Raw genomic sequence first — 40,808 nt, 5'->3', positions numbered from 1 at the left:
CCCTGAGCACCTCACGAACCACCAGCTGAGCACCCCACCAGCTGTCCAGACCGCTCCGGACCCGCAGCCAAGATCTTTACGGGACAGCCCTTAGGAATCCCTTGTCGTCGACCCATGTCGGCGTGGTGCCGCGGGCTTCGCCGAACGGCTTGGTGTAGCGGCGGGTGACCGCCTGGGTCGTGGCGTCGACGCTCATGGAGGCGGTGCCGTGGTGATCGTCCACGATCCAGCTGAGGCCCTTGTTCGTGCGCAGGGCCTTGCCGCTTCCGGCTCCGTAGTACCGCTGGGCGGAGAATGCCTTGGTGACGGTGTCGTAGTGGAGCTCCTGGCCGCCGGGAAGGTAGAGCACCGTCTTCGTCGGGCCGCGGCGGATGAGGAGATCGCCGCCGGCGTCGTGGAGGTAGGTGGTGGTCTTGGTGCCTTCGGTCAGTGTGGCCGGCTTGCCTTCGATGTTCCAGGTGAGGTTCTGGTCGCCAGTGGCTCCGGGCCGCTTGGTGGTGTTGCCGAGCGAGTCGTAGGCGTAGTTCGCGGTGACGCCTTCCGACACCGTGCTTGTCAGGGTGTGAGGCTGTCCGGCACCGGACGCGTTCACGGGTGGATAGGTGTACTTGGTTTCGGTGTCGCCGGTGGCGGTGTGGATGGTCTGGGTGTCGCGCAGGCCGCCCGGCTTGTACGTCCAGCTATGCCAGTACGGGGCCGGTCCTCCCAGCGCTGCGACGGACCGCGATGCGGTGCAGTCACCGGAAGCGGGGGTCCACGCCTGGGTCAGACGGCGGTAGCCGTCGTAGGTGAAGCACTGGTTGTCGTCCGTGCCGGCCTTGTTCTTAATGGAGGTGACGTTGCCACTGGCGTCGTAGCTGTAGTCGACGTCGCTGAGGTAGCCGACGCTGGTCTCGTCTACGACGTGGCTGTTCGTCAGCCGCCGGGTGCCGTCCTCGTACCGGTTGACCACCTGCAGGTGCTTGGCGGTGGTGGATGTGCCCAGGCGGGTGTCCTCAGCTTCGCCATACTGGGTGTAGCCGATGGACCGGACGTAGTCCGTCATGCCTTCGACGGACGTCGGCATGCCGAGGCCGTTGTACCTGTAGGCGACGGTCTCGAGGGGGAGTCCGCCGACGGCGGGAAGGATGGTGTTCTGGACGGTGCCGTCCAGGTTGTAGGCGGTAGACGTGGTGAAGGTCTGCGGTGCTCCAGCGACGACCAGCGGGTCAGTGGCCGCCAGGACCGTCTTGACCCCCGTGGGCTGCCCCATCATGTCGTAGCCGGTGACCACGTTGGAGTAGATCTGGCCCGTGGTGCCCCCGACATAGCGAATGGCAGCCGACAGCTTGCCCTTGGCTACAGTGTCGTAGAGGTTCTTGGTGAGCTGGTGGGCGTTGTCCTTGACGTCTTCCCAGGTGCCGGTCTGGCGGCCGAGGACGTCGTACTCGCGGATGAGGGTCTTGGCCTGGCCGTTCACGGAGGCCGTGGTGGTCAGGACCTGGTCCGCATCGTTGTATGTGCTGGTGCTCTTGCCCTTGTCGGGGTCGGTGGACTCGATGAGCCTGCCGCGCAGGTCGTAGGTGTAGGTCCACTTGGCGCCGTCGGGGCCGGTCATGGTCTCGATCTGGCCGCCCGGCGTGTAGGTGTACTTCGTCGCGGTGTACGCGCTGCCGGTCGGGGTCGTGCCCGGGTACTCGCGGCGCTCGGTGGTCTTTCCGTAGACGTCCGTGAAGGTGAGGGTGCCGGTGCCGCCGGGTGCCGCGGTGAACGCGGTTCGGTCACCTTCGTAGGCGGTGTAGGTCGTCCACTTCGGCTGGTTGTACACACGGAAGTGTGCCTCGGTCGGGCGGCCGGCTCCGTCGAAGACGGTCTTGGTGGATGCAGGGACGGAGCCCTCGAAGGTGTTCTCAAGGGTGCCGCTGGGAGCGTTGTTGTCGTGGATGCCGCCGTTGGCGATCGTGGCCAGGCCCCGGTCGTCGTAGAGCGTCTCGGAGATGACCCGCCCGCCGTTGGGTGCGGGGACCTGCGTCTGGCGAGGACGCAGCAGGGAGTCGTAGATCTGGTAGGAGCTGTTGTAGGTCTTGCCGTCGGACTTCAGGGTGTCTGTGCGGATCCAGGTCTCTGCGGTGTTGCTGACGTTGTACGTGTAGACGATGCTCGCGGCGTTCGCCATGGCCCGGATGCGGTTGGGCTTCCAGACCGAGGTGAGCCGGCCGAGGGCGTCGAACTCCCATTCGGTGGTGTTGCTGTTGGCGTCGGTGACCTTGGTGGCCTTGCCCCAGGCAGGGTCGATGACCGTAGTGGCGGTGTAGAGCTTGGGGTCGGTGACGGTCTGCCTGGTCAGCGGACCGTAGACGGCGGGCTCGTAGCTGGTCTTGGTCGTGCGGTCGAGCGAGTCGGTCACCGAGGTGGGTCGGCCGAGCAGGTCATAGGCCGACGTCGAGACGGTCTGGTAGACGGGCGCCCCTGACGTGTAGCCCGACAGACGGTAGGACCCGGTGATGTCGCCCTTGGTGGGCGCGACACCGGCGGCCTTGCCGTCGTACGAGGTCTTCAGGTCGGAGATCGCATCCGCAGGGAGCGAAGGCGTGACGGAGCAGCCCACCGCGTACGTCTCGATGCGTGAGGCAAACTGGACCAGCCAGGCGCCTGTGTTACGGGCGTACGTGGAGCGGGTGCACGTCTCGTCGCCGGACTTGGCTATGTCTCCGGCCGCGTCCACCTTGGTGGCCATGCCGTACGTGGTGTCGTACGTGGTGGTGCTGGAAACGGTGCGAGTTCCGGTCGACGTCTTCTGCCGAGTTCGTACGGTGCCGGGCTTGACGAACCAGGACTCAGGTGTGCCCCAGCTGTACTCGTGGCTGGAGGTCCTGTAGGACCATGGGTCCGTGATACTGCCGCTTACCTCTTCGGCGCCGTCGTAGCTGATGCTTTCCCGGACGAAGCCGCTGTACTGGCGAGAGTCGTCGATCGCACGTTCGGTCGAGTCTATGACCTTCTCTTTGCGGACCGTGCCGTCCTTTTGCTTGTCCCCGTCGAGGCCCCGCATGTACAGGGTGAAGGTCTTGCTCTGTGTGCCGGTGGTGACGCCGGTGGCGGTGGTGACCTTCGAGTAGCCACGCCACTGCGACCACGTGCGGTACTTGTCCTTGGTGATGCCGTCGTCGTCGGCGAAGGCCCAGCCGGCGCCACCCGCGTAGGTGTAGTGCGTTTCCTGGGGGTCGGCGTGGCCGGTGGGGTCTGTGACGACGACGGAGTCCACGACGTATTTGTGGAACCAGTCAAGCTCTGGTATTCCGCCGGACTGCGACCAGTAGACGGGGAAACAACGCAGATTGTTGTCGTCCTCGCTCGCGGGCATGGTGGTGCCGCGGACGCACTGTGGGTCGGAGTAGTTGACCGTGGTCTTACTGCCGGTGTCCGAGGCGAACACGCGCACGCGCCACTTGTAGTAGCGCAGGGTGTTGGTACCGCCTTCGACGTGGTTGGGCATCTGGATGCCGCCGAAAGTGGTCTTCGGCATGCTGATCGTAGTGCCGGCCTTGCCGTGGGCCTGGATGGACTTCAGCCACAGGCTCGGGGACGAGGAATCGCCGGTGGCGGGGAAGTCGTGCTCCATCGTCCAGGAATCGATGAGCCGCATGGCGGTGCCGGTGCCCGACCAGACGTAGGAGCTGATGAGGGTCATTCGGTATCGCGTGAAGAACGCGGGCCCGATGATGTTGGTGCACGCCTTGCCCGTGTCGCAGATCATGTCGAACGGGACGTCGGGCCAGTTCGCCTTGGTCGTGCTGGTGAGGCTGTCGCAGTCCGTGGCGGTGCAGCGCTGCGAGTAGACGAAGGCAACCGACTGGGAGGCCGGCTTGGTGAAGATGCTGTCCGAGCGCTGGCCGTAGTTGATGCGCTTGAGGTAGCCGCCCCGAACATAGGGGGTGCCGGGGCTGTCGACGCCGGACTTGGCGTAGTTGTTGGTTTCCTTGCCGTACCAGTAGGTCATGGCGTTGTCGTGGGGGTCCACGACGTAGTCGAGGTTCCACCGCCACGCCTGGGTGCACGCGGACGTGTTGAACGTACTGGCGTGGCACGGCTCGCCGGTGTCGTCGCCGAAGACCGGCACGGTCCAGGTGGAGTGGGTCACAGGGTCGTCCGCCTCTGTGCCGTTGTCGCTCCAGCCCTCGAGCTTGTGCTTGCCGAAGAAGTACTGGACACCGTCGGTCGTGGTGACCTTCCAGTACTCACCGTTGTTGTCCCCGTTCGGGGCGCCGGTGAGGTGCTCGACTTTGCTCGCGTCGTCGTCTGCCAGCCGCCACGATCCGCCGGCCTCTTCGGAGCGTTCCGCCGTGGTGCAGGCTGCTGAATCGGCACAGTTGTTGACGAGCTGAGACGCCTTGCCGTTCAGTACGAGGGTCGCGTTGGCGTACTTCCAGCACAGGTCGCCCTTGCCGGCCTGGCCGTCATCCTTGCAGGATCCGTACTTGCGTTCGATGTAGGAGTCCGTGAGGGAGAAGCCCTCTCCGATCACGGACGTCTGATTGTTCTCGCTCGCGGTGCGGCCGTCGACGCTGCCGGAGTTGTAGCTGATGGCGAGCGAGGGCCCAGGGCCGGCCGTGGCCGGCGGCATCCGCAGCGGGTAGCTCCAGTTGAAGTCACCGGTGTTGCCACCGGCGGACCAAGTCGCGGAGGACGACAGCGGCGTCGCACCGAAGTCACCCTGCGTCGAAGAGGCTCCCGCCGTGGCTGCCAGGAGCATCGGCTGGGCAGCGCGGAGCGTGCCGCCCGCGAGGTCGGCGCTGAGGGTCTGCTCGCTGGTGTCGTTCTCCGAGGAGAGCGAGGTCTGCTTGCGGCAGGCCGCCTTGTCCGGTGTGGTCAGCGCACAGGCGGGAATGCGGACGAGGTGGAGACGGGCGCCGAAATTGCCACCGTAGGCATCGGCGAAGGACGCGTAGTCCAGCGAGAAGCGTAGGGGGGCCGCTGTGTCCGCCGCCTGACCCGGGAGGACGGAAAGGAGTACACCGTTGACGCCCGCCTTACGCGCGGTTTTCTGGTCAAGGACCTTCACCTCGGCCTGGCCTGCCGGCCGGCCGCCGCTTCCTGCGGACCGCTTCGCGCTCTTCCCGACTGGAGCGAGCGTGACGGGAAGACCTCCGACGGACGCTTCCGTCGTGCGGTCGGCCGGGAGGGTGAGGGTGGTCTTGCCCGGCGCCGGCCAGTGCGCCTTGGCCAGACGCTCCTTCGTCGCCTTGACAGCGGCGACTGTGGCGTCGACGGGCCCGGACGTCGTCCGTGTGAAGTCCTCGACACGGTCGATCTTCGGCTTGACGGGCTCGGAGAAGTCGCGTGCTGAAGCGGCGGCACTGGTGGTGAGATCGATCCCGTCGGGGATGGCGATCTGCGGGAGCAAGGTTATCGACAGCACAAGCGCGCCTCGGCCGAACCATCTGGGCAGTGAGGTTCGGCGTCGTCTGCCCTTCGGGGCAGTTGACATCGGGATTTCCATTCTGCTTGGGAAACCAGCACAGAAGTGGTGCTGGGAAAAGGGGCACCGGTGGCTCGCCGCACATGCGGCGAGCCACCGGCGTGGTGTTACTCGAACTGGTCCTTCTCATTCGCGTAGGAATCGCCCACTGCGGACGGCGACATGGCGCCCGCCCACACACGGATGTTCCCCACGTGACCCGGGAAGTAGCGTCCGACGGTGCCGTCGACGATGCCCCGGCCGATCTCGAACTTCCCGCGGCCCTGCCAGGGAACCGTGAAGGCCACACCGTCATCTCCGTCGACCTGCGACGAATTGACGTAGAGGAACATGGCGCCGCGGCTGACTTCGTCGCCATCTCCGGAGGTGGCCGCGTACTGCGCGTCGTAGACGACGGTCAGTCGAACCCACTTGTCCTTCTGCGCCGGCAGGGATGAGCCGTAGGCCCATGCGGAACCCGAGGCGTCCTTGCTGGAACGTCCGAGCCGCCACTTGCCGGCGGACGATCCGGCGGGCTGCTCGTACCAGATACCCCAGGAGAAGTTCGACGTGCCTGCCTGGCCCAGGACCTGGCGGAGGTACCCCTTGGACGTGTCCTTGACCCCCTCACTGTCCAGACGCACCCAGGCGGTGGCGGTGAAGGAGCCCGTGTCGTCCACGACGGGACCCGATGCGCCGGCGTAGCCGGACACACCGTTGAGAACCATCGCGTTCTTCGTGGGCTGGTTCGAGGCCGGGTTGTCGGCCGTGGCCGGGTCGATCCCGATGGTGGCGTCGCCGTGGAGTGTCATCGTGCGGCCGTACCCGGAGGTGTCCTGGATGCTGGTGCCGGTCGCCGTGGTGGCGTCCCACGAGGCGACGTTGGCGGTGACGGGGTCCCCCGCGTAACCGTCGCTGGCGTCCTCGTCCTCCTGGGTCGCAGTCTTGGCGACCTCGTCACCGGAGAGCGCCCGGGACCAGGTGTACACCTCGTCGACGGATCCGTCGAAGTAACCGTGGTACTCGGACTGCCACAGACCCCGCCCGATCTGCAGGCCACCTGTGGCCGTCCAAGAAGCCGGCACCGCGTGCGTTCCCTGCAGGCGCCCGTTCACGTAGAGGCGGATCTCCTTCTCAACGGAGTCGTACACCGCCGTGAGGTGCGTCCACACCCCCGTTGTGGCCGGCTGCTTGGACACCACCACCTGATCCGAGATGCTCCCGCTCGTGGAGTCGACGGGAGACGACAGCAAGGACCAGTGCCCCTTGTCGTAGGCGAGGTAGAAACCGCTGTAGACCTTGCCGTTGATCCCGACGACGGTTCCGCCGGGCGCACCGGGGTTGATCCTGGCCCACGCGGAGACGCTGTAGGAGTACAGCGTGTTCATCGGCGGAGAGGACGTGGCTGCGTACGCGGTGGTGCCGTTCACCTGCAGTGCGTGCGAGCCCGCGCGGCTCTTGGTGCTGTACACGGCGGAACCGCCGAGTGTGAGGGGCCGCTTCGTCGCGGCGGTCGTCGAGTCGGCGCCGCTGTTGTTAAGGGACCACATCCCGACCGGGGCTTCTGCCCGCTTGACCCTGAAGCTGTAGTAGGCCGTGATCGAGCTGTGCATGGCCGCGTCGTAGGCCCACACCTGGAGGGTGTTCTCCATGTCCTGGTTCGGAGTCACCCACAACGTGGTTGAGGCACCGGTGGACACGTTGATCGGCGCCGAGAGGGGACCGCTGTTCAGCCGCCACTTGTAGGAGGTGACATCCGACTGGATGCCTGACAGGCTCGCGTTCGTGTCCGCAGGCGTAAAGCGGAACCTGCCCGCCTTGCCGACGGCTCCGGTAGGCACACCGTCCTCTGCCGGCGGGTACAGGCCGTCGTCGCTCGTGATGATCGGCGGCGGGGGGCCGGTCGTGTCGACACGGAAGTAGCACCAGGTCGACCAGGACGACTGCAGGTGCCCGGAAGCGCCGCGGTCGGTCGCCCAGTATGCCTCCGTCAGGGCCCGCATCCGGTACGTCGTGTTGTCGGCGAGCGCGGGCGAGGTGGTCTGGGTCACGTCATTGTCCGTCACGTGAGCCCCACCGGTGGGCGACTGCGCCCAGAACATCTTCTGCGAACCGTCCGCCTTCCACACCTCGTACAGGGCTCTGAGCTGGGCTTTCGCACCATCAGGGGACTGCACGACGGCGGTGAGCTTCGGTGTCCGGCTGCTCGTCACGAGCGGCGTGGTTGACGCGTTGCACGCCCTGCCCGTCGTGCCGTAGCGCACGCCGACCGCAGTGGGCTTCTCGGGCTGGGAGACGTAGGTGACGGACAGCTTGGCGTCGTTGCGGAATCGTGCCCACGCGGCGGTCGTCGACTCGTCCTCGGCGCGGAGCTCCAGAGTGAGAGTGGGCTTCTGGTCGTTCACGAAGGACTGCAGCGTGGGGGTGAGGTTCTCCTCCGTCTCGCCACCGGCCACGTTGTCGCTGTAACGCAGCCAGTTCGCCGGCTGCGCCGGACTGCACAGGTCTCCACGGCCCTGCGCCGACCACCGGTCCCCCATCATGTCGACATACGCGGGCCTGGTCCCCCACGTCGTGGAGCTGGAAATGCCCTTGTCCTCGTCGACACGGTTGAGCTGGTAGTTGTGCTGGGTACAGGTGAAGCTCCAGGTCTGGTAGACCTCCCAGGTCACGTCAAGGATCTTCTTCTTGTACAGCGAGACCATCGGGTACTCGAAGTACATCCGCTGCGTGTAGGGGGTCTCGGAGCACAAATAGCCGGCGTAGTTGGAGCAGCGCCCCACGCCCTTGTCCCCCGTGAACTCCCAGTACCGCACGCCGTCCGACCGAAGAGCCGTCCAATCCGTCAGCACCAGCCCCGTCACCGGCGGATCGATGTACACCGGGTACACCGTCTCCTCGCTGCGCAGCAGGCCCAGGTCCGGCTTCATCTCCAGCGTGTCCGCGCTGAGCTCCACCGCGACGTCAGCGGTCTTGTCGCCGATGCTGGGGGAGGAAAAGGGTTCCTCCCTGCCGCCGTCATGCGCTTCCTCCGGCGGTGCCGTAGGACTCGGCTCTTCGACAGCCATGCCGCGCATCTGAACGTCGGACGTCTTCACCGGCACCTCGGCCGAGCTCTGGGCATCTCCGGAGGAATCCCACATCTGACCGCTCGGGCTCTCGAAGACAGTCCTGCCGTCGTCGTCGACGAAGCGCATGCCACCGTCGTGACCGGGCGTGTACCGCACGCCATTGCTCTCCACGCCCAGGCGCACAGATTCCAGCGACGGGTTCCTGGCCGCCTCGGCGGTCTTGACGACGAGAGTCTGCGTGAAGCCGCTCTCGACGGCCGTCAGCTTCAGATCCACACCAGGAAAGACTTCGGCGTAGGTAGCGGTACTGCCGTCCAGAGCCGGCTCGGGCAGAGCGCCAGGCCAGTCGAGAGACAATTCCTTGCCCGCCTTGGAGACGGTCGCCATCGGCTGATCAGAACCGCCGCCGGAGAACTCCACACGGTTCACCGTGGCCTTGGTCGCGACGCCGCCGTCTCCGGCACGGACCAGCGTCGTGTCAATGGCTGCCCACGACCCGTCGTCCTTCTGAGCACGAACGGGAGCGGCGTTCATCTCCTTGGTGAACGTGCCGTTCGGGTTGGCGAAGACCTGCGACGTCTCCGTCGTGCGGGCAACCACCTCCTGCCTCTGCCCGGTCTCAGCTGCTGCCTCCGAGGCGGCCGATTCTGGTGGGTGCGGTGGTGGCTGATAAGGTCCGCTGCACCTTGATGCAGATCCGTCCTGGAGGGGGAACGGGCGGCATCTGCGCAGGTCAGAGCTGTGCTGGTTGCTGCACAGCTGTTTTCAGGGGAGGGTTTTCGCGGTGTTTCAGGGTGTTGTTTCCAGCCGTCGGGTGGTGGCTGCGGCCGGTGTCGCTCTCGCGGTGGCGGGTGGGTGTCTGACGGTGTCGGCGCCGGTGTCCGTGGCCGCGCCGCGTGCCGGGGTGGCGGACGGGATCGTCAGCGGTGCGCTGTTCGGACCGCAGGTCAGTCTGGACACGCCGGGCGGGCGTGCCGTCCTGGAGTGGAAGCTGACGCGACTGGACGTCTCGGTGTCCGCGACGCTGCGGCACACGCGGACGGGTGAGACGAAGACGGTGTCGCTCGAGCCGCCCACCCGGAGCGACGACGACATCGTGCGGGCACGCATGAACTGGAGCGGTCTGCTCGACAGCGGTGACCGGGCCTTCAACGGCGCCTACACGTGGAGCCTGCGGGTCACCCCGTACGGCGGGCAGGCCACCACGGCGACCGGTTCGTTCACCGTGGTGCGCAAGCCGAGGCTGCACGACTTCGACGACAACGGCTCCCCCGACCTGCTCGCCAGGAACAGCGGCGGCAAGCTGGAGCACTACAGCTCCAACATCACGCAGATCGCGCCGCAGATGACCGGCTATCGCACCGCGGTCGGTCTGGGGTGGGAAGCGTACGACCGGATCGAGGTCGCCGGGAACGTCGCCGGCGCCTCGCATCCCGACCTCCTCGCCCGGGACAAGAGCGGTGTCCTGTGGCTGTACCAGGGCAACGGCCGTACCGGCTTCGCCACCCGGGTGAGGGTGGGCAGCGGCTGGAACGCGTACGACAAGCTCGCCGGCGGCAGCGACCTCACCGGCGACGGGCGGGCCGACCTGCTGGCCACCGACAAGAGCGGTGTGCTGTGGCTGTACAAGGGCACCGGGTCCGCGACATCGCCGTTCGCCACCCGGACCCGGATCGGCGGCGGCTGGGGCGTCTACAACGACCTGTCCGCCACCGGGAACCTTGTCGGTACGGCCGCCGGCGACCTGCTGGCGCGGGATCGGTCCGGGGTGCTGTGGCTCTACCAGGGCAACGGCAGTGGCGGCTTCACCGCCCGTACCCAGGTCGGTGGCGACTGGGGCTCCTACCGCCACGTGACGGGTATCGGCGACGCCGACAACGACGGTCGCGCCGACGTCTTCGCCGTCGACTCGACCGGCACCACGTACCTGTACAAGAGCACCGGCACCACGACCGGACTGTTCAAGCCGCGTACGAAGACCGGCATGGCGTTCTCCGCGAGCGCCTACAACCACGTCACCTGACCGTCGGGCCCACTCCCCCGCAGGCGAGCGGGGCGGGGCGGGTGGGTGGTTGGGCGGCCGGGGCGGGTGGGCGGGGGCGCGTTACTCCGGTCGCCCAGCCGGCGGTGTACGGCCACCGCTTGCCCGTGCGTCTGCGATCGCGGGGCGGCGGGCCCAGTGCTTGTCCCTCGGCGACCAGGCGTGTCTTAATCGGCGACAAGGCGGATCGGGGCCCGGTGAGCGGCAGCCTCCTGACCGGCCCGCCATCCCGCCGTCACACGGGATGCGCCCGGGCCGATGAACCGATCGTGCTCACACCCTGTCACCTCTGCGCAGCCAACTCGGCTGCATTGCAAGGTCGTTGACCACGCACTACTTCACCCTGAAGGATCCATGACACGTCACATCCGTCGGACGGCCGCGCTCTTCGCAGCCGCCGGCTTCCTGACCGCGGGAACCCTCCTCGCTCCGACCACCGCCTCCGCGGCGGACGAGCTGAAGCTGTCCGGGTACGACGTGGTGGCGGGGCCGGGCTCCATGCCCCGCTTCTTCCCGATCGTCGAGTCCGGCACGACCCTGTGGGGGAAGGTCGTCGTCACGGTCGGCACGAAGCCGATGACCGACCCGGCGGGCGCCGGGGCGGGCCTTCCGAAGGGCTACGTCGCCCGCGCCAACAGCTGTACCCAGGCCGCCGGGTACACGGGCGTCTTCGTCTGCCAAACACCGATAACCGGCGATCCCGACGCCGTTGTGCCCGTCGACGCCACCGACACCACCCTGTACTGGGGCTTCGCCTACATGCCGGACGGCGGCGACCTCGCCGCGGCTGTGAAGGAGGCCCGCAGCGCCGGCAGTCTCCCCGCCGCCGGCGGGCGCGGCACCGCCAAGGTCACGGTGAAGTCCGCTGCCTCCGCCGCACTCAACACCGTCGCCTTCGACACTCCGGCTGTCCCGAACGGCGGAACGGTCAGACAGCAGCTCCGCGTCCACGCGGCGGACGCCGGACGGCTCGCCCTGCGCTTCACCAAAGCCCCGGGCCAGCTGATCAGGGTCACAACCGTCATCCGCCTCGGCAAGCCGACTCCCGATGCCGGCGCCGAGTGCACCGTGCCCATCCCCGAACTCGACTCGGGTGCGGCCGGGGCCACTCTGCACTGCGAGCTCGAACCCGGCGATCACGTCATCGGTTACGAGCTCACCAGTGCGCCGGGCCAGTACGCGCAGAAGTACGTGGCCTACACCAGCTATGACCTCTACACCGCTGCCACGCCTCCCGAGGCTTTTGTCCGGCACACCAGCGCCCCGTTCGCCGTCCAGGGCAGCACGGTCCGGCCCTTCCACGGGCTCATGGCCCGCGACACCACCGGCAGGCTGTGGAAGTACTCGGGTACGCGCGACGCCGACGCGCCCCTCGCCTACCGGGACCTGATCGGGCCCGGCTGGCAGACCTACACCGCCCTCACCTCCCTCTCCCCCGCCGCCCAGGCCCCCTACTATCCCGGCGCCGTGAAGCCGTCGGCCGTCACCCGCCGTCTGGGCGATGTCGTCGCCCGCGACGCTTCCGGCACGCTCTGGTACTACGACCGCCAGTTCGGCACCGACAAGCCCTTCGCGCCCCGCGTCCGCGTAGGCACCGGCTGGAACATCTACGACCGCCTCGACGGCGCCGGGGACCTCGACCGGGACGGGTACGTCGACCTCCTCGCCCGCGACAAGGCCGGCGTCCTGTGGCTGTACAAGGGCACGGGCCGGCTCGTCGACGGCAACCGGTTCAAGACCCGGGTCCGCGTCGGCGCGGGCTGGGGCGGGTACGACCGGCTCGCCGGCGGCGCCGACCTGAGCGGCGACGGCCGCGCCGATCTGCTGGCCCGCGACAGGTCCGGCGTGCTGTGGCTGTACAAGGGCAGCGGCAGCGGCAGCGCTCCGTACGCCGGCCGGACCCGCGTCGGCGCGGGCTGGGGCGGGTACGACCAGCTCGTCGTCGCCGGCGACCTCACCGACGACGGCCGCGCCGACGCGGTCGCCACCGACCGGGCCGGTGTCCTGTGGCTGTACAAGGGCACGGGCAAGGCGACCGCACCGTTCACCGGGCGGACCCCGATCGGCGGCGGCTGGGGCGAGTTCAACCGCTTGTTCTGACCTCGCCCCCGCCATGAACACACGCGATGGGGGTTCCGGGGGCGGGGTGCGCAGGATCCTGGCCAGAGCCGTACAACCTTGAACGGCCGTGACGAGTCTGGTGTGGGTGAGGTGAACGTCGCCCACACCGCACCACACCACACCACGGAGGTCTTCCCTCCTTTGAAATACCTCGGCCCGGCCGTAGCCCTCGTTCTCTCCGTGAGCGCTGGGGGCTTGAGTACACCGGCTTTCGCGGCTCCGACGGCGGAGGGAGAGACTGGGGTGGCGGCGGAAGCGGTCGCGCCGCTGGCCATACCCACCGATTCCGTAATGCTCAGCGCCGGGGAGACCGGCATGCTCAGCCGCACCGGTACCGGTGCCTCGGCCGTCCACCGGTGGACGCGACTGGCCGACGGCGTCACCACCGCCCTGCCGGCTGGGTCCTACTGGGGCAGTGCCGGTACCGACCTGGTCGTGTCGCAGAAAGGGGCCGTGTACACGCTCACCGACATGAGCGGTGCGGTCGGGCCGGTCGTAATCGACACCTCGGCGTTCAACACCGCCGCCACCCCGTACGTGGTGGACCGGGTCGTGGGCGAGTCGCTGTTGATGACGGCCACCGTGGGTGGAGCCGAGGAGTTCCACCTCGTCTCGCGGGGCGAGAACGGTCAGGTCACCGACCGGAAGGTCGATCTGGCCGTGGGATCGAGGCTGATGTTCAGTTACTCCTCCGGTCCGGACAGCCTCGCCGTCTCCTACGGGGAGCCGATGGCGAACGGGTACTACCGGGCTCGGCTCAGCACGGTGGACATCGCCACCGGTGCGGTCACCGCGTCCCATGACTTCCTTCCCGAGGCGAACCACACCGCGATCACCGTCACGCCTACCCACCTGACCTGGGTTCTCAATCCGTACGGGACCGACCCGCAGCTGCAGGTGCTCTCCCGTGCCACGGGCTCACCCGTATCCACCACGCCGCTGATCCGCCGGGAGACGAACGGTCTGACGGTGCACCACGTGGGCGACTGGGTGACGCTGGTCAAGCCGGGCGGAGGCACCGCCACCTCCCCGCACCCGTACACGCCGCTCACCGCGCGCTCCCTGAACGGCGGGGCGGAGGTGCGGCTGCTGGACCACGCGGGCTCGGTGGCGAACAGTCCCGACGGGAGCCTGCTCGTCCTCGGCGGCACCCTCGCCCACGGCGAGGGCCTGTACCGGATCGCCCCCGACCCCGTCACCGGCAAGCCCACCGCCACCCTGGTGCGCTCCTCCGACCGGCCCACCGGCCTCGCCGTGGTGAAGCAGACCCTTCCGCCGACCGGCACGTTCGACTTCGACCGCGCGGGCGGCAAGCTGACCGCCGGCTGGACCCTCAGCCGCTTCAACGCCTCGACGACGCTGACCCTCACCCACACGGCGTCCGGCCGGACCGTGAAGCTCGACCAATTGCCCCGCGACGGCGTCACCGCCCACTCCCTCACGTGGGACGGGCTGTACAAGGACGGCCTTCCGGCGTTCAACGGCGCCTACACCTGGACGATGACGGCCACGCCCTCCAACGGCATCGGGCCGGCCGTCGAGCGCAAGGGGTCCTTCACCCTCACCCGTGCCCCGCGCCCGCACGACTTCGACGACAACGGCTCCCCCGACGTCCTCGCCCGCGACCGGAACGGCAACCTCTCCTCGTACGACATCCGGCAGGTGTGGAGTCTCGACGCGTACGAGTCTCCGTATACGCTCCCGATCGGGGGCGGGTGGAACGCGTACGACCGGATCCTCGCCGCCGGCGACCTGGGCGGTACCCGCAATGGCGACACCGTCGCCCGCGACAAAAGCGGCGTGCTGTGGGTTTACGTAGGCAAGAGCGGCCACAAGGCACCCTTCGCCCCGCGCACCCGGATCGGCGGCGGCTGGGGCATCTACAACCAGCTCACCGCCACCGGCAACCTCGCCGGCGGCCCCGCCGGCGACCTCGTCGCCCGCGACCGCGCCGGCGTCCTGTGGCTCTACCTCGGCAAGGGCGACGGCACCTTCTCCGCCCGCACCCGCATCGGCGGCGGCTGGAACACGTACGACGATATCATCGGCATCGGCGACGTCGACGCAGACGGCCGCAACGACCTCCTCGCGTCCAACGGACGTATGACAGACGACACCGTCCTGCACCTCTATCGGGGAACCGGCCAGTGGAAGATGCCCCTCGCCCCGCGGCAGTCCGACTCGGTCGAGCAGCGCTTCTATCTCGGCAACCTCTTCTGAGCTGACCGAACCTCCCTCAAGCCGGCCGCGCGCACCCTCGCGCGCGGCCGGCTCTGGTACGCGGGACCGCCGGCCCGTGCGATCAGGATTCGGCGGGGGTTGGTGTATTCGTCGCTCTCGACGCCCGCGATCGGGACGTTCCGCTGACGTCTTGTTGTGCAGTAGTGGCACGGATTGACACCGGCCTAGCTGTGCGCGCACACCCTCGTTTCCCAGGAGTCACGCGTGTCCACGCCCTCGCAGCCGGCCGGCCCCGGCTACCCCCAGCAGCCCCCGCAGTGGGGTCCGCCTCCGCCCCAGAAGCAGCGCAACGGCTGGAAGATCGCCACCTTCGTTCTCGGTGGGCTGTTCTTCGTCTCCTGCACCGCCAACGTCGTCAACTCCTCCGGCAGCGACGAGAACGCCGACGCCAAGCCGAAGGCCGGCCAGTCGTCCGACGCCAAGTCCCAGGCTGCCGCACCCGCGAGCAAGCCGGCCGAGGACCCGAAGCCGAAGGCCACCGAGACGCTGCCCGTCACCATCACGGCGGCCAAGGCCCCTTCAAGAAGACCGTGTTCCACGACAGCGACGACTACACGTCGCTCAAGGTCACCGTCACCAACAACACCGACGACAAGATCTCCGTCAACCCGCTGTACTTCGAGGTCAAGGACGCCGACGGGGTGAAGTACAACACCGAGGTCTTCGGAGGGGAGACCGACCTGCGCGCCGTCGAGTTGTTCAAGGGCGAGAAGGCCAACGGCACCATCACCGTCAAGGGCAAGATCGACGCGGTGAAGGTGTACTACCGCAAGGACGGATGCGGCACCTCCTACAGCGCCCCCGTGAAGTAGCCGCGGACGATGTGGCGGCCGGGGGGCGGGGGCCGGAAGCGGGGCCGGGAGCCGGAAGTGGCTATGTGCTCTGGGTCAGGAGACCGGTGTCGATGGCCTCGGCGATGAGGGTGGCGCCGCGGCTGTTCTGGTGGATGTGGTCGGTCGTGAGGACGAGACCCCGCCGCCGCGCGATCGTGTCGAGGCTGCGGCGCAGCAGTGTGTGCTGGGCGAGGACGCCGATGACCGCTGCGGGTGTCGCCTCCCGGTAGGGGATCGGCGGCGGGTCCGCTCGGCGGAGTTCCTCGGTCTGGCGTTCGTGGAGCGGGAGGTAGGACACCTCGTGGGTGGCGGCGACCTCGGCGATCATCCGGCTGTACGCCTGCGATGCCTGTGCCGCCGCTCCGTCGAGTTGCTGGCCGAGGACCGGGAGCGAGAGCAGACCGATCCTCGCGTCGGTCTCCGCTCGCAGCCGTGCGACGACGTCGCTCAGGCACCGTTGGAACCAGTCTGGCGACGGGCGTTCGGGGAGCTGTTTGCGCTTCATGGCCTGCTCGACGGGGTAGCCGGGAAGGCTCGCTCGGGCGTCGTTGGTGCCGATCAGAATGGTGATCGCATCGGGTGGGTTGGTGACGACGGCGTCGAGGCGCTGCAGGAGGTTGTAGGCGAAGTCGCCGTTGACGCCGAAGCGGGTGGGGTGCACGTCGACGGGAGGGTGGCTTCGGTGGTGCGGGTCGTGTCGGTCGTGTCGGTGGCGGCGTCCGAGAAGGGCCAGGTAGTCGGCGCTGAACTGCGCTCGGGTGATGCTGTCCCCGAGGCAGGCGATGCGTGTCGTCACGGCGCTTCCTCTGGATGGGGCGCGCCGACCGGTTCGGTCGGGCGGAGGTCGGTCCGGGGACGGTGATCGGTGCCGAGGGTCGCCGTGATGGCCAGGATGGACGCCGGCCCCTCCATGTCGACCACGTGCCATACGCCGGCCGGGTTGATGGTGGCCTCGCCCGGTCCGAGCCGCACTCGGTCGGGCAGCCCGTCCACGTCACGGGTGACCGTCACGGACCCGCTGAGGCAGACGACCAATTCGTCGCCCGCGGGGTGGCGCTCCGCGTGGTCGCCGAGTCCGTCGCCGTCGAAGATCATCACCATCCGGCCTTCGGCGCCGTCTGACGCGACCGCGGCGCTGTATGCCTGGAGCACGTCCGGGTGCCATGCGAAGCCTTCGACGGGTTTCGCTGTCGATCCCCGGCCGAGGTGCACGGGGGTGGTCCGGAGGTCCATGCTCTTGCGTTCGTTGTCGACGAGTCTCATGCCGACGATCGTCCACTGCGGCGATCGGGCGGTCTTGAAGAAATGGGAAGAGGAGCCGGCGCGATGGATGGGCCGACGGACGGGCGGTGGGCAGACGAGCGGTGGGCAGACGAGCGGTGGGCGGACGGGCGGTGGGCGGACGGGCGGCGGGTTACCCGGCTCCGAGGAGGACCTCGCCGTGGCGCCAGGCCGTCGGTGAGCGGCCCGTGAACTCGCGCCAGTCCCGTACCAGATGGGCTTGGTCGGCGTAGCCGGACGCGGCTGCCACGTCGCCCCACGGGAGCGGATCCCGCGCCGCCGCCAGTTCGTGCGCGTGCTCGAAGCGCAGGACGCGGGCGGCGGTCTTCGGCGACAGGCCCACTTCAGCGCGGAACCGCTCGGTGAGGTACCGGCGGCTCCAGCCGAGTTCCGCGGCGACCGTGCCGACTTGGACGCGGCCCCGCGCGGCGACGAGGCGGCGCCATGCCTCGGCCACCTCGGGGCGGACCCGGTGCGCGTGGTCGCGGGCGGCGGCATTGCCGACAGCCCGGAGGAGCAGTTCGTCCAGCGCGGTGAACCGAGCCGCCCATGTCGTCGCCGATCGGAGCCGGTCGACGACCTCGGCGGCGAGCGCTCCGAGGAGGTCGTCGAGGGGGACCAGGCGGTGGGCGAGCTCGGCGGCGGGCATGCCGTAGACGGCCCTGGCTCCGAGCGGTGTCAGCGACACCTGGACACCCTTTTGGCGTCCGTCGTGGTGTATCGCGACGGACCGGCACATCAGACCGCCGGCCACGCCGCCGAAGGGGGTGACCGGTGACCCGTCGTCCACGCCCGCCGCCACCTCCAGGGGGTCGGACAGGCTGATCACCGCGGTGAGCGCGCGGCTCGGCGGGCCGCAGTGCACTCCCGCGGGGAGTCCGCGGAGATCGAAGCCGACGTACGAGTCGACGTAGTCCCTCAATGCGGGGGCCGGACGTGCGGCCAGCCCGGTGACCGTGTGGTCCTCCATTTGCGTGAGTGTACGAGGCGGCCGTCTCGCCCAGAACAGCTTCACCATGCGGCGTTCCGCTCTCCGCGCCGGCGCGGAGAGCGGAACGCCGCACTTTCCCCGGGGGCGGGCGGGCTTCTCGGGGACCGATCCCGCACGCGCGGGGGTTCTGTTGTTCGGTGCCGCCCCCTCCCCCCTCCCCCTCCCCCGCCGCCGGGGCCGTTGGAGAGCTGCGAGGGCTCCTGGCCGAAGGTGCTCCGGCAAGCGTTCCGTTGCTGCCTGACGTGATGACCGGGCCGGGGGGGCAGGGGCCGGGGCTGTGCAAGGGCGGCTCCCTCATTTCGATCCTGCCTGACCGTTTCTGATCGCGATGGGTAAAGTGATCTTGGACCGACGTACAACAGTTCATCGACGGGGGGCGGCAGCGTGGCTTGGGCCGAACGGGGGCAGGGCGCAGCAGAGGCGGGTGGGCAGCAGATGCTGCTGAACCAGGTCGCATCGGCGGCCGGGGGTGGGGGTTCCGCGAATCTCGTGTCGACGCCGGCGCAGAAGAAGGCCGCCGCCGACGCCATCGAGAAGCACCTTGAGCCCGACACGAAGAAGGCCGGTGACACGGCCGAGTCGACCACGAGCGCCGCGGTCAGCGAGTTCAGTGGCAAGGACGGAGAAGGGTGGGACACCTCTCCGGCGCTGAAGAAGGCCCATGCGGTGTGGGAGCGGCAGGTCAAGGGGCTGATGGGACGGCTGGGGTCGGAGAAGAGTGCCCTGCGCGGCACGTCGCTCCTGCTGCGGAACACCGACGTGGGCGTCGGTCTGCAGACGCGCCAGTCGTCCGGACTCGACAAGCTCTGAGCCGGCTGGGAACCGAACTGTCCGTGACGGCCTGGGGGAAGCATGCCGACGTACCACGAAGTGATGACCACCGACCTGTCCAAGCTCACCTCCGCCGCGTCGAAGTGGGATGACATGGCGGGTGAGTTCAAGAAGCTGGAAGAGCAGTACGAGCGGGACGTCCACGGGATATCCCTGGCTCCGTCCTGGCAGGGGCAGAGCGCGGAAGCCGCGAACGCCCGGTTCGCCGTGACCTTGAGCGAGTACAAGGCCGCGCAGAAGGAGGCGAAGGCGATCGCGGCGCTGCTGCGCGACGCGCACGCCCAGTTCGTCGACCTGCGCGGCAAGGTGCGCGGCGTCCGGGACGACGCGGTCAAGGCGGGGATGGCGGTGTCCGAGCAGGGGCACGTCTCGTTCGACACCGCCCGGCTCAATGACAGTGAACGCAGCGCCTACATCCACGACCCCAGCTACCAGGACTCGGTCCGCTCGTCGGTGGGCGAGTGGAACGCGGCGATCACCGCAGCCGTCAAGGCGGTGGCCGACGCCGACGACGGCGTCCGGATCGCCCTGGAGGCGGTCGTGGTGGACAGCAATCCGCTCGACGGCACCTTCGACGGCTTCAACGCGGGCGCGAAGAGCGATGTCGAACTGTACGAGGCGGATCGGGCGGAGGACATCGCCACCCGGATCAACGGCGGGGAGAAGGTCTCGGCCGCGGACCTGGCAGAGCTGCAGCGGTCCTTCCGTGACAACTCCTCCCGGCCCGAGTTCACCCAGACGTTCCTGAACGGGATGGGGGCGCAGGGCACCCTGAGGTTCACGAACCGGCTGAACGATCTCGCCTATCACGACGACAAGAAGCAGCGGGAGACCTACCTCGGTCTGGAGAAGGGGCTGGCGAACTCCCTCTCGAACGCCATGCGGGACCCGAAGTCGGCGTTCTACAAGGACTTCCGTGAGCAGTTGAAGCAGGCCGGTACCGAGAAGTTCGACCTCAAGGAGGCCGGCGAGCGTCCGAACGTGATCAGCCGGGGTCACGGTCAGCAGGTCCGTGGCTATCAGAGCCTGGTCACGCTCATGCAGCAGGGCGACGGCTACTCCGATTCCTTCCTGCACGACCTGGCCGACGACATCCGTACGGCCGAGGACAAGAAGCGCGGCGGTGACCCCGGCGTCTGGGACCTGCAGGGTGATTTCAGCGGCAAGGACGGCGGGTGGTTCGCCAACGACCCGCTCGACGGAGTGCTCGGCCTCATGGCCAAGGATCCCGATGCCGCGACCTCGTACCTCGATCCCGGGCCGGAGGGCAAGAACGACAACCTGCAGTACCTGCTGAAGGATCGCGACTGGAACCTCGTCGACACCCCGGAGTGGCGCGGCAACATCGAGACCCAGGCCGACCGCGAGAGCGAGGAGCGGGACGTCCGTACGGGTCTGGGCCTGATCCTGGAGTCGTCGACCACGGGTCATCCGCCTCTGGGACCGAACCAGGACCCCTGGCCCGTGACCCCGCACACGGAGGGCCAGGCCCGCATCATGCACGACGTGATCACCGGCCTCGGCCCCGATCAGAAGGTGCACGAGAACATGCGGGAGCCCCTCTCCCGTGCCCTGGCCTCGTACACCGAGGACACCCATCAGATCCTGGGCGGCATGGGCAGCAGCCAGTACGTCACCGCAGCGACGGGCGAGGGGTTCTTCCGCGACGGCGACAAGGTCCACATGGCGGCGAGCCAGAAGGACCTGGCGCAGTTCATGCGCGGCCTGTCGGACGACCCGGAGGCGTACGCGACGCTGCACAAGGCGGAGTCGCGGTACATCAGCCTGGAGATGGAGAAGATCCCGAAGGGCGCCGACGGCTTCACCCAGAGCAACCCCCTCAGCAACGCGGGGGCCACCCTGGGCGCCTACAGCGCCATCCGGGAGGACGTGATCAACGACGAGCGTATGTCCGCCTACAGCGCGGCGGACTGGAAGTCGAAGATGGCCTACCACGTCGTCGGCGGGGCCGTCACCCCTCTCTACTTCACCACCGCCGGTGGGGTCTCCATCGCCTTCGGCGACTCGATCCAGCGCGGCGTCGACACCTGGGCCTGGGTCATGGGCAACAACCTGAAGGCCGAAGCGGACACCACGGCCAACGCGGGCATCGCCGACCACTACCTCAACGCCAACAACCAGATGAACCTCATGGTCGACTCATGGGCCGACGGCCGGCAGGACATCGACGCCGACGAAAGGGCAGGGCTCAAGAGTGAGATCCTCGACGGCCATGACCGGGGCACCAACACCACGCAGAAGTACCTGACCGACACCACCAACTGACCCGGCCGCCCACGGAGGAAGTCGACCATGCCCAAGGACTCAGCCCGCCGCCCCCGAGCGGCCACAGCAGTGATCGTGCTCGGCATATGCCTGGCGCTGCTCGGCGGTATCGGGGCATGGCTGCTGCTCGGCCGCGAGTCGGCTCCTCCGTGCGGCGACCTGACGGAGAACCCCCGTGTCCAGAAGTCCGTCGGCGAGGGCGTCCGGCCCGGCATGAGCTGCCAGGCCCTCGGCGAGGCCATCGTGAAGGCCACGGCCGGCGACGGTCAGGGCAAGCACACCCTCGCCCAGGCGCAGGCCCTCAAGGACGTCCTCACCACGCTGGGAGAACACGGGACCGGCGACACCACCGTCGACCCGGCCCTGCGCCGCCCCCTGGCCGTCGCTCTGACCGACTACGCACCCGACCTGCACGCGATGCTCAGCGGCATCGCCGTCCCGGACTTCGTCACCAAGGCAGCCCCTCAGGAGCCGCCGTGGCAGTCCGACGGCACCTACCACCTCACCGTCCTCACCGGCACCCTCCACAACGTCCTGCGTGCCATCGCCCAGGACCCCGACGCCTACGCGACGCTCCGTCTGGCAGAGACCCGGACCGGCGGACAGCGCCTTGCGGGCGTTCCCGCCGGCGCCAAGGGGTACGGCCTCAGCGTGCCCCCGACCGAGGGCGCCCGCGCGCTCGGCGTTCTCGACGGCATCGCCGACTCGGTCACCCGGGACCTGGACGAGCAGGACGCACAGAAGTGGCGCGCGGCTGTACTCGGCGGGCTCAGCGCCGGCCGCGCCGCGACGGAGGAGGGCCTCGCGGCCACCTGGCTGGACAGTCTGGGCAGCACCCCGAAGGCCGATCGGTACGAGCGTCTGCGCACCCAAGGCGTCGACATGACCCGCCTGTGGGCGGAGCGGCGGAACATGGACGAATCCACGCAGCAGGGGCTCCTCGCCAAGGTCGAACGTAGCGCACTCGCCGCGTACCGCGAAGTCGAAGCCTGACGCGCATCCCGGCTCGTCACGTTCCAGATCATCTCTGATCCGACTGACCGGTGCCCCGTGGATGAGCCGCGCTGCCTCTGGTCGAGTACGGCGCATGAGTGAAGAGGTGGAGTGGGACTTCTCGGCGGAGGCGGGGCTGCGCTCGTGTTCCTAGCCAGGGGCCGAGGGAGTGGCGGGCATCCAATGACAAGGGCAGCACGTCGCGTTGGGTGACGCCGCGGCCATGGTGAACACGGGGTGCACGGCGCCCGGAGCGGCTTACCTCAGTGTGCTGGTCACCGTCGACGGCGCGGTGGACGGCGATGCCTCCGTACGGCGCCGCGACCCTCCAGGCGTTCGCCGTGGGGCTGGTACCGGCGGTGAAGAAGGCCCTCGGCTGCACTGCCTGACGCCCGGCAGGCATCCACGACCCCGCCGTACCCGGACTGCCCGGACGGGCCTCGCCCGGACACGGCGGGTACGGCCCCGCGACGCGGCCCGAGTCCGCGAGCCGGCGCATACGCAGGAACCCGGGCATCCGAGCCCACGAAGAAATACGAAAGCGACAGGAGAGAGCGTGGCGTGGCACGACCGCGAGCCCGTGTTCGTACGGAGGGGCCGATGGGTCTACAACTCGCGCAACCCCGTGGCGCGGGTACTGATGCTCCTGACCGTAGCCGGCCTCGTCGGCTCCTACCTCTACGTGTCCGACCAGGGGCAGTGGAGTGAGTCCGAGCTGCGCGACGCGGTCCACGGGGCCGCCCGCGATCTGGAGGCCGAGCCGCGGAAAGTGTACTTCATCTACGAGAGCCTGATCAGGGACGCCATCGAGGCGACGGACGAGGGTCCCGTTTCCGACCTCGTCATCAGCCCCACCGACGACGGCACTCTGAGCGGTGCGGTTGGCAGCGCGACGGAGGACAGCTTCAAGATCGGCGCCGCACACCTGCCCGACACCTACTGCATGCGCCTCTCTCCCCCCGAGCCGCCGCGCAGTGTGGGGAAGACCGCCACTGTCAGTCTGACTGTGCAGGTCGCACAGGGCGACTGCTGAGACCTCGTCCGCGGCAGGAGATCTTCGCGGTCACCAGCTCGGCTCGAACCCTCGTCGGGGGCAGGGAAGTCCATCACGAAGATCTATGCGGCGTCGTGACCGCCGGTGGCGTGTCCATGACTTGCGATCGGGATCGTGGTCAGTCAGCGTCGCGCTACGTGGTGTTGGCCGCGGCTGTTGCAGACAGCTGGGCGGAGGAACGGCCTGAGGCCCGTCGCGTGCGGCGGGTCTCAGCGGATTCCGGCGGTATGGCGGGGTGCGAGCTCAGCTGCTACTCGGCCGTTGGCTTGACGTACGTGTTGTCGAACCAGTCGAGGCACTCGCGGACGGAGCCGATCTTGGCGACCCCGGCGTGCAGCGCCTTCTGGTCGTGCCCGGCCAGGAACCAGCCGTCGGCAACCGGTTCGCCGCAGCCGCACAGGCGGGTGTCGTGTGGCGAGTCGAAGGAGGTGATCGGGTTCCGGGCCGAGTCCACGGGGGTGTCCTCGCCCACGTAGGCGTCGTAGACCGGGTGGCTCGCCTATCGGCCTGGGCCCGGGCGGCATCACGCTGCTCTTTGGGCAGGGTGCCTTCCTCGGTGGACCAGAGCCTGAGCATCTCTTGGGGGTCGCTCGAGGAGTTGGCCCGGCGGTCCCAGCGAGGGTTCAGCTGGGCAGCAAGGGCGGGTTCGTCGGCGATCGGGCCAACGTCCTCGGCAGTCTCGGCCAGATCTTCGGATCCTGTCGGATCCGATGCGGCAGGCACTCGCTCGCCGATTCCGAGGCCCGGCGAACCCGCGTCTACTGGAACGCAGCGAGCTGGAACTCTGCCGGGAGACGGCAATTACACGGTTCGGCTCCTGTGCCAGTCTGTGATGCATGGGGTGGAGCTTCAAGCTGAATGGGGGTCTCGCGGCCGGACTGGGCACGGCACTTCTTGTGCTTTCCGGGCTCACATGGCTGCCGGGGACGCTGCCGTTGGCTGACTCGGGATGGCCGGTAGCGGCGATTGCGGTATCGCTCTTCCCGATCTTCGCTGCTGCCCTCGCACGCCTGATGCTGGCGCGAGCAGACCGACGCTCCATGTGGTCGGCGCCGTCCTGGAGAGTGATCAACGCAGCATGTTCGCGATCCCGGGCGTGCTCTTCGTGGGGGCAGCATGTGGTGCCCTGACCGCTGGAGAGTTGCGCCGCGCGGAACTCGGGATCGCGAAGTGACGGGGCGCTGCGGGAACGGGCGGCACGTAGGAAGGGGTGGTCAGGCGGTTGTCCTTCGCCTGGTTCCCCACGCTGGGCGCTCCCCCGAGGAGGCCGAGGCGGTGCTGCCCGACGGCTGCGCCGCCCGCGTGGACTCGACCCGCCCCAGTGCATCACCGTGGCCTTCATCGCGCCCTCGTCGAAGGGCGAGGAGCAGCAGTAGGAGCTCGTCGAACGCGACGCAGCGATGCGCAACAGCGCGGCAGTCGTTCGGGAGGCGGCCACGAACCTCGCACGCAGCGCGGGCTGCGGGTGAACGCCGCGCGGACAGGGCCCGGTCGGGCCGATCACGGATCGGAGTCATGGTGAGCGAGGAACCGGTCTTCGTCAGGAGTGGGTGGGGAACGGGCCGGTACGTCTACAACCCCCGCAATCCGGCAGGTCTCGCACTGATCGTCCTGGCGTCGCTCATCGCGCTCGGCGGGCTGTTCGGCATGCGGGCCGAGTCGACGTGGAGTGAGGGCGAGATCCGCGACGCCGTCCACAAGGGCGTCGCGGATCTGGACGGGAAGGGGCACTACACGAGTCTCTCGGGCGACCGTGGCTTCCTGATCGCCGAGGCGATCGAGGAGAGCGGTATCGGACCCGGATACGGCGTCGAGACGCACAAGGAGGACGACGGCGACGGCTACACCGTCGGTACCGAGGACACCGACACCGAATACTGCGTCCGCGTCACGCTGACTCCGGACCCGGAGCCACCCGTGGTCTTTCAGGGAACCGAGGACCTGCCGCCGCCCGGCCCCGACATGCTCGACTTCTACGTCTCCCACGCGACCTTCAGCAAGGGCGCTTGCCGCTGACGCCGTCGACCGTTGAGCAGGAGCAGCCCTCCGCGCCGGTCGCTGTGGAGTGGGTCGGCCAGGCGAGGTTCCTGGTGGAGAACGCGTTCAGTGGCCTCAGCGATGGGGCGACATGGGCGGGCGCGGCCGGGCACGCAACCCTCACCCTCGTACGGGCCGGGCGCATGAATCGTCGGCGGTTGAACCGCACGGGAGTCAGGGGCCGCAGGAGTCGACGCTCGCGCCGCCGGCGCCCGTGCCGCGTTGCCTCGGGATGGCAGGAAGCGGCACTGCCGCTCGCCGCGCCGGCCGGCATCAGCAGCGGGGAGGCAGCCGAGGAGGAGCCTGCGCTGCCTCCGCCCGCGCCCGCCGCTCCCTCGCCCCGGTCCGTCCGCCGCCTACCGCCGCGCGATAGAGGCACGTATCCGACGCCGCCCTGGACGATGCGTCGGCCCAGACCCAGAAGGCTCGGCGGTCGCCGCCGCCCGGCCGGCGCCTCCTGCTCAGCGAACCTGCGCCGGTCCATGCAGGGCGTACGGAGCCGCTCGCAGACGAGGGTGGCGCGGAGCGTGGCCGGATGCCAGGCTTGATCGTCGGGAGTGCGGTGAGGGACCGCCACACGTCAACGGGGGTGTGAGGAATGGCAGTCGACGGGTGGGACGGGTACGGGAGGCGCCGTAGCGTGCTCGGTGCGCTGCCGGAGCGGGCTTCCCGGCTCATCGGCCCGTACCGGATCCTCGCCCGTCTCGGCTCGGGCGGCATGGGCGAGGTCTTCCTCGGTGCCGACACCCGCCCGTCTGCCGGAGGTGCCGGGCCGCGGCTGGCGGCGGTGAAGACCGTCCGGCCCGAGCTGGTCGGGGACCAGGCGTTCCGCGACCGGTTCCGCCGAGAGATGGACACCGCCCGCTCGGTCGAGAGCCGCTTCGCCGCCCGGCTGCTGACCGGCGACGCGGAGGCCGCGCGGCCGTGGCTGGCCACCGAGTACGTGGTCGGGCCCACGTTGGATCACGCGGTCCGCACGGCGGGTCCCCTGCCCGTGGCGACCGTGCGGGCCCTCGGGTTCGATCTCGTGCGGGGGCTGCGTGGCATCCACCACGCCCGTGTCCAGCACCGGGATCTGAAACCGTCGAACGTCCTGCTCGGCCGGGACGGCGCCAAGGTGATCGACTTCGGTATCGCGCGGGCCTTCGGCGCCAGCACGATGACCGCGACGGGGGCGATGCTGGGCTCGCCGGGACATATGTCCCCGGAGCATGTGCTGGGCGGTCGGCATGTGGTGGCGGCGTCGGACGTCTTCTGCCTGGGCACGGTGCTGTGTTACGCCGCCACCGGCGAATCCCCCTTCGGTACCGGCCCGTTGGCCGCCGTGCTCTACCGGATCTCGCAGGCGGAGGCGGATCTCCGCGCGGTGCCCGACGCGGTGCGCGCGCTGATCGAGGACTGCCTGTCCCTCGACCCCGGCCACCGGCCCGACTCGGCGGCCCTGGAAGAGCGATTCCGGGCAGCGGTGCGGGCGGATGCCGGGGCCTCGGCGGGCGTGTCCGGTGACGCGGGTGAGGTGGGGGCGGCCTGGGCGGTGTCCGGCGTGCCGGGGGGCGCCTCGCCCGGTGAGGAGGACGTGAGCCGGACGCTCTGGCCTTCGGCCGTCCGGGAGTTGGTGGCCACCCACGAATCCGAACTCAAAGCGGTCATCGCGGCGGCAGGCCCCCTGACCACTCCCGCGCCCACGATGCCGGGCGCCCCTCCCGTCCACAGCGCCGAAACGGTCACGCGCCCGCCGGACGGGCAGGGTTCCGTGCCGTCCCCCGGCACGGCCCCCGCCGCTCCGGGCGCTGGTCGTCCAGGCCCGAGCCGACGCGCGATCGTCACCGCGGTCGCGGCGGTCCTCGCCGTCGGAGTGCTGGGCGCCTTCGGCCTGAGGGCCTTGCAGAACGACAGCGGCGACGAGGCGGGAGGCGGCCTGCCAGGGCCTGGGGCCTCTTCCGGGACGGCCGGCTCCTCGTCGCCCTCGACGTCGGGTTCACCGCCGGCCGAGGACGCCGCGGTCACCGGCCTGGACCGGCTCGGTGTCGAGCGCAGCCGCTACTTCCCGGCCGATCCTGCCGCCCGCCCGGCAGGCTGGAAGCCGTGGTCGGGAACGCTGGAGGAGCGGCCGTGGAGCTGTGCCCTCAGCCCCGAGGTACTGGTCTGCCGCACTCTGGCGGGTGGACTGGAGGCCGTGCGCCCCTACGACGGGAAACCGCTGTGGAAGGCGGCCTCCCCCTCCCCCGGTGAGCGTGCCGTGACCGGCAACCGGGGCGTCGTCCTCCCGGGGCGCGGCAGCAGCCCGCTGATCCAGGACGATGTCGTCGTCACGATGGAGGCCGGTGTGGTCAGAGGCCGCTCGGCCACGGACGGCACGGTCCTCTGGGAGCGCGACACGGGCGGTGGCGGGGAGACCGATCTCTACGGCGATCCCTTGCTCGGTGACAAGGTCGCGTTCTTCACCCTGGGCGGCCCGGGAAGCGTGTACGCGGTGGACGTCCGCACCGGCGAACGGTTGTGGGAGGCGGAACTCACCTCGCACGACGCGCCGATGGCCGGCTACGGCCTGTACCGTGCCGAGGCGTTCGTGGAGGGCAGGCTCCTCGCCGTGACCGACGGCGGCGTGGTCGCGTTCGAGGCCAGAACCGGTAAGCGGACGCCGGTGACCGTGCCGGGCGGCAAGAGCTGCTCCGCGATGCGCGTTCACGGCGGCCAGGTCTACTGCGACATCGAGGGCCAGGACACCGCGGTGCTGGACGCGGTCACCCTGCGCCTGGTCCCCGCGGACCAGGACCCCGATGCCCGTCCGCCCCGGGCGCGGGGCGTCGTCGCCGCCGGAGGCCGGGAGTACGGCCTGGAACCGAACGCGGCCGCCGGCGCGGTGGAACTCACCGACCTCTCGGCCGCCGGCGCCGACCGGGCCCCGCGCGCTGTCGGAGCGCTGCCCGGGCCGGAGGCGGACCAGGCCGAGTCGGCCAAGGGCGGCGCCCTCCACTCGGAGCCGGTGATCGTCGGATCGACCGCTCTCTTCGCCGACAACCGGATTCTGTACACCCTGCCCTTGCGCGGTGGTGGGAGCGAACGGCACGAGGTCGAGGGAGCGCCCGGCTACGGGCCGCCCAAGGGTTCCGGTGGCGGAGCCGACGGCATCGGGGAGTTCGACGACGTGGCGAACAAGGTCTGGGCGCCCGAGGTCATCTCACTCGGCGGGCTGCTGTACCTCGTCTTCCACGACGGCACCGTCCGGTCCATCGAACTCCCCGCCTGACGTGCGGCGCTGACCGCCGGCACAGCCTGCGCGCGCCGTCCGCAGAACCGGCCGACCCAGACCCGTCCGACCCAGACCCGTCCGACACCCGTGACGACAGACCGAACCGGAGAGGTGCCCCGTGCTGCGCCCGCTCGACGCCAACGCCCCGTACGACATCGGCCCGTACCGGCTGCTCGCCGAACTCGGTTCCGGCGGGCTGGGTACGGTCCATCTCGCGGTCCCGCCCGGCGGTGGTGCCGCGGACCTGGTCGCGCTGAAGACCGTACGCGGCGACCTGGAGCAGCAGGGCGACTTCCGGCTCCGCTTCCGGCGCGAGGCGGAGGCGGCGCGTGCCGTCCGCGGCCCGTACGTGTCCGCTCTCGTCGACGCCGCCCCGGAGGCCGAACGGCCATGGCTGGCCACCGAGTACATCGCCGGTCCTTCGCTGGCGGAGGCGGTGCGCCGGCGGGGCCCGCTGCCCGTCCCGGTCGTCCGGGACCTGGGCGCTGCCCTGGCCCGTGGGCTGTCGGCCGTGCACGGCTCACGGCTCGTCCACCGGGACCTGAAGCCGGCCAACGTCGTCCTCGGCGCCGGCGGACCGCGGTTGATCGACTTCGGCATCGCCCAGGCGTACGACGCGACGGCGCTCACGGCGGCCGGGGTCCTGGTGGGTTCGCCGGGCTTCATGTCGCCCGAGCACATCGCGGCCGACCGGTCGGTGACCGCTGCCTCCGACGTGTTCTGCCTCGGGGCGGTGCTCTGCTTCGCCGCCACCGGCCGCGGGCCCTTCGAGGACACCGAACTCGCCGCGATCGTGCACCGCGTCGCCCAGGGGCGGCCCGACCTCTCCCGTCTGCCGGAGGACCTGCGGCAGATCGTGACCGCCTGCCTGCACCGGGATCCCGACCGCAGGCCGACGACCGCCGAGCTGATCCGTACGCTCGACACATCCTTCACCGGCCGGCCGGGCGTCCCCCCGGCGCCGGCCCCCGCGGCCTTCCCCTGGCCGGGCGACGTGCGCGAGCTCATCCGTACGTACGAGACCGCCGTCGCGGCCGCCTTGGCCACTCCCCCGATGCCCCGGACGGCCCCGGACCCCACCCCGGCCGGGGACTCTCCCGGGCGGATCCGCACCGGGAGCCGGGCGTGGGCACGTGGCCGCAGGCTGCGCCTGGCCATCGCGGGCGCGGGGGTGCTCGCCGGGGTACTGACGACCGCCCTTTTGCTCATCCCGGACGCCCCCGGACGGAAGGCTCCGGGAAACGCCGGTCCGGCACCGGAGCGGAGTGCCGGGTCGAACGGCGGAACCACCGGATCCTCTGCCACGCCGGCGCCACGCACCGCGCCCAGGGTGACCAGTGGTATGGCGGACTTCGGACCCGAGGCCCTGGACCGGACCCTCCAGCCCGCGGACTGGCGCCCCTGGGCGGTCTCCTTCGAAGGGCCCGGCGCGGCGGACGACTGCGCGCTCAGCGGCGACGTACTCGTCTGCCGGATCCGGGACGAGGCGACACGGCTGACGCGGCTGGAGGCTCGGGACGCCTCCGACGGCTCATGGTTGTGGCGCTATCCCGCCGAGGGGGAGCCGACCGGCCTCCTCGGTGTCGGCGGCCTCGACGTGGACGCCCGGCACGCCTATGTCACCGCGGCCGACGGGGACGGTTTCGACGTGCTGAGCCTGTCCGACGGAAAGCCGGTCGCCCGGCTGCCGGGCCGCACGGGGTACAGCCCGTCGGTGGTCCGCGTCCGCGACGGGCGGATCTTCACCTCGTACGCGGGCGGTGCCGGAGCGGGCCACGCCGCCAACATGCTCTTCCGCGCGTACGACGCCGACGACCGCGCCCAGATATGGGAACGGGTGATCCCCTGGGCGTTCCCGTCGAGCCTGGACACCGTCGGCGACCGCTTGTGGCTCACCGGCAGCCAGGCGACCCTCGCACTCGACCCGGCGACCGGGAAGACCCTGGCCGAGGCCCCCTGGAACTGCGACCGCCGTATCCGGAACTCCCCCTACGACGTCTGCGGCGGCGGCATCGTGGACGCGAGGACCCTGCGGCAGGTGAACGGCGCCCACCCGGGCATCCCGGAGGCCGTAAGCCGCGGCGGACTGCTCTTCGCCGAGGGGGACGGCCGCCGCGAGGGCTCCCGGTACCTCCAGGCGGTCGACGTGCGCAGCGGGAACGAGCAGTGGGCCGCGACCTGGACCCGCGGAGACTCCGTGGTGGTGGCCGGGGACAGGCTGCTGATCTTCGGCGCCGCGGGTGTGCGCGCCTTCGCCCTGGACGACGGTACTCCGCAGGCCTCCCTGAGCACCGTACGGAACTGGCCGCGGGGAGCCGGTTCCCTCACCGGAGAAAAGGCCCAGCCGACCACGGTGCTGGTGTCCGGTGGCGCCTACTTCCTGACCTTCGGCGACGGCACGGTGATGACGGCCCCGGTCCCCTGAGCCGGCTCCGGACGGCGACCGGTCGGCCCCCGGTAGACGTGTCTCCTCGAGGTGCCGGAGGTGGTGATGGCCGTGTCAGACGGGGCTGGAGCGGTGCTTGTCGAAGGATCTTCGGGCCGTCGGCCCGCGCCGCCCCGTTGATGTCGTCGGCGGCGGCCCGTGCTTGCTTCTTGTCCAGCGGGCTCGAGCGGGAGTACGTTCACGACTGGTGTGCCGGGAAGTCTGGTCGGCGGTCAGGGGCCGTGTGCCCGCCGTTCCTCTCGTGGAGGCCGCATGGTCCCGCCCGCCCTCCGTACGGAAGCCCTCACGAAGCGCTACGGCCGCATGACAGCGCTGGACAGCCTGGATCTGAGCGTCCCGCAGGGCGAGGTGTTCGGCTTTCTCGGGCCGAACGGCGCCGGCAAGTCCACTACCATCCGGTTGCTGCTCGGGCTGGCCCGGCCGACCGCCGGCCGGGCACGGGTCTTCGACACGGACGCGGCCGACGTGGACGTGACGCATCGCCGTCTGGCCTACGTGCCCGCCGACGTAGCACTGTGGCCCCGGCTGACCGGCGCCGAGACGCTCGAACTGCTGGCGCGGACGGGGCCGGGCACCGACCTCGTCTACCGGGACGAGTTGGTGGAGCGGTTCGGTCTGGATCCGTCCAAGCCGGGCCGGACGTACTCCACGGGGAACCGGCAGAAGGTCGCGCTGATCGCGGCTTTCGCCACCAGGGCCCCTCTGCTCGTGCTGGACGAGCCGTCCAGCGGCCTGGACCCACTGGTGGAACGGGAGTTCCGCCGAGCGGTGGGTGAGGCCCGGGACAACGGCCAGACGGTCTTCCTCAGTTCGCACCAGCTCGCCGAGGTCGAAGCCGTCTGCGACAGGGTGGCGATCCTGCGCGCGGGGCGGCTCGTGGACGTCGCGACCGTCAGAGAGCTGCGGCGGCTGCATCGCACGGAGGTGACGGCGGTCTTCGCCACCGCTCCGCCGGACCTGACCCGGATCCCCGGCGTGGAGGACGTCGAGGCGACCGACGCGACGACGGTCCGGTTCGCCCTCACCGGCCCGCCCGGTCCGGCCCTGCACGCACTGGCGGCCGCCGACGTGCTGAGTCTGGCCGTGCGTGAACCGTCCTTGGAGGAGATCTTCCTCGGCTACTACGGCGGGCAGGAGCGGTGACAGCCACGGAGACGGCACTGGGGAAGGGCTCGCGAACCGCCTCTTCCGCCAGGTGGGCGGTCACGGGCCTGGCGCTGCGTCAGACTCACCGGGGAGCGGCTGTCGTCATCGCGCTGACGGCCCTGATGTCCGTGGTGGCGGTGGGTGCCTATCGCAGTACCGTCGCGAGCCCGTCCGATGCCGCCGGTCTGGCCGCCCTGGCGGAGAATCCGGCGATCCGTACGCTGTTCGGCGAACCCGTGGCGCTGGACGACGCCGGCGGTTTCGCCGTGTGGCGAACCGGGACCGTGCTCTCGGTGCTGCTCGCGGTGTGGGGGCTGCTCGCCGCGACACGGATCACCCGGGGCGAGGAGGACGCCGGCCGTTGGGACGTCCTGCTCGCCGGGCGTGTGCCGGTCAGGAGCGTGGTGGGGCGCCACCTCGTAACCCTCGTGGCCTGGGTGCTCCTGGCGGGCGTGGCCGCGTTCACCGGTCTCGTCGCCGCGGGTGCGGCCGCGGGCGGCGCGGCGGCGCACGCGACGGGTCTCGCCCTGTGCGGGGTGTTCTTCGCCGCCCTGGGTACGCTCACGTCGCAGGTGTTCGCCGCGCGGACACCGGCCAGCGGGGCGGCGGTGGCGGTGCTCGGCGTCGGCATGCTGCTCAAGATGGTCGGAGACGGCATCGCGGATCTGGAGTGGCTGCGCTGGCTCTCGCCCTTCGGCATGGCTGCACTCGCACGCCCCTACGACGGTGACCACGTGGGGCCGTTGGCGGTCCTGGGAGCCGTCTGCGCGCTGCTGGCCGTCGTCGCCACCGCCTCGGCAGGACGACGGGACATCCGCGGCGGCCACCTGCCGTCTCCTTCGGGCCGGGCGCCGCGCAGGGTCCTGCTCGGTTCGGCGCAGGCATTCGCCGTACGTCGCCTTCTGCGGCCGCTGGCCGCCTGGTCGGTGGGGATCGGTGTCTACTTCCTCCTCATCGGAGTGCTTGCCGTCTCCATGACGGCATTCCTCACCGCCAACCCGCGGTTCGCCGAGCTCGCCGCGCAGGCCGGCTTCGGCGGGCTGGCCACCGTCGAGGGATACGTGGCGGCGCTGTTCGCGCTCCTGGCCGTCCCCGTCGGGGCGTTTGTCTCGGTCCGGCTCGCCGACCTGGCCCAGGACGAATCCTCGCGACGGCTGACACTGCTCCTCGCTCAGCCTGTCACCCGGGTGAGGCTGCTCGCCGCCGAGGCCACCACCGCGATCGGGGGCGCCGTCGTGCTCACGACCGTCGCCGGCCTCGCCACCTGGGCCGGAGCCAGGGTGGTCGGTGCCGGCCTCGGCCTTCTCGCCGCGTTGTCCGGGGCGTGGAACGTTCTGCCCGTGGTCGTCCTGTGCCTGGGTACGGGGGTGCTCGCGCTCGCCTGGGCTCCGCGCGCGGTGGCGTTGGCCGGATGCGTCCCGGCCGTGGGAGGGTTCTTGCTGGAGGTTTTCGCCGACACCTGGGGATGGCCGACGTGGATCGGACAAGCGTCTCCTTTCGCGCATCTGGCGGCCGTACCCGACGCCCCTGTCGGTTGGCTTGCCGCCATGGTGATGACGTCCGTCGGCATCCTCGCCGCGCTTGTCGGCGCGGTCGGCTATCGGCGACGGGATCTTCGCGTCTGACCGTGCGGAGTGCGGGGTCAGCGCTTCTCCGAGATGACCTGCGCGAGCAGCAGGGCGGCGAGCAGAGCCCAGGGCAGGTATGCGGGCCTGCCGTGACGTAGGTCGGGACGACGAGGCGGATGAGGACCGCGAGGGGCTCGGGGTCGGTGAAGACGTGCCGCGGGCGTCGCCCGAGACGGTGACGCCCGCGGCGAAATGGGCGAAGAGCGGGACGGCGACACCGGCCGAGAACGGGTGGACGAGGCGCCCGCCCGGCGAGACCGTCCCGCCCGCGTCGGGACCGCTCGCGGCTCGGTGTACGGCCGGCGAGCCACGGCGGTCCCAGCCGTCACGTGGGGAGGAAGGGTCTCAGGAGGCTTCGATCGCGACGTACACGTCCGTGAGGCATGGTGTCGCCTCCGGTCGCGATCTCCGGCGCGCGCCGGTGTGTCCTCCAGCCTTCCGCCGGGTCACTTCTTCGGCAGCCACGCCTTCCAGACCGACTCGTTCTCCTTCACCCACTTCTCGGCCGCCTTCTCGGCGGTCATCTTGTCGGCGGCGACGTACTTGGCGACCAGGTTCTGCTGCTCGGTCGTCCAGTGGAAGTTCTTCAGGAACTCCGCCGCGTCGCCGCCCTCCTTCGCGAAGTCCGCGTTCATCCACTTCTTCAGCGGGACGTCCGGATAGGCGCAGGCGACGGCCTTCTTGTCGGCGTCACAGCCGTCCTTGTACGGCGGCAGCTTCACCTCGACCAGGTCCATGGTGGCGTTCATCCACTGCGGGGTCCACCAGTAGGTGAGGAAGGGCTTCTTGTTCTTGTACAGCTGCTCCAGTTGTGCCAGGTGCGTGGCCTCGGCGCCCGCCTCGATCGGCTTGTAGTTCAGGCCGAGGTTCTTGATCAGGGCGTTGTCGTGCGAGACGTACGACGGGTCGCCCTTGATGAACTGGCCCTTGTCGCCGCTCTCCGGGGTCTTGAAGACGTCCGCGTACGTGTTGAGGTTCTTGTGGTCGGTGATGTCGGGCTTCTCGTCCGCCAGGTACTTGGGGACGAACCAGCCGATGTGGCCCGTGACGCCCAGGTCGCCGGCTGGGACGACGGACTTGTTGCCCTCGACGTAGCGCTTCACCTCCTGGGGGTGGCCCCAGTCCTCCAGGATCGCGTCGATCTTGCCCTGGCTCATCGCGTCCCAGGCCGGGGTCTCGTCCATCTGCTGGGTCTTGACCTCGTACCCGAGCTCGTGCTCCAGCAGGTATGCGGCGACGGCCGTGTTGACCTCGGCGCCGACCCACGACGGGGTGTGCAGGCTGACGGTCTTGGCGTCGCCGCCACCGGTGTCGGCGGCGCCGCAGGCGCCGACGGCGAGCAGGGCGAGGGCTCCGGTCGCCGCGAGTGCCGTTCTGGTGCGGCGGGACCGGGGGCGCGGGTCGAAGGCGGCATGGTCGGCGTGGGCCTGTGTGGGCATGGCGAACTGCCTTTCCGGTGGTGGGTGGTGAAGGGTGGCTGCGGCTGGTCAGTGCCGGGGGTCGGTGGTGAGGGTTCGGTCGGCGGGCTGGGTGAGTTTGTCGAGGGCAACGCCGAGGCAGACGATGCCCGCGCCGGCGATCAGGCCGGTGCCGAGTTCGCCCGCGGTGAGGCCCTTGACCACGTCGAAGCCGAGTGCTCCGCCTCCGACCAGACCGCCGATGACGACGACGGCGAGGACGAGGACGACACCCTGGTTCGCGGCCACCAGGAGGGCCGGTCGGGCGAGGGGCCACTGCACGTCGCGGATCTGCTGCCAGGTGGTGGCGCCCAGCGAACGGGACACCTCCAGGGTGTCCGGGCTGACCTGCTTCAGGCCCTGAGTGGTGACCCGCACCACGGCGGGCAGGGCGTACACGGCGGCCGCGGTGATCGCGGCGACCCGGCCGGCGTTGAAGAGCTGGACGACCGGGATGAGGTAGATGAACTGCGGGAGCGTCTGCATGGCGTCGAACACCGGGCGCAGCAGCCGCTCGACCGGCCGGACGCGGGCCGCGAGGATGCCGATGGCGAAGCCCAGGACGAGGGTAAGGGCGACGGCGACCAGGACCTGGGACAGGGTGTAGAGCGACTTGTCCCAGATGCCCAGCACTCCGGTGCAGGTCAGCGCGAGTACGGCGGTCAGGGCGCCGCGCCAGGTGCCGACGAGGCAGGCCAGGGCGGCGGTGAGCAGCAGCAGGGACCACCACGGGAGGGCCTGGAGGCCGTCGTTCAGCGGGTTGAGCACCCAGGTGGTGACGTTGCCGGCCCACGCGGAGGTGCCGCCGAGGACGGGGACGTCCTGGTACACGCTGTCGACGAGCCAGTCGACGGCGGTGTTCAGCGGTGCGGCGATGTTCACCGTGACCGTTTCGGGCCACTTGCCCAGGCTGGAGCCTGCCAGCAGGCCCAGTCCGGCCGCCACGAGGGCGATCCCGGTGTCCCGCCGGCCGACGGGGACGCCGCCCCGGGCACCCGCGGCCGCTGTGGTGCGGTCGAGCCATACGGCGATGAGGACGATGGCCAGTCCGGCGGTGAGGCCCTGTCCGAAGTCGCGGGTCTTCAGCGCCTGGTACACGCTCTCGCCGAGGCCGCCGGCGCCGACGACGGAGGCGATGACCACCATCGACAGGGCCATCATGATGGTCTGGTTCAGGCCGAGGAAGAGTTGGGGCCGGGCCATGGGCAGCCGGGCCGTCCACAGCCGCTGCCACGGGGTCGCCCCCAGGGAGCGGGAGGCTTCCAGGACGGCCGGGTCCGCGCCGCGCAGGCCCAGTGCGGTCATCCGGACCATCGGGGGTGCGGCGTAGATGACGGTGGTGATGAGCGCCGACGGGGTGCCGATGCCGAAGATCAGGACGAGCGGAAGCAGGTAGGCGAAGGACGGCAGTACCTGCATGGTGTCGAGGAGCGGGCGCAGCAGCCGCTGGGCGGTGTCGGAGAGCCCGGCGGCCAGTCCGAGCAGCAGTCCGAGTACGGCGGCGACGGCGACGGCGACGAGCATCAGGGCGAGCGTCTCGGTCGTCTGCTCCCACAGGCCGAGGAGTCCGCAGCCGGCCAGCGAGCCGAGGGCGACGAGGGCGGGGCCCGCGCCCTTGCGGCCCGCGCCGCCCGCGTACCAAGCGAGTGTGGTGGCGACGGTGAGCACGCCCGCCCAGCCGACGGAGGTGAGCAGGTCGTGGACCCAGGCGACGGAGTCGGTCGCCGCGTTGGCCAGGTGCAGCAGGAAGTAGAGGAAGAAGGGGTGCGTCTCGCGGTTGTCGACCACCCAGTCGGCGAAGGAGTCGAGGCCGGGGAGCAGGTCCACGCGCAGTGCCTGCGGCCAGCCGCCGTCGGCGAGCAGTGCGGCGGTGGGCAGCAGCAGCGCCAGGACGAGCAGCAGCACCGGGACGGAGGGGCGGGCCGGCCACCGGCTCCGGCGGCGTGGCGCCTCGGCCCGCCCCGGGGAGTTTTCGGTGTCGACGCGCGGGCGGCCGGCCGTGGCGGTACTCATGCGGTCACCGCGTCCGGGTCGGGGCCGGTCGCGGCGTCCGAGCCGGGGCCGGTCGCCGTGTGCGGGTCGGGGCCGGTCGGCCCATCCTTGGCGGCGGGCGCGTCCGTGAACGCGGCCTGAGCGGTCCGCGCGTCGGCGTCGGTACGCGTACCCGCTTCCGCGTCGGGGTCCGTGCGCATCCCCGGGACGGCGGGCGCACGCGCACCCGTGGCCCTGTCCGTGCCTTCGTCGCCGGGTTCCAGTCCGGCCACGACGGCCAGCAGTCGCGCGTGGTCGACGACGCCGAGGAGTTCGCCGTCCGCCGCCTCGATCCGGGCCGGTACGCCGTCGCGAGCGACCGCGGCGATGCCCTCGGCGACCGTGGCGTCCGGAGTGAGCACCGCGCCCCGGTCCGCCTCGTCGCCTAGGGCCGGGCGCATCGCCCGGGACACCGGGACGATCTGCTCGCGCGGCACGTCGCGGACGAAGTCGCGGACGTATTCGTCGGCCGGGCGGGTGACGATCTCCTCGGGCGTGCCGAGCTGCACGATGGCGCCGTCCCGCATGAGGGCGATCCGGTCGCCGAGCTTGAGCGCCTCCGCGAGGTCGTGGGTGATGAACACCATCGTGCGGCCCTCCTCCCGGTGGAGCCGGACCACCTCGTCCTGCATGTCCCGGCGGATGAGCGGGTCGAGCGCGCTGAACGGCTCGTCGAAGAGGAGGACCTCCGGGTCCGCCGCCAGCGCGCGGGCCAGGCCGACCCGCTGTTGCTGGCCGCCGGAGAGCTGGTTCGGGCGGCGGTCCTCCAGGCCGGCGAGGCCGACCTTCGCGATGACCTCGCGGGCCCTGGCCCGCCGTTCGTCCTTCGCCACGCCCTGGATCTCCAGGCCGTACGCGACGTTGTCCAGGACGGTGCGGTGCGGGAGCAGGCCGAAGTGCTGGAACACCATCGCGGCGCGGTGCCGGCGCAGCTCGCGCAGCCGGGCCCGGTCCATGGCCAGGACGTTCTCGCCGTCCATGGCGAGCTCGCCGGCGGTGGGCTCGATGAGCCGGGTCAGGCAGCGCACCAGGGTGGACTTGCCGGAGCCGGACAGGCCCATGACGACGAACACCTCGCCGCGGCGGACGTCGAAGGAGACGTCCCGGACGGCGGCGGTGCAGCCGGTCCGTTCGCGGAGCTCGGCGGTCGGCAGGGCGGTGAGCCGGGGGTCGCCCGGCACGCGGTCGGCCTTGGGTCCGAAGACCTTCCAGAGGCCGCGTACCGAGAAGACGGGATCGTGGCCTTCCATCAGACGGCCTCCTTCGGGGTGGCGTCCGAGGCGAGGAGGTCGGCGCACTTCTCCCCCACCATCAGGACGGTGATCATCGGGTTGACGGCGGGGATGGTCGGGAAGACGGAGGCGTCGGCGATCCGTATGCCCTGGAGACCGCGGACGGTCAGGTCGGGGTTCACGACGGCCAGGCCGTCGTCCGCGGCGCCGATCCGGCACGTGCCGGCGGGGTGGTAGACGGTGTGCGCGACCTTGCGGGCGTACTCGCTCAGTTCCTCGTCACCGGTGACCTCGGGGCCGGGGCAGACCTCGCGGGCGAGCCAGGACGCCAGCGGCTCGGTGGCGGCGATCTTCCGGGCGATCCTGATGCCGTCGACGAGGGTGCGGGCGTCGTGGTCGTCCTCGTCGGTGAAGTAGCGGAAGTCCAGGGCCGGCTTGACCTCGGGGTCGGCGCTGGTCAGGTACAGCCGGCCGCGGCTGCGCGGCTTGGGGATGTTCGGCGTCATCGACACGCCGTGCGCGGGCCGTTCGTACCCCAGCCGTTCCGGGTTGTCCGTGAACGGGATCTGGTAGAAGTGGAACATCAGGTCGGGTCCGGCCGACTCCGGGTCGCGGCGGACGAACAGGCCTGCGTCGCTGTCCATCGCGGAGTTCTCCGGGATCGGTCCGTGGGTCTCCCAGACGATCACCGACTCCGGATGGTCGAGCAGGTTCTCGCCGACGCCGGGGAGGTCGTGGCGGACGTCGATGCCGAGCCCGGTCAGCTGCTCGCGCGGACCGATGCCGGAGTGGAGCAGCAGCCGCGGGGTGTCCACGGCGCCGGCGCAGACGATCACCTCGCGGGAGGCCCGCAGGACCAGCCCCTCGCCGTCCTGGGTGCGGGCCCGTACGCCGGTGGCGCGGGTGCCGTCGAGCTCCAGCCGGTACGCCCAGGTCTCGAGGAGCAGGTGCAGGTTGGGGCGGTCCAGGAAGGGGTGCAGGTAGGCGACGGAGGCGGAGGAGCGCTTGTTGTCCTCCGGGTGGTAGGCGAGGTCGAAGAAGCCGACGCCCTCGTGGAAGGGCGTGCGGTTGAACCCCTCGACCTTGGGCACGTCGAGGGCGCCCTGCGCGGCGTCGACGAAGTCGCGGGCGATGGCGTTGCGGTCCTTCTCGTCCACCGGGACGATGTTGTTGAGGAGCTTGCCGAAGTACGGGTCCATCGAGGCGGCGTCCCAGCCGGCGGCGCCAAGCCCGGCCCACTCGTCCCAGTCGGACGGCAGGGGCTTGAACGCGATCAGGGTGTTGTGCGATGAGCAGCCGCCGAGGACGCGGGCGCGGCTGTGCCTGATGTGGGAGTTGCCTCGGGGCTGTTCGGTGGTGGGGTAGTCGTAGTCCAGTTCGCCGCCGAGCAGGCCCATCCAGCGGCGCAGGGTGAGGACGTCGGGGCGGTCGACGTCGGACGGGCCGCCCTCGATGACGGCGACGGTGACGCCGGGGTCCTCGGTGAGGCGGGAGGCGATCACCGAACCGGCGGTGCCGCCGCCGACGATGACGTAGTCGTAGGTGCGGTCGGACATGCTGAGGTCACTCCAGAAGGCGTGGGGTGGGTGCGTGCGGGTACGGCTCCCGGGCGGTGCGGGCGTCGCACCGCCGTGAGCCGCGAGGTCAGCCGGAGAACCACCGCACGGGGCGGGGCTCCAGGTTCTGGTAGACGTGCTTGGTCTCGCGGTACTCGGCGAGACCGGAGGGGCCGAGCTCGCGTCCGACACCGGACTTGCCGAAGCCTCCCCACTCGGCCTGCGGAAGGTAGGGGTGGAAGTCGTTGATCCACACGGTGCCGTGGCGCAGCCGTCCGGCCACCCGGCGGGCCCGGGCCGCGTCGGCGGTCCAGACGGCTCCCGCGAGCCCGTATTCGGTGTCGTTGGCGAGTGCCACGGCCTCGTCCTCGGTGCGGAAGGTCTCCACCGTCAGGACGGGGCCGAAGATCTCCTCGCGGATCACGCGCATGCGGCGGTTGCAGCGGTCGAGGACCGTGGGCTCGTAGAAGTACCCGCCGACGGGCCTGGTGGCGGACGGCTCGGGGCGGCGTCCGCCGCTGCGGAGCACGGCGCCCTCGGCGAGCGCGGACGCCACGTACCGCTCGGTGCGGTCCAGTTGGGCCTGCGAGGCCAGGGGGCCGCACTCGACGTCCTTCTCGGTGCCTCGGCCCAGCCGGATCCGGGCGGCCCGGCGGCTCAGCTCGGTCACGAAGCGTTCCCGTACCGACTCCTCCACGATCAGCCGGGAGCCGGCCGAACAGACCTGCCCGCTGTGCATGAAAGCGGCGTTGAGGGCCTGGTCGACGGCGGTGTCGAAGCCGTCGGCGGTTTCGCAGGCGTCGGCGAAGACCACGTTCGGGTTCTTCCCGCCGAGTTCCAGG

25 protein-coding genes (1 of these 25 cut by a window edge) are annotated in these 40,808 nt (G+C 70.3%); 13 read left to right on the top strand and 12 right to left on the bottom strand.

The annotated features are described in order from the left end of the window. Positions 1-76 precede the first annotated feature (76 nt). Together ACIGHB_RS32545 and ACIGHB_RS32540 are read right to left on the bottom strand one after the other, a co-directional pair. Positions 77-5,398, bottom strand: coding sequence for a hypothetical protein (locus ACIGHB_RS32545; protein ID WP_399918199.1), 5,322 nt, complete (start codon positions 5,396-5,398; stop codon positions 77-79). 167 nt (positions 5,399-5,565) lie between these two features. Further along, positions 5,566-9,108 carry a LamG-like jellyroll fold domain-containing protein gene (locus tag ACIGHB_RS32540; protein ID WP_399918197.1) on the bottom strand — a complete coding sequence of 1,181 codons (3,543 nt, stop codon included), beginning with the start codon at positions 9,106-9,108 and terminating at the stop codon, positions 5,566-5,568. A gap of 277 nt (positions 9,109-9,385) precedes the next feature. Here ACIGHB_RS32540 and ACIGHB_RS32535 point away from each other — a divergent pair, with 277 nt between their 5' ends. The 3 genes from ACIGHB_RS32535 (at position 9,386) to ACIGHB_RS32525 (ending at position 14,890) form a co-directional block, all read left to right on the top strand. After that, entirely contained in the window at positions 9,386-10,531 is a 1,146-nt protein-coding gene (locus ACIGHB_RS32535; protein ID WP_399918195.1) for an FG-GAP repeat domain-containing protein, read from the top strand. Between the two features lie 372 nt (positions 10,532-10,903). Continuing rightward, a complete protein-coding gene (locus tag ACIGHB_RS32530) occupies positions 10,904-12,649 on the top strand; it encodes an FG-GAP repeat domain-containing protein (RefSeq protein WP_399918193.1) in 1,746 nt (581 codons plus the stop codon). A 264-nt stretch (positions 12,650-12,913) separates the two neighbouring features. Then, positions 12,914-14,890, top strand: a complete 1,977-nt coding sequence (locus ACIGHB_RS32525; protein WP_399918191.1) for a FlgD immunoglobulin-like domain containing protein — start codon at positions 12,914-12,916, stop codon at positions 14,888-14,890. A gap of 257 nt (positions 14,891-15,147) precedes the next feature. Here ACIGHB_RS32525 and ACIGHB_RS32520 read toward each other — a convergent pair whose 3' ends face one another. After that, positions 15,148-15,423 (bottom strand): hypothetical protein, encoded by a 276-nt coding sequence (locus ACIGHB_RS32520; RefSeq protein WP_399918189.1) that lies wholly within the window; start codon positions 15,421-15,423, stop codon positions 15,148-15,150. 18 nt (positions 15,424-15,441) lie between these two features. On the opposite strand from ACIGHB_RS32520, the gene ACIGHB_RS32515 reads away from it, so the two are divergent. Then, positions 15,442-15,723 carry a DUF4352 domain-containing protein gene (locus ACIGHB_RS32515; protein WP_399918187.1) on the top strand — a complete coding sequence of 94 codons (282 nt, stop codon included), beginning with the start codon at positions 15,442-15,444 and terminating at the stop codon, positions 15,721-15,723. A 61-nt stretch (positions 15,724-15,784) separates the two neighbouring features. Here ACIGHB_RS32515 and ACIGHB_RS32510 read toward each other — a convergent pair whose 3' ends face one another. From ACIGHB_RS32510 to ACIGHB_RS32500, 3 genes are all read right to left on the bottom strand, one after another. Then, positions 15,785-16,540 carry an SGNH/GDSL hydrolase family protein gene (locus tag ACIGHB_RS32510; RefSeq protein ID WP_399918185.1) on the bottom strand — a complete coding sequence of 252 codons (756 nt, stop codon included), beginning with the start codon at positions 16,538-16,540 and terminating at the stop codon, positions 15,785-15,787. After that, positions 16,537-17,007: a cupin domain-containing protein gene (locus ACIGHB_RS32505; RefSeq protein WP_399918183.1), complete on the bottom strand. Its 471-nt coding sequence runs from the start codon at positions 17,005-17,007 to the stop codon at positions 16,537-16,539. The genes ACIGHB_RS32510 and ACIGHB_RS32505 overlap by 4 nt, the downstream gene beginning before the upstream one ends. A 151-nt stretch (positions 17,008-17,158) precedes the next feature. After that, positions 17,159-17,995 (bottom strand): helix-turn-helix domain-containing protein, encoded by an 837-nt coding sequence (locus tag ACIGHB_RS32500; protein WP_399918182.1) that lies wholly within the window; start codon positions 17,993-17,995, stop codon positions 17,159-17,161. Between the two features lie 456 nt (positions 17,996-18,451). On the opposite strand from ACIGHB_RS32500, the gene ACIGHB_RS32495 reads away from it, so the two are divergent. The 4 genes from ACIGHB_RS32495 (at position 18,452) to ACIGHB_RS32480 (ending at position 23,159) form a co-directional block, all read left to right on the top strand. Further along, positions 18,452-18,826 carry a hypothetical protein gene (locus ACIGHB_RS32495; RefSeq protein ID WP_399918180.1) on the top strand — a complete coding sequence of 125 codons (375 nt, stop codon included), beginning with the start codon at positions 18,452-18,454 and terminating at the stop codon, positions 18,824-18,826. 63 nt (positions 18,827-18,889) lie between these two features. After that, positions 18,890-21,133 (top strand): DUF6571 family protein, encoded by a 2,244-nt coding sequence (locus ACIGHB_RS32490; protein WP_399918178.1) that lies wholly within the window; start codon positions 18,890-18,892, stop codon positions 21,131-21,133. Positions 21,134-21,160: 27 nt separating this feature from the next. Next, positions 21,161-22,126, top strand: coding sequence for a hypothetical protein (locus ACIGHB_RS32485; protein WP_399918176.1), 966 nt, complete (start codon positions 21,161-21,163; stop codon positions 22,124-22,126). Between the two features lie 556 nt (positions 22,127-22,682). Continuing rightward, entirely contained in the window at positions 22,683-23,159 is a 477-nt protein-coding gene (locus tag ACIGHB_RS32480) for a hypothetical protein (protein WP_399918175.1), read from the top strand. Positions 23,160-23,430: 271 nt separating this feature from the next. Here ACIGHB_RS32480 and ACIGHB_RS32475 read toward each other — a convergent pair whose 3' ends face one another. Next, positions 23,431-23,652, bottom strand: coding sequence for a hypothetical protein (locus tag ACIGHB_RS32475; protein ID WP_399918173.1), 222 nt, complete (start codon positions 23,650-23,652; stop codon positions 23,431-23,433). 1,043 nt (positions 23,653-24,695) lie between these two features. Between ACIGHB_RS32475 and ACIGHB_RS32470 the strand changes: the two genes are divergently transcribed. The 5 genes from ACIGHB_RS32470 (at position 24,696) to ACIGHB_RS32450 (ending at position 33,687) form a co-directional block, all read left to right on the top strand. Continuing rightward, the gene (locus ACIGHB_RS32470) at positions 24,696-25,196 is read left to right on the top strand and encodes a hypothetical protein (RefSeq protein WP_399918172.1); all 501 of its coding nucleotides are present in this window, start codon (positions 24,696-24,698) and stop codon (positions 25,194-25,196) included. Between the two features lie 661 nt (positions 25,197-25,857). Then, a complete protein-coding gene (locus ACIGHB_RS32465; protein ID WP_399918170.1) occupies positions 25,858-28,467 on the top strand; it encodes a PQQ-binding-like beta-propeller repeat protein in 2,610 nt (869 codons plus the stop codon). Positions 28,468-28,588: 121 nt separating this feature from the next. Next, a complete protein-coding gene (locus ACIGHB_RS32460) occupies positions 28,589-30,895 on the top strand; it encodes a protein kinase (RefSeq protein WP_399918168.1) in 2,307 nt (768 codons plus the stop codon). 273 nt (positions 30,896-31,168) lie between these two features. Next, complete coding sequence (locus tag ACIGHB_RS32455) at positions 31,169-32,059, top strand: ATP-binding cassette domain-containing protein (RefSeq protein WP_399918166.1); 891 nt, start codon at positions 31,169-31,171, stop codon at positions 32,057-32,059. After that, on the top strand, positions 32,056-33,687 hold the full coding sequence (locus ACIGHB_RS32450) for an ABC transporter permease (RefSeq protein WP_399918164.1): 1,632 nt from the start codon (positions 32,056-32,058) through the stop codon (positions 33,685-33,687). The genes ACIGHB_RS32455 and ACIGHB_RS32450 overlap by 4 nt, the downstream gene beginning before the upstream one ends. 449 nt (positions 33,688-34,136) lie before the next feature. Here the strand turns inward: ACIGHB_RS32450 and ACIGHB_RS32445 are convergent, their stop codons facing one another. From ACIGHB_RS32445 to ACIGHB_RS32425, 5 genes are all read right to left on the bottom strand, one after another. Then, the gene (locus tag ACIGHB_RS32445) at positions 34,137-35,129 is read right to left on the bottom strand and encodes an ABC transporter substrate-binding protein (protein ID WP_399918162.1); all 993 of its coding nucleotides are present in this window, start codon (positions 35,127-35,129) and stop codon (positions 34,137-34,139) included. Between the two features lie 48 nt (positions 35,130-35,177). Continuing rightward, positions 35,178-37,160 (bottom strand): ABC transporter permease, encoded by a 1,983-nt coding sequence (locus ACIGHB_RS32440; RefSeq protein WP_399918160.1) that lies wholly within the window; start codon positions 37,158-37,160, stop codon positions 35,178-35,180. Beyond that, positions 37,157-38,428 (bottom strand): glycine betaine/L-proline ABC transporter ATP-binding protein, encoded by a 1,272-nt coding sequence (locus ACIGHB_RS32435; RefSeq protein ID WP_399918158.1) that lies wholly within the window; start codon positions 38,426-38,428, stop codon positions 37,157-37,159. The genes ACIGHB_RS32440 and ACIGHB_RS32435 overlap by 4 nt, the downstream gene beginning before the upstream one ends. Beyond that, entirely contained in the window at positions 38,428-39,966 is a 1,539-nt protein-coding gene (locus ACIGHB_RS32430; protein WP_399918156.1) for a GMC family oxidoreductase, read from the bottom strand. Before ACIGHB_RS32430 ends, ACIGHB_RS32435 begins: the two co-directional genes overlap by 1 nt. A gap of 88 nt (positions 39,967-40,054) precedes the next feature. Continuing rightward, a protein-coding gene (locus ACIGHB_RS32425) for an aldehyde dehydrogenase family protein (protein ID WP_399918154.1) crosses the window boundary here: on the bottom strand, positions 40,055-40,808 show its 3' portion. 749 nt of this gene lie beyond the right edge of the window; only the last 754 of its 1,503 coding nucleotides appear in the window; its start codon lies off the right edge, out of view — the gene reads right to left on this strand; its stop codon occupies positions 40,055-40,057.

It is taken from the genome of Streptomyces sp. NPDC085460, from assembly GCF_044541975.1.
In the GTDB taxonomy this organism is placed as follows: Bacteria; Actinomycetota; Actinomycetes; order Streptomycetales; family Streptomycetaceae; genus Streptomyces.
The sequence above is the reverse complement of the archived record's forward strand: the minus strand, read 5'-3'. Positions and strand labels throughout refer to the sequence as shown.

Bases quoted from the DNA above. Each gene is read 5' to 3' on its own strand.
- ACIGHB_RS32470 (WP_399918172.1), top strand. From the start codon at position 24,696: ATGGTGAGCGAGGAACCGGTCTTCGTCAGGAGTGGGTGGGGAACGGGC.
- ACIGHB_RS32505 (WP_399918183.1), bottom strand. From the start codon at position 17,007: ATGAGACTCGTCGACAACGAACGCAAGAGCATGGACCTCCGGACCACC.
- ACIGHB_RS32445 (WP_399918162.1), bottom strand. From the start codon at position 35,129: ATGCCCACACAGGCCCACGCCGACCATGCCGCCTTCGACCCGCGCCCC.
- ACIGHB_RS32455 (WP_399918166.1), top strand. From the start codon at position 31,169: ATGGTCCCGCCCGCCCTCCGTACGGAAGCCCTCACGAAGCGCTACGGC.
- ACIGHB_RS32490 (WP_399918178.1), top strand. From the start codon at position 18,890: ATGACCACCGACCTGTCCAAGCTCACCTCCGCCGCGTCGAAGTGGGAT.
- ACIGHB_RS32495 (WP_399918180.1), top strand. From the start codon at position 18,452: ATGCTGCTGAACCAGGTCGCATCGGCGGCCGGGGGTGGGGGTTCCGCG.
- ACIGHB_RS32485 (WP_399918176.1), top strand. From the start codon at position 21,161: ATGCCCAAGGACTCAGCCCGCCGCCCCCGAGCGGCCACAGCAGTGATC.
- ACIGHB_RS32530 (WP_399918193.1), top strand. From the start codon at position 10,904: ATGACACGTCACATCCGTCGGACGGCCGCGCTCTTCGCAGCCGCCGGC.
- ACIGHB_RS32440 (WP_399918160.1), bottom strand. From the start codon at position 37,160: ATGAGTACCGCCACGGCCGGCCGCCCGCGCGTCGACACCGAAAACTCC.
- ACIGHB_RS32430 (WP_399918156.1), bottom strand. From the start codon at position 39,966: ATGTCCGACCGCACCTACGACTACGTCATCGTCGGCGGCGGCACCGCC.
- ACIGHB_RS32500 (WP_399918182.1), bottom strand. From the start codon at position 17,995: ATGGAGGACCACACGGTCACCGGGCTGGCCGCACGTCCGGCCCCCGCA.
- ACIGHB_RS32435 (WP_399918158.1), bottom strand. From the start codon at position 38,428: ATGGAAGGCCACGATCCCGTCTTCTCGGTACGCGGCCTCTGGAAGGTC.